This window comes from Nocardia donostiensis (assembly GCF_002081715.1).
GTDB classification, from domain to species: domain Bacteria; phylum Actinomycetota; class Actinomycetes; order Mycobacteriales; family Mycobacteriaceae; genus Nocardia; species Nocardia donostiensis.
The window spans coordinates 1-54,740 of sequence record NZ_MUKP01000034.1; the positions used below are offsets into that span (position 1 = coordinate 1).

Here is a 54,740-nt window from a genome sequence, read left to right on the forward strand (position 1 = left end):
GTCAGGGCACGCGCCAGGCGGTCGACCGTGGTGAGCACGGCAGCCAGCTCGGCAGGCCGGTCGAACCGGGGCATCCGGCCCTCGATGTCGTCGAACACCATGACGAACCAGCCGTGGGTATCGAGGGCGAACCGCAGCGCAGGTACTGGGACGGTGGGCGGTAATGCTGCCGCGGTCGCTGCCTCGGCCCGATACATCTCGGCCAGTGGGGTGTGGCTGTCGATCGCCTTCGCGAAGACGGTTCGGCCGTCGTCCGAGGACAGGCGCGCGGCCATACCGTGGCTGAAACCGCCCGGTTGTGTCACTGCTGAACGGACCCGCGCGCCGAGCCGGTGTTCGATCTCGCGCCGAAGTTGCTGCGGCAGCTCATGCCATTCGACACGATTCGGGTTGCTCTCGACCATCGCACTATCGTGAGGCCCGAGCACTGCACCACGCCAGCCCCTATCCCCCGGTCGGTCCACCAGCACATAGCAAGGCAGTGGCCGGGCCGCTTCCGCAATCGCCCCAGGCACATACGCGACCGGCGTTGATGTCCTCGATCGTTTCGCAGCTGTTGGAGCGGCCAGTGAGTGACGCTGAAGGCGGCGTCTTGGAGACCGCAGCGGGGTTAGGGTACCGGCTCTGGGCTGGGATAGGAATCTTCTTCGGATTGGGAGAATCATGGGTGCATGACCGAGACCTCGTCGTCTGCGGCGATGCCGCCGAGTTGGCCTATTCGTCCCGGTTACCGTGAGGATCTGTTTCGCGGGACGGCGGAACTCTACAACCGGTACCGACCTGCCTACCCGCAGCGCTTGTTCGCCGACCTGCTCAGCAGGGCAAGCGCGTGCGCCCACCAGGTGAGCTGCGCGAGCAGCGCCTTGACGGCGGCGCCGGTTCCGACGAGGTCGAGCGGCTGTCCGTCGTCGTCGAATTTGTTCCAGCACGAGTGGAAGCTGACGGTTTCCCGGATCGGCACGGCGTGCAGCTCGACGAACACCGGGCACAGCTGTTCGGCGCCCCGCAGGCCACCGGAGATGCCGCCGTAGCTGACGATCGCGACCGGCTTCGCCTTCCACTCGTCGACGAACCAGTCGATGGCGTTCTCGAGCGAAGCGTGGTAACCGTGGTTGTACTCGGGCGTGACGATCACGAAGGCGTCCGCCCTGGCCAGGCGCTCGCCCAGGGCCGTCACCGCCGCATCCGGGTCGGCAAGCACCTCGGCAGGGCGACCTCGGCCAGGTCGATCAGATCGAGGTCGAGTCCGCCGTGCTCCGCTGCGACGGGGTGAAACCAGGTGGCGACGGTCGGGCCGAAGCGTTGTGTCCGGGTGCTGCCGATGATGCTCGCGACGCGCACGGTGTCGGTCGCCTGCATCACAGTCCCTTCCAGCTGAGGTCGGTCCGGTCACGAGCTTGGCCGGTCGGGCTTACCCGTCCCCTACACCCGCCCTACACGGCGATGCCGACCGTGCGGTGGGTCCATATCGTCACAGGTATGCGGTTCGGTGTGCTCGGCCCCCCGAACTCGTCGACCACCTCCGCATCCTCGCCCACCGCATCACCAACGCCATCTCCCCCAAGCCGAACGAACCCATCGGATCCGCCAGCCGGTCACGGTCCGCATTCTCCGGTGAATGGCGCTGATGTGGCTGCCGCCGGAATTCGGCCCGGGCTCATCCCGATCTGGGCGCCGGAAGGCACGGTAGACGCCTGGGTCGCCACTGAACCACACGCGCGACCGCGGCGACCGGCCCGTCGGGGAGACTCACCAGCAGATCGAAACGTGCCCAGCACGGTGCCACATGCGTTACTTGCGGGCATGATGGCGGCATGAAGTACGTGTTGTTGATCTGCGACGACGAAACGACTTCGCCCTCCATGGAGGAGATCGCCGCCGACCCGGCGTATCAGGCGTTTGCGGACGAGGTGGATCGGCGCGGCGCCAGCCTGGGCGGCGCGCGCCTGCGTCCGGTGGCGGACGCGACGACAGTCCGCGTCCGCGAGGACGAAACGCTCGTGTCCGACGGACCGTTCGCCGAGACCAAGGACTTCGTCGGCGGCATCGACATCATCGACTGCGCGGATCTGGACGACGCGATCGCCATAGCAGCACGTCATCCGTACGCGAGCTGGGGTTGCATCGAGATCCGCCCCGTCTGGGAATGACTGCGCCACGGGCAGTACGCGCGGCGGTGGACGCCGCGTTTCGCGACGAGTGGGGTCAAGTGATCGCGACCCTGATCGGGTTCACCGGAGATTGGGATCTCGCCGAGGACTGCGCGCAGGAGGCGTTCGCCGCGGCGCTGACGACGTGGCCGCGTGATGGTATCCCGAGCCGTCCGGGAGCATGGCTCACAACGACGGCGCGCAACCGGGCTACCGACCGGCTCCGCCGGGACACGGCCGCAGCCGCGAAGATGCGCCAGCTTGTCGTGCTGGCACGGGACCCGATCGAGCCGCCGACGGACAGGATTCCCGACGAGCGGTTGCGGCTGATCTTCACCTGCTGCCATCCGGCGCTGCCGTTCCCGGCCAGGGTTGCCCTCACGTTGCGCACGCTGGCGGGACTCAGCACCGCCGAGATAGCGAAGGCGTTCCTGACGGCCGAGTCCGCGATGGCACAACGCTTGGTGCGTGCGAAACGCAAGATCGCCGAGGCGGGCATTCCGTACCGCGTTCCACCTGCGGAACTGCTGCCGGAACGACTCCCCTCCGTCCTGGCGGTGCTCTATCTGATCTTCAACCAGGGCTACGACGACGAGGACGGAGCCCGTGGGCTGACAGCCGAGGGAATCCATCTCGCGCGGGTCCTGGTTCGGCTGCTGCCCACCGAGCCCGAGGCGCGGGGGTTGCTGGCCTTGATGCTGCTGCTCGAGTCCCGCCGCGAGCACCGCACCGACCACGGTGTGCTGGTCACGCTGGAGAACCAGGACCGATCCCGATGGGATCGCGCGCTGATCACCGAAGGCGTGCAGACGCTCGACGACGCGCTGGCCATGCGTCGTCCCGGCCCGTATCAGGTGCAGGCCGCGATCGCCGCCTGTCACGCCACCGCGCCTGACGCAGCGGCCACGGACTGGCCGCAGATCGCGGCACTCTACGGCGAACTCGCACGGTTGGCTCCGTCTCCCGTTGTCGACCTCAACCGCGCCGTGGCGGTGGCGATGGCCGACGACATCCCCGCCGGCCTCGCCCTCGTCGACGAGCTCGCCGAGTCCGGCTGCCTCGACGGCTACTACCTGCTGCCCGCGACCCGAGGCGATCTCCTCCGCCGCGACGGCCGGCTCACCGAAGCCGCCGCAGCCTACGAGGCGGCGCTGGAACTTGCACCCACCGAAGCCGAGCGCCGCTACCTGGAAGAACGCCTCCGCGGGTGCTGACACATCCTGCCCGAGATCTCGAAGAACTTTTTTCGCGCCGATGTCGATCCCGTTCGCTCTCCTTCGTCGGTGGGGCAAAACCACCCGAGAGAGAGGCAAGACAATGTCGAACACCGAATACCTGAGCGCCACGATGTCGGTCGCCCAGTCGCCGGAGGAGGTCTTCTCCGCCGTCACCGATGTGCGCGGATGGTGGAACCAGAACATCATCGGCAACACCGCCGCCGTCGGCGACGAATTCGTCTTCACCGACGACATCAACTACGCGGGAGAGACGGCCAGGACGCACAAGGACGGCATCCGGTTCAGCCGGTTCCGGATCACCGAGGTGGTGCCGGGCAAGCGGGTGGTCTGGCACGTCGTCGACTCCGACCTCAGCTTCGTCGACGACCGCGACGAATGGACCGGCACCGACGTCGTCTTCGACATCACGGCCGACCGGACAGGCACGACCCTGCACTTCGTGCACAAAGGCCTGACCGCCGCGGAATCCGAATGCTTCGACGCCTGCTCCCGCGGCTGGACCTACTACATCACCAAGAGCCTGCCGCAGTTGATCACCACCGGGACCGGCCTGCCGTTCGCGAAGTACGACGCCTGATCCACCGCGATCCGGAAGGAGCTGAGCCTCTATGCTTTCTGATCGACGGCACGTAGATCACACGGATTGCACGAACCTCGTTCCGACGCCATCGAGGGATGAGCCGCCGGTCCAGTTGTAGCTCCTCCTCCCGGCGCGGGTCATCGCTGCCACGACGACTGCCAGGCCCCAGCCGACAAGCAGGAGGAAGCTTCATAACGAAAGCCCAGGTCAGCCGCTTTCACCCTGCGGGGGTTGTAGGGCACATCGAACATGGGAACGCATTCCGGTCAACGGAACAGCCGTGCCCGATCGTCTTCGAGATGCCCGAGGCCCTCCCTGCGGCTTTGCCGTAGGTCAGGGGTGTGGTGCACTGTTGGCGGTCGGGGGATACTGGCGGCCTGACTACCGGATCGGCCGCTGCGGGTCGATGACACCGCCACCCGGGACCACGAACCGGGATCCTCACCGTCGACACCGCCCTCGCCAACTCGCCCCCGGCACCCACCACGCCACGTCCGCCCGTACCGGGCTGGCCGAACTGGAGGGTTATCTACCGCACCCGCCCCGGTCGGCACGGATCATTTCGGTTTCGCCATCCCGCTACGGCTTCGGTCCAGCCTCGGCGAGTTGAGCCTGATCACCGCGATCACCACCTTCGCCACCGCCGTGCACGTCACGATTTCCGAATTGCGGCTGGAAACGTTCCTGCCCGCTGATTCCCGCACCGCGAAAGCACTGGAGTGCAATACCCGAGAAGTCGTCCGGCGCAGTTCCAGCACTGATTCCTGCCGGCTGGGCCCGCCCGACCGATTGTGAGCTCCAGGCTTTTCGTCCGACGCGTGATCGACAAGCGCGGGCTGGGAAGCCGGCCGGAGAATCCTCCGCGACCCCTACCGAACACGTGCGGTTCGGAGTAGATCCAGGCACCACGCGGATGCAGGGTTTTCCCTACTTGGCCGGGGGGCGGCCCTGGTCGAAACTTGTTATCAGCAATTGGACAGATATTTCCGAACGGGATTTCTCCGGCTGCTCCCGGACATCCGCAGTACACCACACGTGGTGAATTGCCGACCTCATGAATCGCTACCACGCTCGACAGGATCGAAGTTGCATCACGGACTTTCACAGGCGCAGTCCGAACAACGCCAGCACCCCTGCAATGTGTCCTCATCCGAGGATCGTGTCACCGACGCTGCGCTACTGACCCTGGGGCATCGGGCCCGGTCAGGCGTTCGGTTCCAACACCATCCTCACGGCCATCGAGCACCAGCAGGTCAACGATTCGTTGCGACGAGCCATCGCGCAACCGACCAAGTTCTTCGCCGCCTATTACGCCGCGCTCGAGCGTTATGCGCCGTTGTTTCGCAGCGTGGTGACTCCAAAGATCGACCGTCTCGCCCAAGTGGTGGCAACCTGCGGATCTATACCGGACTACCACACCACACTCGTCCCGATGTTGCGCGGGTTCAGCTCCACTCACCGCGTGTTCGGCGCGGATCGGCTGCATTACGCGCCGGTCGGTGTGGCCCTACTCGCAGCCCTGTCCGTGCGAACGAAGCGGAATGGACCTCGGAGACAGCGGAGCTTTGGAGTCGCATCTATCGGGTTGTGGCCGACGCGATGGCCGCAGGCGTGGCGGATGCCGTGACCCCGACTACAACTGCTCGGTTGGTCGCACGCCGCAGACACACCGACGAAATCTCGGTGATCAGCGTGGAGATGGACGACGAGTATCACGTGCGTCCTGGGCAGCACGCCACCGTCACCGCTCGCGCGTTCGGCTCGACAGCAGGGTGTTCTCCCCCGTGCCGATAGATGGCGGGCGCCTCGTCGAGGTGCATGTCCGGCCGGTTGGGCGAAGAGGCCACAGCAGCGGTACACCAGGACGCAGATTACTACGTCGCCGGGTCACCTCGACTGATGCGGGCCGTCCTGTTTCGGCTGTTGGAGGCGGGCGTGCCATTCGCGCGACTCCACTATGACGTCACGCTGATCTGACGCCCGGAGACGTCATCCGGCGATCGGATTCCGGGTCGCCGGCCGGAGCCGAACTGCGGTCCCCTCGCTAGGTCGGAGCGCCACGATCCAGCCACCCCTGACCGTCGCGAGCGGTCCCCCGGAACCGGTGAGACAACCCTCGACCCCCTGTTCCGCTGACCATCTTGTGGTCGTTCGTCCAGTGAATAGAGAAGGCAATGTGCGGTATCACCGGTTTTGTGTCATGGAGTGGCCTGCATCGCGACGGCCACGCTGTTGTCGCGCGAATGACAGAGCAGCTGCAACACCGCGGTCCGGACGGCTCGGGATGCTGGACGAGCACCCACGCCGCGTTCGGCCACACCCGGCTGTCGATCATCGACCTCGCCCATGGGGCGCAACCGATGACGCTTGGCGACCGACCCGGTCATCGCCTGGTCCTCACCTATAACGGCGAGCTGTACAACTTTCGCGCGCTGCGCTCCACCTTGCAAAGCCATGGCCGGGTCTTCCATACCGACTCAGACACCGAGGTGGTGTTGCAGGCCTTCGCCGAGTGGGGACCACAGTGTGTCGACCGGTTCACCGGCATGTTCGCGTTCGCGATTTGGGATGAGCACGCGCACCGGCTGACACTTGCCCGAGACCCGCTCGGGGTGAAGCCCTTGTTCTATCTCGACGACGGGGCACAGGTCCTGTTCGGCAGCGAGGAGAAGACCATACTCGTCCATCCGACGGTCGAACCCGTGTTGGACGAGACCGGGGTGGCCGAATTGTTCTGCATGGCGCCGATGGTGAATCGCGATCGCGCCGTGCTGCGCGGATTCCGCCAAGTGGAACCCGGGCACATCATGACCTTCGGTCCACACGGGTCGGTGTCGCGCTGCTACTGGCGGCTGGAGGCCCGGCCGCATCGCGCGGACGCCGCGGCGACCGCGACACGCGTCCGTGAGCTGCTGCAAGAATCGGTGTCGGGGCAATTGGTTTCCGACGTCCGAGTGGGCGCCATGCTGTCGGGCGGCGTCGACTCCAGTGCGTTGTCGGCGATGGCGATGGCCGAATACACGGGTGGGCCCCTGGCGACGTATGACATCGACTTCGCCCCGGGCGACACCAATTACTCGTCCTCAGCGCTGCATATCGATCGAGACGCGCCGTGGGCGGCGAAAGTGGCTGCTCACATCGGTTCCCACCACTCGACCTGCATCGTCGACACCGACGACCTGCTCGCAGCCGAGGGACACACGTTGCGTATCTGGGGCCGCCCGATGCATCGACCGGCCAATGTCTCGCTCTATCTGTTGTTCCGACACATCAGGGACACCGGCACCACTGTGGTGGTCGGCGGCGAGGGAGCAGACGAGGCGTTCGCCGGGTATGCGTGGTGGCGGTCGACGGCAGCCGACGGATTTGCATGGCAGGACGTCTTCCGTGAGTCGGTCGGACTACTGCGTCCGGAGTTCGCCTCGAGTCCCCGGTTCCGCGACTATGCGCGCGACAGCCACGCCACGGCGCGCGCACGTGTTCCTCGGCTGTCGACCGACAGCCCCGACGACCGCAGAGCACGTGAGATCTCGTGGATGACCTACACCTTCTACCTCGATTATCTTCTGCACCGGGTGGATCGCATGAGCATGGCTGCCGGGGTGGAGGCTCGGGTTCCGTTCTGCGATCACGAGCTCGTGCAGTATGCATGGAACGTTCCGTGGGAACTGAAGAATCACGGAGGTATCGAGAAGGGCATCCTGCGCATGGCGATAGCCGATTTGCTGCCCAATGAGGTCACTTACCGGCGCAAGAGCGGCTATCCGATGGCACAGACCGCCTCCTACCAGCGCGCGCAATACGATGCCGCGCGCGCGGTGCTCGCCGATCGGCATGCTCCGGTATGGCAGATCGTCGATCCGTCGGCAGTCACCGACATCGTCGGCCGCAGTGGCGTAGCCAACAATAGTGACTGGACCGACCTCAATCGCATCGCCTATGTTCTCGAGACCGATTCGTGGTTGCGCGATCTGCGCGTCCGGGTCCTCTGACAGTTCCTCCGGCCACAACGCTCGTCCGCGTGCCGCCAGGAAACATGACTACCGTGCGAACTCCTTCCGTTGGGAATCCGGCTCCGCGATGTATATGATTTCGGGAATTGCTTTGCAGTGCAGCGAAAGGGAGAAATTCGGTGTCCATCCCCAAGAGAAGTGCCCGGCGGCTATCGATCGTGGGCGCGGTGATATCCGGTCTCGCGGCCGTGGCGGTATCGACGACTGTCGGCGCGGGGTCTGCTCGGGCGCTGCCGCCCGGTGACGCATTCTGCTCAGCGATTCCGGTCGACAGTCGTGTCGATATCGAATGCACGAATACCGATGTGGGCCCGGCAACCGCCGGAGCATTCGTAATGTGCAGCGACCTCCGCCCGCTGGTCCAGGAGGTACGGATTCGCCCCGAATCGACAATCCAGTTCAGCCAGGACTGCGGCCCCGGCGCACACCCGATCTCGTGGAACGTGAACGCCAAAACCGACTATCAGCGCGACCGCGAACGCGACGACGAAATCGACCACGAACGCCGCTCTGGCCACGACCACATCTAACGCCGCAGTTCGATCGCCGAGCGCCCGAACGGACTACGATCGCTCCCGCTAGGACGATTACCGACGCGCCCACGGCCGGAACGCCTTCCGGCAGAAGTTCGAATCCCTGGGTGACGCCGTCGGCCGCTCTTCGGTGTGTTCGCTTATGTCTCACAGTGCGCAAGTCCAGGCCGACCATCCCGATCGATGAATGACGGCGCCGAGTGTTGTACCAACGCATCCATTTGACAACCGCGGCCACGGTTTCAGCCTTCGTAGCACAGGCTTGAGAATCCACCCCGGATTACCTACCGAATGTTGCTCGACACGGCACTAGAGATCATCGGGCAACAGGCGGAACGCGGCATCACCGGTGAGCGGGCTGATTGCGCGGAAATCACGTCGGTCGAGTGTCAGTACCGCCACGGTTTCGTATCCCGTCAATGAAACATTGGTGGCGTCTGTGCGATCCAGGCGCAAGGCCAGGTATCTGTTCTGCACCCTGCGTGCAACCCGCAACAAGTCCGCCGAGACCGTGGGCACTTCGATGCGTCCGGTGCGTTCTTGCGACGTGCAGGCGCTTTGGCGCTGCGCCCGCAAGATCTCGACCCTGTACAGTCGCTGATCCTTCTTGTGCGAAAAGGGCGAAACCCAACTCTGGCAATCGGTCTCACCGACACTGATGCGCGCACTGTGCCGCCACGCCGAGGAGCGTGGCGCCGCTGCCACCGAACAGCGTGTGGCGCTGGCGCACGTGGCAGGCCAGATCCAGAAGTTCATCGACTCCGAGGCGGGCAACGGCCGGCTCGAGGGCGAGCGCAATCTGCCGGCCACCGCGCTCAAGATCGACGGCCAGCGGGTGTCGGTGGTGACGAAGTGGAAGTCCTCGGCGTCGTAGGCCGACGCAGACCAGTACGCCAGGATCGGAGCCTTGGGCGGTACCCGCAGCACGTACTGCTTCGACCCGTCGAGGTGGGCGCCCGAGGAGTCGCGAAAACTGGTCAGATAGGCCGCACCGGAACCGATCGGTGGTTTGGCCCCCGCGTGGAGGAACTTCTGCATCGCGAAGCCGAAACGAAACGGGGCGGCGCGCTCGTCTATCTCGGCGAGCGGACCGCGCTCCTGTGTGTGGGACTGCATGCCGGTGGCACTTCTCCAGTGCGTCGCCGGGTAGGTGCTCGGACGTTCCGCGCGGGGATTGAATTCGAGGTTGGCGATCATCTTCCGGCCGGTGTCGGCGGCCAGGCGTCGGCGGATGTCGTTCAACCGGGCCTCGGGAACCATCGCCTCCCGGTCCGCCACCACAGCATCCGGGCCAACGGCGAACCCAGCAGCGACGACGAGGAAAGTGCTTGTGGCCGGAATCCGGAAATGCCTGGCGACTGACAGGTTGACATGGGTGCCGGACAGCAGCGAAATCGCGAACTCGTTCAGTGCGGCAGCGGTGCCACCTTCCGAGTACATAGGTGCGCAAAGGCTTTCGTCGATGGTCGACATCAGATCTCCAGACGAGCGCCACACCCGGCCCCGTGTGTCGGCGCTACGGGATCGGGTGAGCTTCACGGTTTCGAGGTCATCGCTCGGCGGCGGCGCCGACGATAGCGCGGAAGGCATGGATCGCTTCGCCCATGTTGATCTCGGAGTCGAGGTCTTCGCTGGTCTTGACGATCACGATGCCGTCTTTGGGTGAGACGTAGATGAACTGGCCGAGAATGCCGATCGCGGAGTAGTCGCCGCGGTCGCCGTCGCCGAGCCACCACTGATAGCCGTAGCCGTAGTTGTTCTCCGAGCTTTCGGGCTTGTCGGGACGCAGGTTGTGTGGCTGCAGGTGCGGGGCTGAGGCGTGGGTCGAGTCCTCGACCCACTGCTGGGGCACGACCTGCTTCCCACCGGCCCGGCCCTCACGCAGATATAGCAGCCCGAATCGGGCGAAGTCGCGGACCGTCGCGTGATAGCAGCAGTAGCCGATGGCGTTGCCCTGGTAGTCCTTACCGATCAACGCCGAGGTCTGCATTCCTGCCGGCTTCCAGATCCGGTCCTGCACGTAATCCGCCAGCGGCGTCCCGGTCGCCTTCGACACGACCCAGCCGAGGACGAAGGTGTTCATCGAGTCGTAATTCCACGTGGTCCCCGCCGGCCGCTCCCGCTTGATCTCCTCGGCCTGGTCGGTCAGCGACGTGCCGGCGACCATGCGGATGGTGGTGGCGGTCGACCCCTTCGTCGGGTCGGCGTAGTCGGTCTCGTCGTAGGCGGTGCCCGACGACATCTGCAGAACGTCGCGGATGCTCACACCGTTGTAACCGCTCTTCGACAGCTCCGGGATGTACTTGGTCACCGGATCATCGACGGAGGCGATCCGCCCCTCCGACACCGCGATCCCCACCGCGGTCGAGGTGATCGACTTCCCCACCGACCACGAATTGAACCGGCTGGTGGCCGAATAGCCGTTGAAATAGCGCTCGTCAAGGATCTGGTTGTCCTTCATGACCAGGAACCCCCTGGTCGAGGAGCGCTGGAGGAAGTCGGCGACAGTGTTCGTCTTGCCGTTGTAGACGTAGGTCGCGTCCAGAGCCGTGAGCCCCCGAGCCGTCAGCTGCTCCGGCCGGTTCGACGCCTGCGCGGTGTCGGTGAAGTAGAAGGGCACATGCGGCAACAGCGGTAACGGCAAGGCACCGTCCGCCTGCGCCGGGGCCGCCCATGGCGCCGTCAACACCGCCGCCGCCGACACCGCTACGGCCAGGCTTCGCTTGAACATTCGCACTCCGTTCCTGTGAGGTGACCGGAATGCAACCATTCGACACCACCGGTGTCAACAGTGGTGATTAAATCGACGGTATGCTGTTCCGATGCCAACGAGCCCTGCGACCTCGACCCGGAAGCGCCGTTCACGAGGTGTGCTCACCCCGGACCGGATCATCGAGGTGGCGATGGGCGTCATCGAGAGCGACGGCTCCGAGGCCCTCACCTTCCGGCGGCTCGGCACCGAGCTCGGAGTCGATCACACCGCGGTGCTGCGGCACTTCCGCGGCAAGGACGAACTGATGCTGGCGTTGGCCGATCGACTGATGGCCGAAGCACTCAGCGGTGTGGAGGTAACCGACGACTGGCGGGCAACCCTCAAGGATCTCGCTCAGCGGGTGCGGCTCGCCTGTCGCGCTCATCCGCAGCTGGCCGTCGCGGTGTCGGGCCGCACCGCGCGACGAGCGTCTGAATTCGACGGCGCCGAAATCGTGCTCGGCGCCCTCCTACGGGCCGGGCTGCAAGGCCGCGAAGCCGCATCGTGCTACCGAGCGCTGGTAGAGGTCGCACTGGCCTACTCATCAATGGAGGCCACGCTCATGGCCCTACCCGAGGAAGCCATGGCCGGCGACCGGGAGGCTTGGAGCCGCGAATATCTTGCCTTGCCCCCGGCCCGCTACCCCAGCATCGCCGCAGTCGCGCCGTACCTGGCCGAAGTAGACCAGGAAGATCAGTTCGACGTGGCACTCGATCTGTTCCTGGACGCCATCGAGCTCCGGTCCGGACGTGGATAGCGTCGAGTCCCCTCCGGCCATCAGGGGCAACAGCACCCACGCGCGAGCATCGCGGCGAAACCATGTGAGGTGGATGCCACAAACCTCGACGCCGACGGGAGCAAGAGGCTCTAGTCGCCCTCAGGATTCCAACCGGAAGGGTGGTCCCGTCTCGACATCGTGATCGGCCTGCACGTTTCAATCGAGCAGTTGGTCGCGAAACTGACGGGTGGGTTCAGACGTATATTTCAGCAAGCTCGACAACTCTCGCTGCCCGCGCCACTTGCGGCCGGTAGGACCCGTCCAGGCTGTTCGATTGCCCAACCTGCCCGAGTAACCCCTTTGCCCAATCGATTTCAGCTGGCAAAGGCGAAAGCAGTCGGTTGATCGGTCCGGCATGTTCGGCCGCCCCTCGCCGCCACGAGCCGTTAGGCTGGCCGCCGCCTGACCATCCAGCCCCTTCGCGGTCAGAGCTGGTGGCAAGTCCATGGCTTGGTACAGGCCTTCGAACAGTTCGACGGAGGGCGCATCGCCGCAGTGGTGTTGTGGCACTCCGGGGCCGTTGGTCGGTTGGTCCTCTTTTCCGGATCGTGAGCGGTCCCCGTTGGGCTCCAGAAGTGATCGCAGCGGTAGCAACCGGGCAGGAGATGGTGTCCGTCTCGCTGACCAGACGGCACCGTCGTACCGGTTCCTGTCCAGCCATCAACCCGGTGACGTATGGGAAGCGCTCGGTATTCATCGCCTCATGCTCGAGTTGGCGCAGATCGCGATGGCGTTGCGTGACCTGCGGGTGCGCAATGCGATATTGGCGGTGACCGAGACCGAATACGCCGACGCGGCCGAACAGGTGTGTGCATGGTTGTCTCGTGTCCTGGCCAGTTCGGACCGCGTCCAGGCCGCCAGCCTGCTTTGCCTATACGCGCGGAGACGGCCCACTGGCGGGAATCGCCTTGGACTCCGCGCTGACCGCTGACCCGCGGCATTTGCTGGCCGCTCTGGTGCACACCGCACTGCAAGCGGGCCTGCCACCGGAACGTATACGAATGTTGGCGCGCGCCGGCCGGGAGGTCGCCGACGATCTCGGTGTCGACATGCCCACGGCGCTTTGACCGGCTGGGTGCCCGCATCTGGACTCGGCCGGAAGACGATTGGTTTCAAGGGGCGCGCCTCGGTGAAGGCGTTTCTGCGAGGTAGCGGTTACGCCGCCGCAGTTTCGCTGGTTCGTGTGCAGGGCCGGTGCTGTCACAACATGTGAGACGGCCCGTAGTGCGCCTGCCCGAGCAGCGTCTATCCCGGCGTTCCTGCGCTGTCATCGTCGGCTGCCCTGCCCAACGTCACCGCCGACCGCGACGGCGGGTGGGGGTCTGGACCAGTTTCGACAGGCTGCGACGTGCGGCCAGCAGATAGAGGTGGCCGGTGGTCGCTGGTATCACCGTCAGTGGTCGCGCGGGCGGCGTTGATGAGCTGACGGGCTTGCTTGGGGGTGATTTCCAGCAGGTCGGCGACCTCGTGGTCGGTTTGCCCTTGGTCGCGGATCGTGGCCGCGGCGTAGGCTTGGCGCGCTTGGTGTTCGGCGATCTGCTCGGCTGCGCGTGCCTGCACAGCGATGATCTGTTGTTGCAGTGCCTCGACGTCGCGGTCGCGTGCGATCTGACACGCGGTGATCGCGTCCCACGCTGCGATGTACTGCTTCACTGCACCAGTGATGACCTGTTCACGGTGCCGAGCCTGCTGACGACGCTCACGAGTGCGTTCTCTCGCGCGTTCCAATCGTTGACGAACATCAGGATTACGCAGCGTAGGACGCGTGGACCGATTCGACCCTGATTTCGGCATGGCCGGGCTCCTTCGTTGGCCCGTCTGCCTGATCTCCCACCCGCCAGGATACCGGGCCGTGCAGCGCTCCCGACATGTTTCGGTGGGCCGCTGTCACGGACACACCGGTGTCAACGGCTGACATCTGGACGTTTTCGATCGCGGACCTCGAGGGTCTTGCGACCGTTGCGTTCGACCTTGCGGATGTCGAACCGGCCGGTGGCATTGATCAGCCCGAGGTCGGTGTCATAGCCCCACCGCTCGGGCATCCACTCGGCATCGGCACATTCGAGTGCGGCGACCACCTTGCCATGATCCGGCGGTTGATATCGCGTCGGTAGTCGATCTGTTCAGGGTGACGCAGCTCGTGGGCCATGAGGGCCGCGATGCGGCAGGCTTTGCGGTCGTCTGGAGCGGTGGCGTGCTCGGAGGCCCGAGTCAGCAGCGTGTGGACCTGTGACCAGAGCGACCCGATCGCGACCAGCACGATCTTCACCGAGGTCAGCACTAGTTGTTGCGGGACAACACGTTGTTGAGATGTCCCTTCTGTCTGGTGAGGCTGTCGAGGGGTGCGACTATGTGACGGTGGAGCTACGTCACGCATGTCTCGCCCTGGGCATCGGCGCGGTGGCTGTCAGTGAACACGACGGAGCGTCGCGTCTGCATCGGGCCGCCCCTGGGCTCTCGGCTCGATTGGTGGTGAGCCTGGACGGCCCGATCGAGGTCCACTACGACACAAGGGTCCGCCACGTTCGGGCAATCGTCGCCGGGTTCATGCGTCCGGGAATCGTGGCGGCGGCCACGACTCTGCGTTCGCAGCAGCCGATCGCCTACGTAGAGTTGTCGCCATCGGCATTGCAACGTCTGACCGGGGTGCCGCTGAGTGAGGTAGACGCTGGCGGTGTGAGCGCCGATGCGGTTCTTCCATGGGTGAATTCACTGTCTGAAGAACTCGCCGACCGGCCGGTCGATCAACGAGAGGCGGTCTTGCGTGCAAGGCTTCTCGACCAGCTGCATCGGACTGATCACGGCGGCGAGCCCGAAGACGCCTTCCGAGCACTGGATCTGATCAGAGACACGCGAGGTGCGGTGTCGGTGGAAGACTTGGCGCAAGCGTCCCACCTGAGCCCTCGGCGGCTACGGTATGTGATGCAGCGCTCCCTGGGAGTCAGCCCCAAGTTCGCTTCTCGGGTCGCACGCTTGGGTTCCGCTTTGATAGGTGCTAGCGCAGGGGCGGGCTCTTGGGCCGAGGTTGCCGCCGAGTACGGCTACCACGACCAGAGTCACCTTGTGCATGATTTCCGTGACCTGATGGGCACGAGTCCCACCGCCTGGCTTGATGAAGAGGGCCGAAATCTACAAGGCTGGCAGCGCCCCACCCCATGACGATAGGGGCATGAATAGCCAACTGCTCCCCAAACTCCTGGTCTCCGACGCCGACGCAGCGATCACCTACTACACCCGGGCGCTCGACGCCCAGGTGCAACTTCGAGTCGCCGATAACCACGGCATCGTCAACCACGCCGAACTCACACTCGGCTCCGTCGCGTTCGCGCTAGCGCAGAGCGTGGAGGAATGGGGATGGAATGATCCACGATCAATTGGCGGCTCGCCCGTCTTGATCCTGCTCACAGTGCCGGACCCTGACGTGACAGCGGAGCGCATGGTGCGTCATGGAGCCGAGATCGTGATCCCTATCGACGACCGGCTGTACGGCAAGCGGCAAGGCAGGGTCAAAGACCCGTTCGGACATCTCTGGGTCATCAGCGGGGACCTTCGTCAGGTTCGATGACTCATCGGAATTCGCCGCTGAGCTTCGAAGGCCGGCGTCGGCTCGTCGAGCGCTGCCGCACCCGACCAATGGCGCACGTGGCGGCCGAGATGGGAATCTCTCGGGCATGCGCGTCCAAGTGGGTGAATCGGTGGCGCCGCTACGGGGGCGGTGGGATCGATGCCACGATCCCGGTCCCGGCCGATCAAGCCGGACACCGCCGCAACCGCGGACGCCAGGGCGGACGATCACCGGCCTTCGACCGGGAGATCTACCGGCACCGCAACACCATCGAACGTGGCATCAACCGGCTCAAACAACACCGCGCTGTCGCTACCCGCTACGAGAAACTCGCCACCCGCTACCTCGATGTCATCCAGATCGCCGCCATCGACCAATGGTTGTGACCTCGACACCTACTTCGAGACACCGCCTAACCCGCGTCGGGGCCAAGCCGGTCGATGTCGGCGGAGTTGTCCGAACTCATACGTGACGGGCTGTGGGCGGTACGGCCGAAGCAGTTGGGCAGCAGCATCACGACGTTTGCCTCGACCTTCACCACAATGTTCGTCGAGCGCCAGCAGGTGCAAGAAGCTGTGCGCGATGTCACCTCGCCAATACTGTTGCTGTGGGGCAAGGCCGATCATCTGATCGCACGAGGATGGATCGGCGACTGGTCGACGCGTCGGCCCGACTGGACACCGACGGTCATCGCGGGTGCGGGACACGCGTTGCAGCTCGAAGTCCCGCTGTCTACGTTTAGGCAGTTGGCGATTGGCTCCCGCCGGTCGGGAACTGATCCCCACATCCGTTGCAGCGCCTCAACCGATCTCGCCGATAGCCGGATCAGTCAAGTGCGGCAACAATTTCTGAGCCAGGACAACCGACACGGACGAGGTGCCTGCTTCCGGTCAGAAGCCGTAACGCACCACCCAGACGCCGCGGCGGGCCTGGGCTCGCCAGCGCGCGAACAGCGCGGCGAGGAGTCGGTATCCGATGTTGAGCTGTCCGGCCTCCGGGGAGGCGTCCCCGAACTGCTCTTCGAGGAAGGTGAGTTCAGGGTTGAGAGCGACCACGTCTCGTGGCTCGTTGATCCCGAAACCCCGGTAATCTGCGGGCATTCCCACTACTTTTGTGTAGCGGCCGTTCATCCGGGCGACGAGTTTGGTGTAGGCGTTGAAGACGAGTTCACCACCGGCGAAGTGGTCGGTGATGTGGGTGAGTATCCGTCTGTTGTCGGATTCGGTGAGGAATCCGAGCACGCCGTCGGCAACAAGGACGGTCGGGCGGTCGGCGGGGATCGTGTCGGTCCAGTTCGGGTCGAGTAGTGAGATGCCGATCTGGTGGGCGTTGGCCCGCTGCGGCAGCAGGGCTTTCCGTAGCTCGATGACCTCGGGGAAGTCGATGTCGAACCAATCGACGGTGTCGGGTGGATCGAGGCGGAACATGCGTGTTTCGAGGCCGCAGCCGAGTTCGACGACCACGGCGTGGGGATAGTCGTGTAGGTAGTTGCGGACTGCTCGGTCGAGCATGCTGCTGCGGATCGCGATCGCGGCCGGAACGCCGAGTGTCAGCTTGACCGTGTCGAGGTCGTAGTCGAGCCGGCGGACGAGTTCGGCTGCCAGGTCGTCGCCCAGGATGGGTTTCTTCTCCGTGCTGTCGAGGGCTCGGCCTTTCAGGGTGATCAGCAGGGTTTTCGCCAGAGGTGTGAGGTGGTCGATGGAGTGTGTTGTCATTGTTGCTCTCCGGTCTGGGCGGCGTGGTCACGGAAGCTGTGGTGGTATGTCGCGGTGGAGTCCCGGATCCGTTCTGCGGTGGGTGAGGTAGCGAATTCGCCCATGGCGGCGTAGAGGTCCAGCATTGCCGTCCCGATCCGGGTCGCGTGTGCGCTGTCGAGCGGGTCTGCGCCGAATCGCCTGGCGAGGTGGTCGTGGAGTACGACCGTCCCGCTGTGCATGGCGGCCATCACCGAGGCCGCATCTCGGACCCGCGACGAATCCGGCGGGAAGCGGTCCGGCCAGGTGTGGCTGAGGAAATCCGCTGCACCCGCGGCGAGTTCGTCGAACACCTCGGCCGCTGCGGCCGAGCCGTCGATCATTGCCCGGGCGAGATAACGCAGCAGTGGGCCGCTGGTCGCGTAGAGATCGGCCAGCGGTCCGGGTTCGCCCAGGGTGTCCTCGGTGGCGCTACGGGTCAGCTTCCGGCGGAATTCGTCGACGACGACATCGTCACAGGCTTGCCGCAGCGCGTCTTTGGATCGGAAGTGGTGTTGCACGAGCCCGAGTGACACACCGGCGGCTTCCGCTATCCCGCGCATCGTGGCGCCTTTGACGCCGTGTTCGGCGAACTGTTCCAAGGCGGCGTCTCTGATCCTGGCCCGTGCCGTCAGGTCCCCCGGAGCGCGGACGTGGGCGCCGATGTCCGAATCCATAACATGGACAATACATAGGTATTGTGTGCAATACAAACGTATTGCCTAATTCTCATCACTATCACCGCTCGAAGCCGAGGGCAGCGGTGGAGCCGGGATGCCGGTCGGCAACCGATCTGCGCGGATCGGCGACTTGCAGCTTCGCCCGAGGCCGGACTCGTATACCTCTCCACACGCACTCTGTTGCCGGTCCGCGTCTCCCTCAAGGGTCCAGCACTGGGAGCTGCCTCAGCTCGTTGAGGTGGCGTTGCGTGTCTCGTATCCGCTCGGCGTACACCGACCACTCCAATTCTGACACCGGTAGATTCCGGCCCACGGACGCCATATAACGGGTGGAGATTTCCTGCGCAGTGGGTTGTTCGACGACGCGCATGCCGTATTCGGCGAGAAAGTCCGGTACCTCGATGAGGTCGAGGCCGAAGCGCCATAGGCCGCGCTTGACCTTGTACTGCTGGTAGAGGGCCTCGGATCCGTAGAAGGCTTTGCCGTCGAGGAAGTCTTGCGGCAAATGGGTGAAAACCAGGTCGCTACCCGGCGGGGACTTGGCGAGGAAGACGAGCGTCGCGCGGACCGCGTCTCCAGTCAAGTACTAGGTGATGGCGCCCACCATCCACCGGCGCACCGGGCACCACCGGGTCGCCGCAACCAGGAGTTTCGCGCTGCGCGGCAGAAACCGGCGAGCGAATCCGACGCGCAGCAGAGGAGACTGCGCGTATGGTCGACAGCGACGATCACCATGGGCCCCACAGCAGTCTGCGCGATTCCTTCAACGCCGCGGCCGCGGTGGCCGTACACAGTCGGGTGTTGCCGTCCATATGGTTGGTACCGATACCGCCGTGCCCGATCAACCCGAGGGTGTAGTACTCCTCCAGGAACAGTTGCCCGGTGGTGTAGAACCCGGTCGAGCTGGGCCACGCTCGGCCAGCAATTCTTTGGCACGGCCCACAACGGCATCCATAGCGGTGTCCCAGTCCGTTTCGACCAGCCGGCTGTCACGGCGGATCAGCGGTGTGGTCGATCGGTCTGCGGAGTTGTCGGCCTGCCAGCCGAACAGATCCTTCGGGCCGAGCCGGCCGTGGTTCCGCACCGCAACCCGATCAACTCCGCCCTACTGGACGAAGCGATCCCAAGCCTGGTCAGTGGCAGTCGTACGCGACAGTCCGGACGAGGCAGGGCACTGCTGGACCACCCATACCCCCTGTCTACGGCATGAGCCGGTAGTCCGCGATCTCGACTCGGCGGGTGCGCCGGTCGTATTCACTGACCAGACCGGGCCAGTTCGACGAGATCCGACCGGTTTCGGAGCGATACCAGCTCGCACAGGAAGCCCAGGCCGTCGAAGCGAGCCTGCGCTGCACCTCGGTGTCGTAGCGTTGCTCGACGTCGGCGCGAACGTCGAGCACGGTTCCCGGACGAGTACCGAGATACTCGATGAGTTGGCGGATGTAGCGTGCTTGGCGTTCGAGCATATAGATGATCGAACCGGAGCCGAGATTGGTGTTCGGGCCGTACATGATGAACAGATTCGGAAAACCGGGAACCGCGATGCCCAGGTAGGCCCGTGCGCCCGCAGCCCACACATCGTGCAGGTCGCGACCATTGTGATCTCGAACCCTCATCGGAGCCAACCATTCCTGCGTCAGGAAGCCTGTCCCGTAGATAATGGCGTCGATGTCGCGCTCGATACCGTCGGCAGTCCGGATTCCTCGGGGAGTGATCTCGCTGATGGGCTCGGTCACCAGGTGCGCATTTGTTTCGGTGAGCGCAGCATAGAAGCTGTTGCCGAACAGCACACACTTGCACCCGATCGGATAGTCCGGCGTCAGCGCAGCCCGCAGTTTCTCATCCGGAACGCAGAGGCGCAGGTTGCATTTCGCGATCCAGCCGACAAATCTTGCGATGCTTCGATTCCCCGCAAGGCCCAGGGCGGCAAGTTCCCCGCCCGACCAGCACAGCAGCCGCTCCACACTTTGCAACAGTGACCTCCGCCGAAAAGTCAACCGGTACAAGCGACCGTACGCGGCGTCCGGCTTCGGCAGGATGTAAGGAGCCGATCGCTGAAAGACCGTCAGGTGGGCCACCGCCGGCTGGATCCGCGGAACGAACTGGACGGCGCTCGCACCGGTTCCGATAACTGCCACTCGCTTGCCGGCGAGTTCGTAGTCGTGATTCCACTCCGCGGAGTGGAAGCTGACGCCCGCAAACGACTCCCGGCCCGGGATCGCCGGAATTGCCGGTCGGGACAGCTGGCCAGTGGCGGGCACGAACACATCGGCATACACAGTCTCGCCAGTGCTCGTCTCGATTTGCCACCGCCGTTTTGCCGCATCGAAAACCGCGCCGGTTACCTCTGTGTTGCACCGGAGGTGCGGGCGCAGACCGTAGTAGTCGATCAGCCGGTTCAGGTAGTCCTTGATATCACGCTGCTCCGGATACCGTCTCGACCACCTGGGATTCGGAGCGAAGGAGAACGAGTAGTACGGCGACGGGACATCGCACGCCGCACCGGGATAGGTGTTCTCCCGCCATACTCCCCCTGCCTCGGATGCCTTCTCCAGGACGATGAAATCACGGTGACCGGAGCGCACGAGCTCCAACGCCATCGCCACCCCACCGAATCCTGCGCCGACGATGACTACAGCCACGAACTCAGCCTAATGCCGCATCAGGCTACGTTTGCCCTATTGACGTTACCGCCCCGCGCTACCACCAGTGGATAGCGCGGGATACCCTCTTCGACCGACAGCAGGGGCTCATGGCGCGGCGTACGCCGGGTCGTAGATCTCGCGGCGCAAGCGTTCCAAGTCCGGCTCCGCATAAGCAGAGGGCGTGTACCGACTGCTCTCGCGCCCCCAGAGCGCCACGTTCGTCATATTTCTATAAATCGACGCGTACTCCTTCCCTTGGCCCGACAGGCCAGGAAGCGCGTGCAGGAGCGCAGGGATGTAGCGGGCCACCGACTCGAGTTGGGCACGATACTCGGCCGTCTGGCGCTGCACCTGCTCGATGGCTTCCTCGCGCGTGCACCCTGTCTCGTGACGGATCGCCCTGACCAGGTTGTAAGGGACGTGTTCGATCTCGTCTCGATCCAATCCCGCCACGTCGTTCTCCACGAAGGTCACCAAGAAGGCAAGTTCCTCCAGACGGCGGATCACGGGATGACTGCGCAGCTTCGGCGGCAGCTCCCGGTCCTGGTACACCTCCATACAGGCGAGGGCGACCTCGGCCCCGCTTGTCGACATCCGCAGCGGTAGATAATCGGCTGTGGGTGGGATGTAGCCGTCGATGCGGTAGTGCGCTTCGCGCTCGGCGGCTGCGAACCACTCCTCGAGGCCGTCGAGGAACCGCTCCTGCCAGTGGGCGCTGCGGCCCTCCCGCAAACGCGGCCACAAACTCCCCCATGCCTTCGGGACCGCTCCCTTCCCTCGCAGCGTCTCCGGGTCCTGGCGCACCATTGCCACCAGACCACGCCGCAGCGCGGTGACAGCTTGCGGGTCTCTTAGTTGCGGATCCTCGAAAAGGTCGTCCCAGACAAGGACCAGCACACCCATGCCGTAGGCGGTCTGTTCCCGAGCCGTGTCCGCTGCCGGGGCCAAGGCCGCTGCCGGGATCTGGACCGCTCCTAACCACCGGTGGTAATCCAACTCGGCGGGAGATGCGGCGAGGCCGGTGTCCACCATCCAGTTCTTCAACCAACGCTCGACCTCCGGCGAAACCGCGTCATCGTGCGCTCCGCGTGGCTGGGTCGGCTGCCAGGAGGCTGCGGGACCAGGCGTTCGCCGGTCGAGTGCGGACCGGGCGTATCCGGACAGCGCGTGGCAGGCGCGCGGGTCGACGGGTACGGCGGCAAGCTGAGCGGCAGCTTGGTCCATGAATTCATCGGCCGACGCTTGTGCCTCATCCACGGCGCCTGAGGCGATGACGAGCTCACGGGCACGGGCGGCTTCCTCTCCCGTCATTCCTTTGCGCAGCAGCCGGCCGAGATCACGGTCGCGGGCGGCCGCGCGGATCACGGGAAGTGTGTAAATCCCCTCGGGTAGATCCGCGTTGACGGGTTTGCCCATTTCGTCGACGGTCGAGGTCAGGTCGAGGATGTCATCACGCAGCTGGTATGCCAGCCCGAAGTATCGACCGAACTGGGCAAGCGCCTCTTGCTGATCGTCGGGTCGGCCGGACTGCATCGCGCCGACGCGGCAGGCCAGCGAGAGGATCGCGGCGGTCTTGCCGTCGATTGCGTCCAGGTAGCTCTGCTCGCTGCGGGACGCGTCGTAGAGGTCGGCGGCCTCGATCACCATGCCGGCACACATCTGTTTGCTCGCGAGCGTTCCCGCGAGAATTTCGCGCTGGCCGAGTTCGGCCAGCAGGTGCATACCCGCGATCGTCACCGAGTCTCCACCCAGTACGGCCATATGCGAGCCCCACACCGCGTTGGCGTTGGGGTGGCCTCGACGCTGATAGGCGTGATCGATGACGTCGTCGTGGTAGAGCGAACCCAGATGCAGCAACTCCACCGCGGCAGCCGCACACACCGCCCGATCTTCAGCCGGGACTGTGGGATCGGTGAGCAGGTAATACGACAGCAAGGTCAACGTGGGACGGACCAGGCGGCGAGACGTGTCGGGCCCCTCGTCGGTGAGTGCCGTCAACTCCGGCCTGCCCTCGAACCGTATAGGACCGAGAATGAGGCGGACACGGTCCAGGTCCGCCTCCAGATACGGGAAGACGGCAGAAATGTTTTCAGACGGCACGCTACGCTCCTGACTGGCTACACGGTCATCCACAACACCGCTGAGCAACGAAAGTTGGTAACATCCTCACACGAAAAGCGTTGTCGTAAACCGGTTTTCCCTGTCAATACAGGCTTGACCAGTACACTCGAGGCGAGTACTTCCCATCGGCATTCGGCTTTTCTCATCAGGACCGGCCCGGAACACACCCGCAGCGGCACCTCGAGCGACTCGACCAGCACAAGCCTGAACCCGCGAGCGCGAAAACCGGTACCTGCCAGCGGATGCGGGACGAAACGACCATCACAGATCCCGCCCTAGTGCCTCGTCAAGCAACGTTGGCTAGGTAATCAGGGCGTCTGATCGGGGAGTTGACTGCGAACTCTCGGTGGGGGCGGGCGTGCTGGTTGTGCCAGCGGATGTAGGCGCCGAGCGCAGCGTCTTGCTCGGTGTGGGTGCGGTGATCGGTGCCGTTGAGTGCGAAGTACCGCAACGCAGCGAATTCCGATTCGATCCAGTTCAGTCAGGGCGAATAGGTGGGCAAGAACACCAGCTCCACATTGTTGGCCGCGGCCCGGTCCCGAACCTCTGCACGTGTGTGCAGGGAGAAGCTGTCGACGATGAGCACGCCGAGATGATCATCGTCCGCGCCTCCCGCAGCGGACTTGTCGCACTGCTGCACCGAGTCGCCGGTGAATCGGTCTCGACACACCCGATCCGAACCATGCGCGGCGCTCGATACTGCTGGTTCCCGGGCCCACCGAGACCCATGACCACCGGCATCCACCCTGACACCGGCAAACCGACCAGACCGCTCGAAGGGCAGATCGGGAAGCGCGCGGAAGCGTCAGGACGCCATTTCGGCAGCGAACGGGTCATGCCCGGTTGATACCGATGGCCGCCTGGCGATACGCGTCGGCGGCCCCGTCGAAATAGGCTGCCAGTCCGGCGCGTTGAGTCGGGTCCAAGCCGGCGATGAGGGCCCCGATCGGCGCTTGTACACCGGCCAGCAAGGCCTCGAGCCCGTCCGGTTGCCGACCGGTGTGCCGCACCAGGACGCGGCGCCGATCCGATTCGTCGGCAACCCGCTCGGCCAGCCCGGCCGCGATCAGACGATCGACCGCGCGGGTCGTCGCGCTCGCCGACAACCCGAGCCGGTCAGCGAGCCGGCCGGTCGTCATCGGCCCGTCCACATCCAGCAAGCTGACCGCCTGGTAGTCGGTGGCACCGAGGCCACACGCCTCGGCAGCGGCCAGGTGGAACTGGACGACGGCAGCCAGGTAGCGGCGGTAGGCGTCGGGTGTGACCTCAGCATCCGAACGCTTGACACTATCCTGCACAATTGCAATTGTTGCACACGTGCAAGGAAAATTGTTTGCCCGTCGGCCTGTTGCCGGCCCCACGAAAACCGCCAGCGCCTACGCCGAACGGGGGCCGACCGCGACTACGAAGCGCCGACGCTGGCCCTACTATGCCGGCGCGGGCGTTGCTCTCGTTGCTATCGCCGGCGCCAGCGCCTACGCCTGGCTCGGCGCCACGTCGACGGTGGCCGATACCGGCGTCTCGTCCTGCGCCGAGGTGCCCGCGAGCGGGCCGGGCGACGCACCCGACGAACAGGCGCTAGTAGGCATCTGCGCGACCATGACCGGCTTGACAAATGCCTGGGACGCCAATGACGCCGAAGCGTACGGCTCGTTCTTCACCGGAAACGCCACCTACACAACATGGGTCGGCACCGTCTACACGGGCCGCGAGGACATTGTGAACAGCCACCGCGCCTTGTTCGACGGACCATTGGCAGGCACTCGTCTCGCAGACCGATACCTGGCACTGCGCTTCCTCACCGAAGATGTGGCCGTGATGCTCACCCGCGGTGACACCTTCGAGGGAGAGCCTCCCGAGTCTCCATCGAAAGTGCAGTCGTATACCTTGATTCGCGATGGAGACGTGTGGCGGGTGGCCGCCTTCCACAACACCCAGCGGAGTAAGGTCATGGAACGAATCCAATTCCTCTGGTACCCCGACACCCGCCCAGCCGCCGAAGCAGAATGACTCGTTGTGTCATCCTGCGTGGAATGGGACGGGATTCAGCTCGTCCCAGCCGGAGCGGCCTTGCCGGTTGTCGCCGGCACAGGCGCTGCGGGCCTCGTACGCGTTGCGCGTACACCGATCGCTCCAATTCCGAAACCGGCAGATCCCGGCCGGTGGGCGCCACATACCTGGCGGTGTACTCCTGCGCAGTGGGCTGTTCGACCACGCGCAAGCCGTATTCGCCCAGAAGGGGCCGGCACGTGTGGGGTCGATACCGAAGCGCCACAGCCCGCGCTCGACCTCGTACTGCTGGTAGAGGGCCTCGGAGCCGTAGAAGTTCTCACCGTCGAGGAAATCCTGCGGTAAATGGGTGAAAACCAAACCCCTGCCTGCCGGGGTCTACGCGAGGAAGGACAGAGTCGTACGGACCGGGTTACAAGGGTCGATATCCACCAGGGCTCCGACATATCAGGAGCCTCCAGCCGGTCCAGGACCGCTCCGTTGATAGGGGGTTGTACTCACCCAGTGAAGGGTGGCGTTCATCCTGTGCAGGACCTCCAGCGTCATGCCGATGGAGTGCTTCTTTCCCCACGGGTTGACGAGGACCACGCCTCCATCGTCGTCGAGCTGGTCCGGAACGTAGACGTGCTTCGTGACGAGACCATATTCAGCGAGGTCGGGGGGAATGTCTTTCGGACGCTCCGGTGGGACTATGTTGACCGCTGTGGGGAAGTCCGAGTCGATGATGCCGCGTAGGTCGTCGATGGACATGTCGCGAACATCGACCATGTTGGGTATCGGATAACGATCGCCGACGGCCCAGAACAGGAAATCCGCAGCGTTGCCGTACTCGAAGGCCCGGTATGAGCCGAAGTGGGCCGCACCAGCCTTCTCTATGTAGGCGACGAGGGTGGAGCCGTCGGGTGCTGCCGCGTAGGCCGGTACACCCTCCGCGGTGTACGGGAGAGTGGCATCCATAGTGTAGGTGCCGAGGTGGGTTCGGACGACAACCTTTCCACCGGATTGGGACACCATGTCTACGAGTGATTCGGGTTCCTTTTTTCCCAGAGCATTGAGTCCGGCGACAACGTGGCAGTTCGCCCACTTGCGCTGGATGCCCTCCACGGGCCCGGTCGGCATCACAAGGGGCACGGATCGGTACTGCCAGCCGTCGGGGAGAGCCGGCTCACCGTCCGATCGGTAAGCGTCGACGTGACCACGAATCGGATCATCCAGTGCAGGATGGCGCCACAGCTCGTTTCTGGCCATGTACTCCTCGACGAACCGGGCATGCTTTTCGTCTTCATCTGTGGTTGTCGCCACCTTTTCCGTCGTGGAGTGGTCAAAGGTGTGTGCCGAGATCGGTGCTGCCAGTTCCCGGTCGCTGGCGTTCGCGGTGCCGCCCACCTCCCGTACACCTTCGGCCGTTTCCCTCATGGGACCGCTGCGGGCATGAGCAACGCCATCAATGATTCTTTTCGCCCGCCGAAGTACTTCACGCCATATCTGCGATGCCTGGGGCAATCCCGGCAACAGCTTTCCTTTCAATAACTGGCCACTACCTTGTGTTGCCATCCAACCAGGTGCGCAGCGACCCACCCCCGAGCAGGTCCCAGCTCCACGTCACTATTCGACTTACGAACAGTGAGCCTTTTTGTACCGAAACGAAACAGTGCGGTTGTCACCAGCACGAGGGCATCGTCGTTGATTGTCGACTCGCAGTCGGTCACCACCGACCGTTTCAGATCACCAACGATAGTATGTCGACCACTATGACCACGCTTTTTGGCATTCTGATCGCTCCCTGGAAGATTGCCCACTTATTCTAGTACTGCAACGACACTCGGGCTGGTTGGTTCTGGTAGATCTTTGGTGCGGTGTTGGTTCCTGCTGTGGCCGAGTTGGAACCGTTGATGGTCGGGGTCGCGGCACTCGTAGAACGCGGCGTGCCTGAGGAATCCGCGCGGGTCGTCGTGTCGGCGCGGCTCCACCAGGTGGCAAAGCGGGGTTCCAGTACGTGGGGGGTGGGGGCCGGGCACGGCCGCCGCGGGCATAGCTGCAGAGATCGCGGCGGTGAACCGAGCGGTGAGCGTGTGCACCAGCTCGGTGATTGCCGCTGGGTCAGGGATATCGGTGCCGGTGGTGAAGGCAGCGATCTCCGGGACGCGTAGCAGATCGTCGGTGTGCCGGTCGATGTCGTTGGTGGGCACACTGGTGCAATGGCCCTGCGCGAGCTCGACGAACTCCCCCGGTCGACCACAGAATCGAATCCACCTTCGCCACAGTGCGTTTGCGACCCGCGTCACCAAGGGGCCCGGCTCGCGCGGCGCAACGGCATTCAAGCTGATCGAGGCCCGCCCACGCCCGCTGGCGCGCCGTCAACGCCCCGCACCTGGTCGCCCTCGTCCGGGGCCGGAGCGGTTTTCGACAAGGGTCGGCTCGTCGAACGCCACCGGAGCATCTAACCAGAAGGATGCGGCCTGAAACAGCGGCGAGATGACAGGATGCCGGGGATTTCCGGACGGCGTTCAGGACGCTCATTCGTACAGGGTGGCCGCAGCAAGGGCACGCGTTTTCCAGCCCTGTGGAGATCGGCCGAAGGGCCCGCCATCGGAGTACATCCCCCGTGCATCGCACCGAGTTCGATCTCCACCTGATCTGCGATAACTACCGGCGGTGAAGAAAGGTTACTGCGTCACCCGCGTTTCCACGTGCACTTCCCCCGGCCTCGGCGAGCTGGCTCAACCTCGTCGAACGCTGATTCGCCGAGCTGACCAACCGCAAGCTACGCCGCTCGGCGCACCGCAGCCTCACCGAACACAAAGCCGACGTCCAGGCCTGGATCAACGCCTGGAACGCCAACCCGAAACCATTCGTCTGGACCAAAACCGCCGACGACATCCTCGAAAATACTCGCCGCCTAATGCCAACGAATCAACAACTCACGACACTAGTGTCCCGTACGTTCTTTTCGTAGGAGGTACCGCTGGATCTTGCCCGAGGGCGTCTTGGGCAGTTCGTCGACGAAGTGCACCCTGCGTGGGAACGCGTGGGCGGCGAAGTTCTTCTTGACAAAGTCCTGCAGCTCGGAAACCTTGTCGTCGCCCCTTTCCTCCCTGTCGCGGAGCACCACATAGGCCTCGAGCACTTCGCCTGCGAGGTCGTCGGGCACTCCGATGACGGCGGACTCGTCGACGTCAGGGTGGTTGGAGAGCACACTCTCGACGTCGAACGGCCCAATGCGGTAGCCGGACATGATGATGACGTCGTCGTCACGGCTGGAGAAGAAGTAAAAGCCGTCGTCGTCCAGCTTCGCCGCGTCGCCGGTGTAGTACCAGCGTCCGTCGGCGCTGAAGCGCTCGGCAGTCTTCTCGCGAGCCTCGTAGTAGCCGGTGAACCACATCAACGGACTGTTCTCTACATCGATCGCGACGCGCCCGAGCTCGCCGACCGGCACCGAGACGGCCGCGCCGGCGGCCAGCACGGCGCAACTCCACCCTGGCAACGGTCGACCCATGGATCCCGGGCGCAGGTCCTGACGAAGCGAGTCGTGCCACGGGTTGATGATGAACATGCCGTGTTCGGTCTGGCCGTACTGGTCACGCACTTCGCAGCCGAACTGCTCGATCGACCAGTCGATTACTTCTGGTGTGAGCGGCTCCCCTGCCGACGAGGCGCGTCGCAGAGTAAGGCCGGGCGGCGCGACGTCAGCCTTGCTACGCATGGTTCGGTAAACGGTCGGCGCGGCAGCGAAGTTGGCGACCCCGAAGCGCTGGAGCACCGCAAACGCGAGCTCCGGGGAATAGCGGGCGTGCAGCAGCAGGCTGCGCCGACCCACGGCGAGCGGTCCGAGAACACCGTAGTAGAGGCCGTACGCCCAGCCAGGGTCCGCGGCGTTCCAAAAGACATCCTCGACCTGGACGTCGAGACCGATCTCAATGTACTGGTGGAATGCGGCGAGCGCCCGCACCGGCACGACGACGCCCTTCGGATTGCCCGTGGTCCCGGAGGTGAACAGCATGACGATCCCGGCATCAGGCCCGGTGGCGACGGCCAGGAATCCCGGCTCCTCCGCGTCGGCGAAGGTTCTCAGGTCGAGATCGCCCTCCTGCGCTGAGGGGCACCGGTCGAGTCCGGCGACGACGACCGGCAGCGAGGTATCAGCGAGCTTCTCCCGCTGATCGGCATCGGTGACGATCAGCTTCGCGTCACCACCGTTCAACCGCATCTCGATCGCCGGCCACGCGAACGCAGTGAACAGCGGCATGTGCACCGCACCCAGGCGCCAGATACCGACAAGGGTGAACACGAAGTCGGCCGACTTCGCCATCAGCGTGGCCACCCGATCACCAACGCCCACACCGAGCCGGGACAGCGCCGCGGCGATCTTCTCCGACTCCGTGCGCAGCTCGCCGAAGGTGATGTCCCTGCTCGACAGATCGCTCTCGATGATCGTGAACGCGACGTTTTCGGGCGGGTGCCGGTCGCAGATGAGGTCCGCGGTGCAGGCGTCAGGACTGGCATAGATCCCGAGCAGCGCCTCGGGATCTAGCGGCGGGGGCGAGATTGCAACGTTCGAGGTCAAAACCTCTGAAGCATCAGACGTATCTCTCACGAGATTCTCTTCCAATCCGGATAATCGACAAGGATATAGAGCAGCCGTTCACGCACCAAACGTAGGCTCGACGAGCGGCAGAGCCTCATCGGTTACACCGACGTAGCCGTCTGTGCAAGGCAGGTGATTCGGACCGGCGCCCCGGCCTCAGAGTTTCTCGATGATGGTGGTGTTGGCTGTGCCGTGGGCTTCGCAGATGGTTTGCAGGCCGTATCGTTTGCCACTGCGTTCGAGCTCGCAGAGCAGATCGGTGAGCATGCGGGCGCCGGTCGATCCGAGCGGGTGACCGATCGCTATGGAGCCTCCGTTGACGTTGAGTTTGTCGTCTGGAATGTTGAATTCGCGTTGGAACATCAACGGCACTCCCGCGAACGCCTCGTTTACTTCGAATAGATCGATATCATCGACGTTCATCCCGGACCGGTCGAGCGCCTTGCGGGTGGAATCCAGAATTGCCGTGAACTGAATGACGGGGTCGGATGCTGCTACTGAATGAATGACGAACCGAGCCCGGGGCGTCAGACCATTCGCCTCGGCGAAGGAGCGCTCGGCGATCAGCAGCGCCGCCGCGCCATCGCTGAGCTGAGAGGAGTTCGCCGCCGTGGTTCGCCCGCCCTCGGCGAAAACAGGCGTCAAATGCGACATCTTGTCCGGGTCGAGCTCTGCACGAATGCCCTCGTCCTCGGTGACCGGCTCGCTGGTGTCATCGAACGGGTCACGGACCATAGAGACCATCTGTTTCCGAAAGCGGCCGTCCCGGGTGGCGGCGTACGCACGTACGTGACTCCGGCGACTGAACTCGTCCAACTCCTCACGAGTGAGATCGAACCGAGTATTCATCAACTCGCTCGACGGCCCTTGCACCATGAGCTCACCGTTATAACGGGCGAGCTCCCTCGGAGAGTAGTGCGGCCCCAGCGGCGCTCCCGGCCTCAGCGACGCCGGGAGCGGCATCTGCGACATCGACTCGACACCGCACGCGATGACGAGATCATAGGAACCCGCGGCAACACCGTGTGCCGCGAATGTCACGGCTTGCTGGGCCGAACCACACTGCCGATCGACCGTAACGGCCGGTACGGATTCCGGCAGTCCCGCGGACAGCACCGCGTGGCGGCCGATGTTCGCACTCTGGTCGTGGGTCATGATACTGCCCGCGATCACATCGTCGATGCGAGCCGGGTCTATGCCAGTGCGAGCTACCAATTCACTCAACGTGTGGCCAAGCAGATCGGCGGGATGCCAGGCAGCAAGCGCGCCACCACGCTTCCCGACCGGCGTCCGGACGGCGCCCACGATGACGGGCTCACGGGACGAGCTGCTCATAGATCAGACTCCTTGGTGAATGAAATGAATTGCCGTGCGAGCCCCTGTATCCGACAAGGCAAGCGGAATAACTTCGGCGCGGCTACCAGGTGGCCGCAGAGTGCGCGGAAAACTCTCTCGCGACCATCCCGGATCACCGTTGTCCCCCCCCCCAAAAAAAAAGAACTATTCGATCATCGGCTCTTCGATAGATCTCGTATCATGTCGATTCCTCGAGGGTCGATTATGGAGCCGTGTCGGTGCAGGTTGTTGGCGTGCCCTGCGATGTGCCACCCGAAGGCAGTGTCGAGGGCGGATTCTTGACCTTGTGTTTTGAGAGCGCCGTTGACACTAGATTTCGCCAGCCGCAGGCCGTACGACGGCATCCGGCAGATTCGACGGGCCATATCGAGAGTGAACTCAGCGAGTTCGGAGTCGGGCACAACGTGGTTCACCATCCCGAGTCGGTGAGCCTCATCAGCGGACAGCGGTTCCCCGGTGAAGAGCATCTCTTTTGCTTTTCTCGGCCCGACTTCCCACCCGTGGAGGAAGTACTCCCCACCATTGAGACCGAACGCCACGACAGGGTCGGAGAAAAGAGCGGAGTCGCCTGCGATGATCAGATCCATCGGCCAGATGAGCATGAGCGCCCCGGCGATAGCGCGTCCGTGAACCTGGGCGATAGTGGGTTTGGGTAGGTCACGCCAGCGACGACACATCCCCAGGTAGACTTCACATTCGAAGGCGTGGCGCCCTTCGACACCGGGCGCGCCGGAATCACTTTCAAGCGTGGCGACCGGACGGCCCGGGATGGCGGGATCCTCCTCGCGTAGATCGTGGCCTGCGGAGAAGTCGGGTCCATCACCGGTGAGGATGACGACCTTGATGTCCTCATCCTGGGCTGCTTTCATGAACATCTCATCCAGCTCGTAGAGCAGCTGAGTGTTCTGGGCATTTCTTTGAGAAGGGCGATCGAGCACTATCCGGGCCACTCCCTGCGCCGGGTTCTCGTAGCGCACCAGTGAGTGACTCCGGTGGCCGGTTCCATCGCTACCTTCAGCTGTACTGCTCATGTGTTCGTCTCCGAATTTTCCCAGTACTTCTGTTTGAGCTTTCGTTTGAACAATTTCCCTGTATCTTCACGGGGAAGTTCATCTACGAACACCACTTTCCGAGGAACTTTGTAGCGCGCCAAATGGGATGAGACGTGCTCACGGATCTCGTTCTCATCGAGCTGGGCGCCGGGTACGGGCTGGACATAGCAGGCTAATGCCTCCCCCATATCGGGGTCGGGGATTCCGAAGACTGCAACGTCGGCCACTCGGGACAGGCGGCTGATGCACGCCTCGATTTCTGCGGGATAGATGTTGACGCCGCCAGAGACCACCATGTCGTTGAGCCGGTCGCTCAGATAGAGATAGCCGTCCTCGTCTTGATGGCCGATATCCCCGAGCGTGAGGTATCCATCTACCTCCATCCGGCGACGTTTGTCAGGATCACCGATATAGGTGAAATCCGGCCAACCTGTGAAGTTTTTCCCGTAGACGACACCATCTTTACCAACAGGTACGGGATTCTTTTCGTCGTCGAGGATCCGAATATCCGCGTCAAGTATAGGCTTACCCACCGTCCCAGGGCGTTTCAGCGCTTCCTCGGAGTCACAGGCTGTCCAGGCACCGACCTCGGAGCCACCGTAGTACTCGTAAACAATCGCGCCGAGCCATTCGATCATGGACTCCTTGAGCTCGGGCGAGCACGGAGCCCCGGCGGTGACGACTGAATGCAAAGAGTCGGTATCGAAGCTGCTCCGAGTCGATTTCGGAAGCCGCAGCAGGCGCCTGAACATCGTCGGTACCAAATGGGCAGTGTTGGCGTGATGTCCATCAACGAGCCGGAGAAATTCTTCGGCATCGAAGCGGGGCATGATGATGAGCGACATCCCCAGGGCAGCAGCGAAGGTCGCGTAGACATTCGGTGCAGAGTGATAGAGCGGTGCCGGGACGATCGCTGTTTCACCTGGCTTCAAGTGGTATAGGTCGGCGATGTTGCGCAAAGTTGTGGCGCGCAAATCCGGAGCGATCGGATCACGCAGTACTCCCTTGGCGCGCCCGGTCGTCCCGGACGTATAGATCACACTCATGGGTGCCGAGGGAGCCGGCTCGGTCCACGGTTCGAGCCGGTACCAATCCGAAAGGTTGACCGACCGCCCGGTGGTTGGTGCATTGTCGAGCCCATACCAGCGACGAACCGCTTCCGGCACCTCGACCTCGACCAGAGTGATTTCGTCAGGCGTTCGGGCCTCTAGCGCTGGCATGAGATCGGTGTGGCCCACTGCGACAGTGGCTTTGCTGTCTCGGAGCACATGCTCGAGGTCGTCTCCGCTCCAGTGCCAATTAACGGGCACCGGCGCCGCGCCGATCATCGCCGTCGCCAAGCAGAGCTCGAGAAAAGTGGTCTCGTTGCGCAAGTAGAGGACCACTCGATCCCCGGCCCCGACTCCGGCGTTGTGCAGTCCGGTCGCCAGCTGCGAGGCACGATACTTGACCTCGGCCAGTGAGCGCCGTTCGTCACCACACTGAACATAGGGATCTGCTGTCATCGCTTGTTGTTCCTTTGCCCGGACGTCATATGGGTACTCAGTGGAAATCGCTTGCGACCGGGGTGAACGGGAGTCGCCGAGCCCATTCCACCATCGCCCTGCCCAGGAGTTCGTCGAAGCTTTGCCCTTCGGTCACCGCGATCTGTTCCACGTCTTCGAGAACCTTCGGAGGCATGTCTTCCACCGGTCGGCCCGCGTACTCTGCCCACTTCTGTGTCATGTTCCTGAACTGGCGCGTCGTATACGGCGCACCGATCACATTGGCTGGATCAGCCATCGCCTCTTCTGAGGTGATGAACTCCACACCTTGCCGACGTAATGCCGCGCAGATTCGACCGATTGTCGCGCCGGCGACTGCGGTGCCGTGAATGAGCATGATCTGGGGCGGAACGCGGCCGATCGCCTCCCGGATAGCGCGCACTTGCCGACGGATCTGATCAAGGGCCGTATCGACGAGAAGAGATTCCACCGTATCCTGCGCCTCCCGGTCACCGTTGGCGAGGGCGCGGTGGTGGGCTGCCATGAACTGTGCGTCGTAGAACCACAAGGTCACCGGATTCGACAGAAAACCGGTCTTGGTCAGATGCGTCTGGACAGACAGGGTCTTGTCGAACTGGTCCCCCTCCATCCCGAACGAGTAACGGAAATAACGCGTGGGAGACGCCTCGATCCAACGGTTGAGTATCTTCTCGCTCGCCTCTACGTCACGGATATAGGTGTCAACATCGAGCCAATTGAGACTGATGTGTTGATGGGTGTGATTCCCGACGTAATGCCCCGCTGCCATCCAGTCGTCGAGAACGTCGAGATACTCAGGATTCTCATCGGTCGGCGCCGTACTGCTGAAGGAATACACGCCGGGCACCTCATGCTCCGCGAATGCGTCGATCATTGCTTTCGCGATACGCTGGGGACCGTATCCGGGCGGGAACGGAATTCCCGTCCACTGGAACTGGTCATCCACGGTGACGGCCAGCTTCAAACCTTTCAACGGGTCATCAACAGTCTGAGTAGGCGGTGGGTTCGACATCTTTGGGTGTCCTTTCCTTATGTGACCCCATCATCGTTATTCCGTGATGTGGAGCACACAATATGCATTCAACCCATTTCGATATGTGTCGAGGCCACATAGACCCTTCAAGCCCTCGTTTGCGCTGGCGTCGAGCGACCCTGCGCCGCGGCGGGACCAGCACGCTGTGCCGCGACGGGCATGGGTGAACACCCTGGTATGGCGGGCCGGGTTCGCTGTATCACGGCCACAGCCTGAGGCCCCACGTCGGCGACACTGTGCACCTGCCTGCCGCACGCACCGCGCGCCCGCGCGACGCGCTCGGCGCAGCGGACCGGGCACCGGTACCTGATCGTGGCCGACACCCTGGTCTCGAGCGACCGGCTCGCCACCGACCGCACCTACGGCTCGGGCAACACGACGCGACAGCGTGAACGTGTAGGTCATTGCGACAACTGGTGGAGACATCGTGCGAGCCTCGCCGACCTGCCCGTCAGCATCGACGACACGAAAGCGGCGCGGATCCGGCGGATCTCCTACGCGGTCTCGACGGACACGCCGAGCCCAACTGGAACACGGCACAGCCAACGGAAACTCGAGTGGTGCCCTGATCAGCCCCCGCTCGTCCACACCATCCGCACCCCGTGGCCCACGAAGGCCAGGCCGCGGCAAAATGATGAGATCGGCACTCATTCGAAACGTTGATTGCTACTGCGCAGATCAGCCATAGTGGGACGATGGAGCCATCGAGCGAGCACAGGGAAAACGCGGGTACCGGTCCGTTCGCCGATTGGCTCGATCGTCACGGCGAGGTCTACTTCTCTCAACTGACCGATGATCTCTGGGAACACATCAGCGAAATGCGGGCCGGACCAGAGAAGATACGACCGGCGCTCCGCGAGTCCATCATTTCCCACTTGCCCGGACTGAAAGCGGCGCTAGAAGACGAAATGGCTTCCGTCGACCTTCCGGGAACGGCCCGTGACTTCGCCGGGCTGATGGCCCGGTCCGGCCTTCCGCTCTCAGCGCTACTCAGATCCTACGAGTTAGGGCACGCAGCAATATGGAATACCTTCATGGAGTACCTGCGGTCCTGCCGTGACCTCGAGGTTTCACAACGTGCACTGTCATTGGAAACCGGCTCCATCCGAATGTTCGGGTATATCCAGACAATGACAGGTAAATCCATCGACGAATACAATTACGTTAAAGATCGTGTGCTACGCGAGAAGAACTCACGGAAGAACGAACTAGTTCGTGAGGTGCTGGCCGGGAACGGGAACCCGGACAACTTGGAGAAATTTCTAGGCTATAAGGTCAGCGGCGTTAATATCGGGTACGTCGCATGGGTTACATCAGCAGATCGGGACGCGGAACTACCCGAACTGGCACGACGCGCTCTGGGACCCCTCCCCCAGCAACACATCTCCATCCCCGCGCAGCCCGGCACAGTTTACGGGTGGTTCAGCCCCACCCAGCTTTCCGACTATGCTGAACTGTCCGCAGTCTCACTGCCAGCAGGTCTCGGCCTCGCAGTAGGGGCTCCGCGTCACGGTGTGCACGGCTTCCGCCAATCTCACCAGGAAGCCACACTCAGCGCCACACTGATATCGGGTACACCCGCACGTCCAGTGCGCTTCCCTGATGTCTCGGTCCACGTTCTCGCTACCCAAAATCTAGACCTCGCTCGCCGCTTTGTCGACGACGAACTCGGTCAGCTCATGCGCCACCAAGACAGGGACAGGCTGATGCCCACACTTCGGCATTTCCTGGCCACACTCGGCAGTCCTAGCCGTACGGCACACCGGCTAGGACTGCACCCAAATACTACGACGCAGCGGATACAACGAATCGAGAGCATACTTGGTGTCGTGATCGACCCCGGAAACCTCAAACTACGTGTAGCGGTTGAGCTTGCAGAGCATGTTTCTGGTCAGGAGGGAATGCGTACTGCGGATGGCCTTTGACAAACCGCACGATCATCTCCGGACCTGGTCGAGCTCCGAAATGAAGTGAGTCGCCACGGGTTGGGTGCCGCCTGTATGAGCTGTTGGGGAGGGGCTGTCTACAGTGTCTACGGGATGTTTCCGCTGTGGCCTGGTTGTCTGCTGCGTCCCGGCTGCTGGTGGTTGTTCGGGTTCTGGGTGGTGGCCGGATCTCCTGGTAGGTTGATGAACGTGGTTTCCGCTGGGGAGATACCGCCGAGTGGCATGTTGTTGTCCCGGAAGAGGTTCGGGCGGTAGGGCAGTTCGTCGCTGATATCGCTCGTCAGCTGCGGTCCGGGCTGGACTCGGCGAGTTCCGATGTCGATGCCCTGCTGGCCGATGGGTGGCGCAGTGATGCCACGGTGCCGTCGCGGAGGGCGCGGCTGATCTCCTCCCGTGCAGGCGGCGGCGTCGTCCTCGCTGTCCACGCTGGAAACGTGACAGCAGGCTGTCGGAGCCATTCCGGGATTGAGACGCACCAGCTGGGGTAAGCGCGTCACGGCGACACGAGAGATTCCGAGCGTGACCGACGTGGAGGTGAGATCATGTCCCTGCCTGCGCAGCAGCAAACCCCTCCCGGGGTAACCGGCGAATGAACCCGAAACCAGATCACGGCGAAGACAGCTACCGAGGATCCGGCCGGCTGGATGGAAAGGTCGCTGTCATCACCGGAGGCGACAGCGGCATCGGGCGGGCGGTGGCGATCGCCTATGCCCGTGAAGGCGCCGATGTCTTGGTCTCCTATCTTGACGAGCACGAGGATGCGGCCGAAACCGAGCGGTGGATCCTCGCCGCGGGCCGCAAGTGTGTGCTGGTGTCGGGTGATCTGGCCGATCCGGCGAAGTGCCGGGAGGTCATCGACAAGGCCGTACAGGAATTCGGTCGGGTCGATGTGCTGGTGAGCAATGCGGCCTACCAGATGACCCGCGACTCGATCGAAGAGATTCCCGACGAGGAATGGGATCACACCTTGGCTGTGAATCTGAGCGCGTTCTTCCATCTGACCAAGGCGGCGGTGCCGCACATGCCATCCGGGTCGTCGATCATCGGGTCCTCGTCGGTGAACTCCGATGCGCCCCCGCCGACGCTGTTGCCCTACAACGCCACCAAGGCCGGCATCGCCAATATGGTGGCCTCACTGCTCAGATGCTCGGCGATCGGGGAATCCGTGCCAACAGCGTGGCGCCCGGCCCGATCTGGACGCCGTTGATCCCGGCGACGATGCCGACCGAGCAGGTCGAGAGCTTCGGTGCGCAGGTGCCGCTCGGTCGACCGGGTCAACCCGCGGAGCTGGCACCGGTGTATGTGTTGCTCGCCGCCGGTGAAGGCAGCTACATCTCCGGCGCCCGGATCGCGGTCACCGGCGGGCAACCGATCCTGTGACCGGCGGCGAGGCCACGCTGTACCCGCTGCGGCTGAGTATCACCGCCAAACCCCTGGTGTTCGGTGGGCACGCGATCAGTCGCCGCCTCGGCAAATGCGGGATCCCGGACTGGAGTATCGCCGAGACGTGGGAGTGCAGCGACGTCGACGGTGTTGGCGCGCAGGTGACCAACGGTCCGCTGGCCGGGCAGTTGCTGCGCCACCTGGTCACCGAGTATCCCGAAGAGTTGATGGGGATGGGATGGACCGGCGACCACTTTCCGGTGCTCACCAAGTTCATCGATGCGGGCGGGACTCTGCCGGTGCACCTGCACGCCGACGACGAGACGGCGCGACGGGTGGAGGGCCAGCGAAACGGCAAGACCGAGGCCTGGCACATCCTGGACGCCGCCCCAGGCGCCACCGCCCTGTGCGGGGTCAAGGACAGCGTGGGGCGCGATCAATTGCGAGCAGCGCTGCGCGATCAGGATTTCGACGCGGTCCTGCGCCGACTGCCGGTGAGCGCGGGCCAGACGATCTATGTGCCCGGTGGCACCCTGCACAGTTTCGGTCCGGGCACCCTGATCTATGAGATCGAGCAGACCTCCGATATCCAGCAGCACGCCATGCACTGGAACATGGAGGACGGCTCACCCGTGAGCGAGGAGCAGTTCGACACCAATATCGATCTGCTCATACAAGAGGTCCGGCTCGATCACCGACCCGATTTCGAACCCGGCTTGAAGATCGCCGTCGATGACGGGGTGCAACGGGTTTTCTTGTGCGCGGGACCGTATTTCGCGCTCGAGCGTTGGCAGGCAGGCAGCACGCGATCGGTGCGGCACACGTTCGCCACCGCGCAGATCCTGACCAATGTCGGCGCGCCGGTGCGCGTGCGGACCGGCGGCTTCCAGGAGGAACTCGGTAGCGCGCAAACACTGCTGCTGCCCGCGATATGTGGGTGGGTCGAGATCCTCGGTCCCGCCGATGTCCTGTTCGGTTACCTGCCCGATCTCGAACGCGACGTGGACACCCCGTTGCGCGAGGCCGGCTATTCGCAGGCTCTCATCGCCTCCCTCGGCGCGGGCCGCCCCGATACCCTATGAGCGGAGTCAGGTATGAGTCGGTTGCCCTTCGACTATTCAGTGAACCAATTCGCCGCCACACCAAGCATTTTCGAGCAAGACATCGCGCACTACACCGAGGCGGGCGTCGGCGTGATCGAAGTGTGCCAGGCAAAATTGGACCCCGACCGTGGCAGTGAACAATTGGCGGCGGCCGTGGCCGCTCGCCCGCAACGCCGTCATGGCCGACCACACCCGTGCCGACTGGCGCGACCTTCTGCCGACCCTCGACCTGCCCGCCCTGGTCCTGGTCGCCCGTAAAGACAAGGTGTTCGACTGGCACGGTCCGCATGTGCCTGGCGCGCGGACGGCGTCCTTCGACAACAGCAGCCACGCCCTCTTCCTCGACGAACCCGAAAAATTCGACCAAGTCGTCGGAGCCTTCGTGATCCACAATCGCGCGTAGCCTGGATCACCGCCAACTATCGACGGAGACAGCGGTTGCCGTGAGCTCGTCGCAACAAAGCAAAGTCCCCGGAATCATGGCGCCATTTGTCCAGGTTCGGACACTTAGAGCACCAGTCCCTTGACTATTCCGGCAGCTTCGAGGGTATCGAGTACGGTGGCGGCACCGATAGTGAAATCTCGCTGTTCGCTCGAACCGATGATGAAGGGGAACGGCAGTGGCGGGTGACAAGGCCGATACTCAGATCTGGCAAACCGATGAACACCCGACATGGATCATCAAATTCTCCGACCTCGGCTTTCGCAGGCTCCTCCTCGTCGCTGCAGACCTCAGCGAGCCTTCTCTACAGTCGCTCGCTACCTTCGCCGATCGCCTCCGCGCAGTCGAAGGGCTGCTGCCTGATCCATTATGGCCGGAATGAGAAGAGTCATCCGCCGGCAATGTCCACGCTGAGTACGTCGACGAGGTCGGATTGCGCGAAAACAGACGATGGTCGAGCCGGCGGCTGGTACGACAGCACCGGCACCTGGATCTACAACCTGGCGTACACAGGCGGCGCTACGACCAGCGGTGGACGGACATGGGTGGGGAACCCGGGCAGGCGCGCAGCGGCCGCGGCCTTGGCGAAGGCGATATCGCTGAGCGATAGCCGTTTACGGGCATCAGTGTAGAGGTCGAATTCTTGCTGCCGTGCTCGTGCCCCGTCCGCGTCTCCCGACACCACCGCAGCCGCAATCGCTACCGGCAGCTCGGCGACGGGCCCACCCGCGCCGATGATGACACCAGCAGCACCCAGCCCACCGATCTGCGCGCCAACTCGACCACATCACCGACCGCACAGGAACCGACATGCGCCACCAGCCTGCCACCCCAACGCTCCCGGCAGCGCTCGACCACCTGCATCCTTTCCCGCATTGCCAACCCAGCGAACTCGCCGGTGGTCCCGTTGACCAGGATCGTCTCGACCCCGCAGCGGCCAGCAGATCCAGATAGTCGCTCATGGCCGGCAGCCCAGCCCAGCTTGCGCGAGCAGAAGCTGCCGTGATGCGCGGTGACATGGGACGCGCCTTTCCGACTGGCGGCGGAGATCACACTGGACCTCAAGTCAAGTTGAGCTTATAGCGTCGTTCTGCAGCTTTCCACTCGATAACGCGAGGAGCATCATGACGGCAATCGATGGCGGCACCGCCACCGCACCCACGGTCACCGTTCTCGGACTCGGCGCCATGGGCTCGGCGATCGCCAAGACGTTCGTCGGTCGCGGCTTCCGCACCACGGTGTGGAACCGGACCGCGAGCAGGACCGCACCCCTGGTCTATATCGGTGCAACGGCCGCCGTGACCGCGGCCGACGCGGTGGCTGCGAGCGATCTTGTCGTGGTGTGCCTGCTCGACAGCACTGCGGTCGACGAGGTTTTGCAGTCGGTCGATTCCGCGATCACGGGCAAGGTGCTTGTGAACGTCACCAGTGGGTCTCCTGCCCAGGCTCGGGCGAACGAACGTTGGGCGAACGAGCATGGCGCGGAGTACCTCGACGGCAAGATCATGGGCGATCCGCCGTACGTGGGCACACCGAACATCATGTTCCCGTTCAGCGGATCCCGCAGCGCCTACGACGCCCACGAGTCGACGCTGCGGGCACTCGGCACCATCGCCTACCACGGCACGGACCCCGGCGCGGCCGCAGTCGAGTTCATGGGCCAGGTCGCGGTGGCATACGAACTGCTCATCGGCTTCCTACACACCCTTCAACTGGTGCGAGCCGAAGGGTTCGACGTCACGCAGTTCGCCGAACGCATCGCCGGATCGGTGGCCGCCTTCCCGGCATTGCTGACCTCGATCGGCAAGGCAGTCCACGAGGGCGAGTACCCACCGGACCTCGGCCCGCTCAACGTTCAAGTGGCGCTGATGGACGACATGATCAACCATCGGGAATCGGTCGGTGTGGAAGCCGTCCGAATGCGCGAAATCAAGCGTCTGATGGACCGCCGCGTCGCCAGCGGCAACGGCGAACAGGGTTTCTCGAGCCTTTTCGAAGAACTGACGAGCCACAGCTGAAATCCCTCGCCCGCCTGTTGCTGCCAGGTTGCGCTGGCGGCCAACTGGCTCCCCACCAGGTGGCCGTCAGCGCGGATTCCCAACTGGCCGCTGGCGTCCGCGAATCCGGTAGACGCATCTACGGTGACGGCGAACTGAAAACATCCCCGCCGTTCGACACCGCGTGTGACGGATCATCCACATCGAACGCCTAACCGCAGCTGCGACCGGACAGAAACCGAAGCCGGCGCGCGCAGCTCGTCCGTCAGCGAAGCTCGAATCCGCGAACAACGCATCGCCCCCCCTTGCAGTCCTGCCGCACGTCGCGGCTCTACTGGGGGCAGCAGATGAGCACACCTGCAACAGCGACGGGTGGGCGATTTATTACGCAGGTCGGTTGGGCTAGGCACCATGAACCGGCAACCACGCGACCTCTGATCGCCTGGCACTGCTGACGGGTGGCCTGCATGGTGACTCGCGCCCTCCATCGTCAAGGGCGCTTCCGACGTCGACTTCGCTGATGGTATTTCGCCGCCCCCAACCGCGAAGCCGCTAGGCGATAAGGGCAGGCGGGTAGCCGCCCTCGGTAAACACAGCCCACCACCCAATAGTGCCCCATTGCCGGCAAGCCGCACAGCGTGATCTACTACGGCAAGATCGGGGCGATGGCTTCCAACCGGGCCGACGAACAAGAGCTGAGCGTGCAGTGCCTGCGGATCGTGCAAGCCTCCCTCGTCTATGTCAGCACTCTCATGATCCAGGACCTGCTCGACGACCCCGACGTCGGCGACATCCTGACCACCCCGGCCGACAAATGCGGGGTGACTCCGCTGTTCTGGGAACATGTCCTGCCCTACGGTGAGGTGAAATCGAACATGACCAGCCGTCTCACCCTCCGCGGGTGAGGCTTGGCCGGTGTTCGGTTGAATGCGCTGGTCATGCCGTCTCGATGTAGTCGATACCGGCTGAGCTGGGCCTGGTTGGGTCGGCGGGGTCGGTTGGCGCGGCGACTATGGGCGACGGAGAGCCGTGTGTGCGGCGCTGAGGCGTTCGGCGTCGCTGCGTTTGGTGTTGTCGCCGGATATCTGGTCGGCCCATTCGAGTAGTCGGTGCACGTGAGGGGCGGTGGTGGTCCCGACGGGTGGGTTTCCGGCGGTTATCTCGCCACCGGTTCCATCGATGGCGATGAGGGTGCCTTCGGGGATTACGTGTCGACCGATTCGTATTGTGGTGGCGTCAATGGTCAGTTCGGCGACTCCGACGACGGCAGGTTTGCCCATCGCTCGCGCGACGACGGCGGCGTGGCAGGTGGGGCCGCCGTGGGCGGTGAGGACTCCGGCGGCGGCGGCCAGGCCGTGCATGTCGAGCGGAGAGGTGTCCGGTCGCACCAGTATGACCGGGCCGTGTGTGGCCATGCGGACCGCGGTGTCGGGGGTAGTCACTACGCGGCCGACAGCGACACCCGGGCAGGCACCTTGCCCGCGGGCGAGGATGTCTGCGACGCTGTCGAGGATCATGCGGGGTGTGCGGGCGTGCTGAAGCTGTAGCGGGGTGATTCGCTGCAGTGCCTCCTGGTGCCCGATCACGCCCTCCTCGACGAGGGCGACCGCGATGTGCACGGCAGCCGCGGCGGTCACTTTGGCGCGGTGTACTTGCAGGACCCAGAACTCGCCGCCTTCGAAGGTGAACTCGATGCAGCATGAGTCTCGGTAGTGCGCTTCGATCCGATCGAGGGCCGCTACGAGCTGGGCCCATACGGCCGGCTCTCGATCGGCCAGTTCGCACAGTGGCAGCGTCGGCGATCTGCCGGAGACGACGTCGTCGCCTTGGCTGCCGAACAGGATGTCGCCGAAGGGGACCCGTTCGCCGGTATTGGGATCGCGGCTGAACGCGACTCCGGTCCCGCTGTGCCGGTCGCGGTGTCCGAAGACCATCGCCTGCACGATCACGGCTGTTCCGAGGTCGTGCGGGATATCGTGAATCGCGCGGAACGTGCGCGCGCGAGGGGTATCCCATGAGGAGCACACGGCTGTGATCGCCAGCTCCAGCTGCCGGAACGCATCGTGCAGGACCTGCTGTCCGGCTTGTTCTGAGATGAGGGCCTCGATGACTTCGATCGCGTGGTGGATGCGCGTCTGCTCGTCGCCGAGATTCTGCTGAATCGCCTCGACCACCATCGATTCCGCGCTCGCTGCGCCGGTGTCGGTGATCGCGGACGCGAAGCTCGACAGGAATCGCAACCGGGCGATGGACGCGAACCGCGGTTCGCCTGTCTCGGTGGTCAATCCGCGTGCGGCCGTTGCGGTGAGTCCGAGGTTGAGGACGGTGTCCATCATGCCCGGCATCGACACCGCGGCCCCGGAGCGAACAGACACCGTCAGGGGCCTTTCGGGGCCACCGAGCCTACGCTGCGTGGCAGTTTCGAGGTCACCGATGGCGACCGTGAGTTCGGCGGCGAAGCCCTCGGGAAAGCACCCGTCACGCAGGAATGCGCGGCATACTTCGGTGCTGATGACGAAACCGGCGGGAACGGGCAAACCCAGGCGTCGCAGCATGATGAGCCCGTGCGCCTTGGCGCCCAGGACTTCCGAGGTCTCCTGGACCTCTGCGGAAAGGGGGTGAATGTATTGCATCTTCAGAATCTCGGGATGCCCAGGGTTGCGAGGAGATCTTCGTGAAGCTGGAACCAGACGGTGTGGTACGACGAGGTGCTGGTCGCCACGTACTCCAACGCGCCGGAACGCGCTAGAGCGAGCGCATCGGCAAGACGCAGCCCGTACCGCCCGAACCTGTCCATCGCTGCGGACAGTTGCGCGCAGACGACCTGCGCGCGGTGGTCGAAGTCGCTCAGCCGCTCGAGAACCCGGGCGTCGTATCCGGGGTCGGTGTGGTCGTTCGCGGTCAGGACTTCGTGGACCGATCGCGTCTGCCATGCTGCGCACAGGTCGAGTAATTCCGGGTTGAGCGCGAGAAATCTGTGATACGCCTCGGTTACGGCGGTTCGGGCTCCTGCGTTCTCCAGTTCGTCGGTGATTCGTTCTGCGTCCAGAGCGCGACCGGTGGCCGTGAGACCCCACCCTCCGAACTCCCCGGGCGTATGCGTGACATGTCCGCCTGCGCCGAGGCCTATCAGCTCGGATTCCACGACAGACTCCGACAGGCCCGTCGCTTCTGCTACCCGAGCGACGCTCGCGTGGCCGATGCAGCGAAGGGAATGCAGTACCAGCACGTCAGCACCGGCCGAGCGCGAATCCTGCCACGTCACGATCCTGCTCCCCCCAGCTGTGAATTTGTTGCCGCACGCGCTGTGCCCCTGGCCGCGAATCGTTTCTGCGCTGCTTGCCTCGACACACCAAGGCAGGCACCGATCTCGGCCCAGGGCACGTCTGCTTGCCGTGCCTGGTCTACGAAATGGTCGAGCAGACCATCGGCCAGCCGCAGCCAGTGCGCTGCAATGTTCGCCGCTTCCGACAACTGATCCAGAGTGATACCGGGACGGGCCCGCTCTATCGCGGCGATCACATCGCGCAATGGCATCCGACAATCCATTCGTCAACTTTAGGTTGACTCCCACACCATCGTCAACTAATAGTTGACGATAATGCGGGAGAGTGCAGTGCCTGGCTTTCGCTGATAACGAACCGATCCAGGAGTGGTAGTGATGGCTTTCGAGAACGCGGCGCCGGGTGCCGCCGAGACAGAGATCAAGCGGGTATTAATCGTGGGTGCCGGTATCGCCGGCCTGGCCGCTGCGCTGCGGATGCATCAGCACGGCTGGAATGTCGTCGTGGTCGAGCGCGCGCAGTCCCGGCGCAGCAGCGGCTATCTGGTGAACCTGCACGGACCCGGATACGACGCCGCGGAGCGGCTCGGGCTGCTGCCGACGCTGACTCCGCGTGATATCGGGTTCTTCACCTCGGTCCTGGTTCACGCGGACGGCCGGGAGAAGTTCGCGATTCCGGCTGCTGTCGCGCAAGCCGCTGTCGGCAATCGGGCGCTGAGCCTGTTTCGCGGGGACCTGGAGTCGGCGCTCTACGACGCGGTGGCCGATCTCGTCGACATCCGGTTCGGTACCACTGTGCAGGCGGTCACCCAGAGCGCCGGCGAAGTCGCCGTTACCCTCAGCGACGGCACCCGCATGCAGACCGAACTTCTCATCGGCGCCGACGGCGTGCACTCCCGGATCCGTGAACTCGTATTCGGCCCCGAGGCCGACTATCTGGTGGATCTGGGCCACATGGTGGGAGCGTTCCCGCTCGAACAGGTTCCCGAGCACGTACCCGAAGGCGCCGGTACGACATTCCTCGGACCCCGGCGCACGGCCGCGGTGATGAACCTGGGGCCGGGCCGGTCCTCGGCGTTCTTCACCTACCGCAGTCCCGATCCGGCCACCGAACTGGCTCTGGGCCCCGCACCCGCACTCACCCGAGCCTTCGGAGATCTCGGCCGAGGTGTCGCCGATGCCCTGCGCCAACTCGAGGCCGACCCCACCTCCTCCTATTTCGACTCGGTCGGCCAAGTCGTCATGGACCACTGGAGCCACGGCCGCGTCGTCCTGCTCGGCGACGCCGCATGGTGCGTGACCGTATTCGCCGGCTACGGAGCTGCCCTCGCTCTCGACGGCGCCGACCGGCTCGGCGCCGCGGTAGCAGCGCACAGCGACGATATTTCCACCGCGCTCGACTCCTGGGAGACCTCGTTGCGCCCCGAAGTTCGCAAACGACAAGCGCTGGCCCGCAAAGGAATAAGCCGATTCGCCCCACCCTCACGCGCTCACGTCTGGGCCGGCGAACTCATGCTCCGCGCCATCGGGCTACCCGGAATCCGCAGCCTGGTCCAACGCTCCATCCAACGCGCCAACAATTAGACGGGACGCCAACCAGGCCGACAAATGTCATACGCCCCGCCACCCCCGCTGGCCCGGCTGGTCATAGGCCAGAGCGGGATCGGTTTCGAGGGGTGGCGACTGTGTGAGTCAGTCATGGGTGTGTTCGGGCAGGGTGATCTCGAGGCGGGCGCCGCCGTAGGGCGAACTCGACAGTCGCGCGCTGCCGCCGGTGTGACGGGCGGCTTCGGCGATGATGGCAAGGCCCAGACCGGCACCGCCGTGGGCGCGGCTGCGGTTGTCGTCGCTGCGTTCGAAGCGGCGGAAAAGCCGTTCACGGTCCGCATCCGGGACGCCGTCGCCGTCGTCGTCGACCCACAGGACAACCTGTTCGTTCTCGCAGCGCAGCGTGAAGTCGATGCGACTGCGGGTGTGGCGGCGTGCATTGTCTGTGGCATTGCGGACCACCCTGGCCAGTAGTCCTTCGTCGGCGAGCACCCGGGCCGGTCCCACGGCCGCGATATCGACGGTGACACCGAGTTGGCGCAGCCGGCTCGCTTCGGCGAGGACTATATCGTCGAGATCGACCTCGCCGCGGTTGTGTCCGGGCCCTTCCCCGAGACGTGCCAGCAGTAACAGATCGTCCACCAGCTCATGTAATCGGGCGGCCTCGCTGTCGATGACCCCGGCCAGGGAGGCCAGATCGGTCGCCTCGGGATGGTGTAACGCGACCTGCGCGTGCTGGCGGATGGCGGCCACGGGCGAGCGCAGTTCGTGGGAGGCGTCGGAGACGAACCGTTGCTGAGCCCGGTGTGAGGACTCGAGCCGGTCGAGCATCCGGTTCATGGTCGCGGCCAGCCGTGCGACCTCGTCTTTCCCGGCGGGTGGATCAACCCGCCGGGAAAGATCCGCACCGATGGATTCGGCATCGAGCCGTATGCGCTCGACCGGTCGCAGCGAGCGGCCGACCACCGCCCACATCAGTGCCGCGACAAACGCACTGACGGTGGGCACCGCGGCGGCCAGGAGCAGGGCCGCCGATCGCACCGCGCTGTCGGCATCCTCGAGCGAGCGTGCGACGACAACGGACTGCACCGCTCCCGACTCCCCTGTGATCGGCGCCGATTGCACGACGTAGCTGTCCCCACCGATGGAGAAGCGTTCTGCGAACGGTACGGGCAGCGTCGGTCCGCCGGCGGAATCCCCCTCGGCGGTGGCGATCACGCGACCGTCCTGCTGTAGCTGGATGATCACATCGTCGACTTCCGAGACCGGTAGCAAGACCGGGCCCGCGGCGTTCTCGCGCCGGTGCTGCGCATCCGCGGCGATCTGCGCGGCCTGGATATCGGCGGCGTTCGACTGTCCTGTGATCAGGGTGTGGCGGAACAACGCCAGAAAACTCACCGCACCGCAGGCCAGAACCGCCAGCACGATGGCCGTGGTCGTCACCGTGATCCGTACCCGCAGCGACGGCAGGCGCAGGCTAGACATCGGGCATCAACCGATAACCCGCGCCGCGGATCGTCCGGATGGTATCGAGAGCGAACGGTTTGTCGATCTTGGCTCGCAGGTGCGCGATATAGACCTCGACGATATTGGAGTCACCATCGAATTCGCCGTGCCAGACTCCGGCCAGAATATCGCTCTTAGAGCGGATCACGCCCGGTTCGCGGGCGAAGAACGCCAGTATCGCGAATTCCCGGGCGGTCAATCGCACCGGAGTGTCACCGCGCCGGACCTCGCGGGTGGCCGGGTCGAGACAGAGACTGCCCACCCGCAGTGAGGTCGGGCGTTCCGGGCGGCCGCGGCGGATCAACGCGCGTAGCCGGGCGACGAGCACCGGGAAATCGACGGGCTTGATCACATAGTCGTCGGCGCCGGTATCGAGGCCTTCGACCTGATCCCATACACCGTCCTTCGCGGTGAGCATGAGGATCGGTGCCCAGTTTCCTTCGTCCCGCAGGATCCGGCACACCGCGTATCCGCTCATGCCCGGCATCATCACATCCAATATGAGCGCGTCGTAGCGCACCTCACGCGCCCGCCACAGGCCGTCTGTCGCGGTGTAGGCCAGATCGACGGCGAACCCCTCGGCTTGAAGCCCCCGCCGCAGCCCGTCGGCGAAGCGGCTCTCGTCGTCGACCACCAGTATGCGCACGGCACCCAGTATGTATCGACGCCATGGGTACCGCCTCGACCGTGTTGCTCTCACACCGAGGTCGAAGCGGTTCGGCGCGGGTACCGCGATGCCGCGCCGAACCGTCGTTAATGCTGGCTTAAGCATTCGCCGGGCACCATGACCGCGGCCGTTCACCATGAGAAGGAGTACAACAGGATGGGCGTGACCCTTGCGAAGGGTGGCAATGTATCGCTGTCGAAACAGGCACCGCATCTGACCGCGGTGGCGGTCGGTCTGGGCTGGGACGTGCGGTCGACCACGGGCGCCGAGTTCGACCTCGATGCCAGCGCGCTGGCGACCGGGCCGGATCAGAAGGTCCTCTCGGATCGGCATTTCGTGTTCTACAACAACCTGCGTTCGCCCGAGGGCAGTATCGAGCACACCGGCGACAACCTCACCGGTGAGGGGGACGGTGACGACGAGGTGATCAATGTCGACCTGGTCGCCACTCCGCCCACGATCACCAGCATCTTCTTTCCCGTCTCGATCCATGACGCGAATGCGCGGCAACAGTCGTTCGGGCAGGTCCGCAATGCGTTCATCCGGGTCGTGGACCGGACGACGGGTACGGAACTGGCCCGCTATGACCTGACCGAGGATGCCTCGACCGAAACCGCTATGGTCTTCGGGGAGCTCTACCGCCACGGTGCGGAGTGGAAGTTCCGTGCCATCGGCCAAGGGTATGCGTCCGGACTGGCCGGTATCGCCCGCGACTACGGCGTGAACATCTGACCTCACCTGCGATCGGGAGCACAGCTGATGGCCATCGATTACACCAAACATCAGGCAACGTCTGCGGCGGGCGACGTGAACCGGGGGGCCGACCCGAACAAACTGACACTCACCAAGAACGAACGCAGCGTCGACCTCACCAAAAGCGGCGAGCGCCAGGGCGTGATGCGGGTGAACCTGAACTGGACCGATCCGGGGCCGGCCGGGAAGCCGGGTTTCTTCGCGAAACTGCTCGGCGCAAGCGGCGGTATCGACCTGGACCTCGGCTGCCTCTACGAACTCGCCGACGGCTCCAAGGGCGTCGTCCAGGCACTGGGCAACAGCTATGGCGACCTGAACAAGCCTCCATTCATCGCCCTGGATCGTGACGACCGCACCGGCGCCGTGACCAGCGGGGAGAATCTGCACATCAACCTCGCCGACCCCAGTGCGTTCCGCCGGATCCTGGTCTTCGCCATGATCTACGAGGGAGCTCCGAACTGGGCGGCGGTCGACGGTGTCGTCACCATGTACCCCACAGCCGGGCCGCAGATCGAGATCCGCCTGGATTCCGCAGTCGACGGGGCACGTATCTGCGCGGTCGCGCTGCTGACGAATACGGGCCGCGGCCTGACCGTGGGGCGTGAGGTCGAATACGTCAACGGCGGCCAGGCCGACCTCGACCGTGCCTACCGGTGGGGTATCCGCTGGGCGCCGGGTCGCAAGTAGCGCGACCGGTCATTCGGCAGGCGGGACCCCGGCCCGCTCGATCTCGTGTGGTCTCTATCACAAGGAAAAATCAATGAGCACAGAAGGATACGATCCCCGACTCGGAACCCCTGTGGGGGTTATTCCGGCCGGTCTGGGTAAGCGCGCCGGCGCCCGCTTCATCGACTGGGTGATCGCAGGCATTGTCGGGGCAATCCTGTTCTGGTTACTGAGCAAGTCCACCAGCACCCCCGAATGGGTTTCCATCCTGCCCGGCGCGGGTTTCGCCTTCCTGTACTTCCTCGGCTTCGAGGTGACCACCGGCGCCACACCCGGCAAGAAACTGCTCGGGCTGCATGTCGAAGGAGCCGGCGGGGCAACCAAACCCGGTCTCAAGGAATCCGCATTCCGAAACTCCTACATGCTGCTCAATCTCATCCCGTGTATCGGCGGCGTGCTCTGGTTCTTCGCCGCCCTGGGGATTGCGGTGACCATCGGCTCCAGCCCCAGCAAACAGGGCTGGCACGATCGCTTCGCAGACGGGACTCGGGTCGTCGAAGACCAGTCAGGGTAGCACGGCCCGGCCGGTCGAAACCTGATGGGCCGGAACCGAACTTCATAGCCCTGCGATCCGCCGCGATAGGTGCGGGGAGGGAAGCGGCAGTGCCGCCCACGACCTTGGCCCTCTCGTTCCAGTCGTCGAGTTCACCTCGGCCACCGATGACCTTGCCCGGCAGGTAATTGACAGAGGTTCTGCCCCTCTTCCCTGTGCACGGTGGGCAGCATGACCGAGAGGACCAGCCGGGTGAATGTAGACCAGCCGGCAGTCAACGGCACCTGGGCCACGACGGCCCGCACCCGCCGGTCGGTGGCAGCCACCACCAGTACATGCGCGCCCGCGTAACTCGTTCCCCAGACGAGAGCGTGCCGTGTTTGCCTGCGGCAACCCATTTCCGCGGCAAGAAAGTTGCCCCGGCCGTATAGGTGCGGTTGGGAGTCTCAGCAGCTGCCGTAGCTACGAGCGCTGGTTTGCTCAGAGTTCATCGGAGTCGCCGGTAGATGATCGGCTGGGCGGCAATTTCGTTGGCGGAGAAGTTGGCCAGGACGAAGGAACGGAAGGTCGGCCGAAACAGCAGACTGGGCAAGAAGGTGCGCAGACTCGGCCAGCTGGCATGGTTGATGAGGCTGTAGTCATCCGGTTCGCCGGTTAGTGGCTGCATCAGGGCCGAGTCCGGCAGAGCCGTTTTCCGCTGGAACCAGCCGGCGGTGTATTGCCATACGTCGAAGACGGTTTGTCTGTCTCGGCAATAGAAGTAGTTGAACAGGAACCAGCTGTCCGCGTTGTGATCGACATCAGCGATCCTGGCGGGGTTGCTTGCGGCGGTGATGTGCACGTGCCGACCGGTGTTCTCCAGTAAGGCTACGAGTTCGAGACGTGCTGGGTCGGTGCGCAGCGCCTCGAGGTCAGCGACACCCCCGGTGCGGATCAGTACGACGATGTCGTAGCGGGCGGGCCGCACACCGGCTCGGTGCAGCAGCCGGGAGCCTTCGCCGGGCGGCCGTAGCACAGCGCTGAATGCCGTTGCCTCGGCCACGTCGTCACGACGGGCGAGCCGGCTGCAGAGCGGCCCGATCTGGGCGAGCACCCGGCTGCGCGGACGTGCGGGTAGCGGGAACGGGCCTGCCCAGCCACCGATCTCCGCAGCCAGTAGGAGGAACCCGTTATCGGTCGGTGTGAGGAGGCGAGCTTTGACCGCCAGATGATCGTTGACGATGTCCATGATGAACGTCCTTGTCGTGAAATGTGTCGGAACTCGTCGTCGGATCGACCGCTGTCGCGGTGTAGCCGGATTTGTGCCAGCTTCGCCCGGTCGTTCAGTGAACCTTGCCGAGCTCCCGAACCACGTCGACGCGGAGAAAGTCCGGCGCCTTGATCACCTTTCGCAACATGAACCGGATGAACGGCGGCATCCCCTGGGCGGACTCGTCGCGGTAGAGGTGTGGCGAGCCGACCTCGTAGCGTCGACGTCGAGTCTCGAGTTCGAATCCGTCGGCGGCGACGACGTTTTTCACCCAGTCGGACTCGGTTCCGTAGGTCAACGCGATCACATAACCACCTTCACGATGAAACGCCCACAACGGAGTCCGGAAGGTACGCCCCGACTTGCGCCCCCGGTGAATGACGACCGCCCACCCCGGCGCCCATGGAGCAACGAATCTGGTGACCTGATTGAGCCCGTAGCGATTGGCACGGGCGATCCACCGCGGTGCCGGCATAAGAAACTCCTCGCTTGTTGAATTCCAGTATGAGCGTATCGGCTCAGCGAAAAGAAAGTCAACGATTGTAGAATTTCTGTTCTATGCCTCCGATCGGACGACGCCCAGGAACGCCCAACACCAGAGAACTCCTCGTAGAGACGGCACGGCACAGATTCGCCGCAACCGGATACGACAAGACCACCGTGCGCCGGATCGCAGCCGACGCCGGCGTAGATCCCGCACTGATCAGGCACTACTTCGGTAGCAAGGCCGGGCTGTTCCGTGCCACGATGGGCTGGCCCTTCGAGCCCGCAGAACTCGCCGCGCGAGTCGTCCAGGGAGACCGGAGCGGAGTCGGCGAGCGGCTGACACAGACGTTCTTCGAAGCATGGGATCGCACAGATTCGCGTGCCCCACTTCTGGCGATCTTACGTGGAGCCGCCACCGACGAAGAGACCGCCGAACTGGTACGTGAGTTCATCCAGGAACAGGTCTATGCACAGATCGCGACGGAGCTACCCGAGCCCGATGCACAGTTGCGGGTAGACCTGGCGATGGCGCAGCTCCTCGGCATCGCCTACCTCCGCTACATCCTGCGGGTAGAGCCGATCGCCTCCGCCGACCTCGGCGAGCTCACCTCCCGCATCGCGCCGATCGTCAACGCTCATCTGGGCACAACCATCGACCCTGCGAGCAACCAACACGAATAGTCCTGACTCGTAACCGGCGGCGGGGCCTGGATCGTGACCGAAACCCTCCTGCCCCGGACCAGGCCACCCCGCCGGCCGCCGCAACCAGCAACCGGCGCCCTGCTACGACGTGCATATCAAGACCGCCGCAAACAAACCTTCCAGAACTGCCAGGCCACGACCCCGCCGAAAATCGTCAAAACAGCAGTTCAGAGATTAAATTCCAGCTAGGACGTGCTCAGGAAGTAGATTTGTGTGTTGATGAAGCTGGTACGGACCCACTTGTGGACTTGCTCATCAGTCCCAGGCGTTGAAGAGGACCCCACCTAGCGTGGTGATGCCATAGAAGCGGATCTCGCGCCATTCATTCTGCGACAGCACATCGGTATCGACGTAACGGAGTGGTGTGGCGAGCTGTTTGCTCATCAGGACCATGAACCCCCTGTGGGTGAAGGCCGAAGCCCACGGCGGTGGCGCAATGAACTGATCTGTGTACTGATACTGACGTTCTCGGGTGAATGCGATCCATGGGTGGTAGGCGTGACACAGGACGACCGTCTCGCCCGAGTGCTCGACAATCGTTGCGGTATGGAAGGTCCGGGGGTACGCCTGTTCCTCCACCTCGCCTACTCCGCCTCTGGCTGTGCGGGCAGCGACATACAGGGCGGTACGAAATGCCCGCAGGTCAGTCTCGGGCAGGGGGCCATCCTTCGGCCAGAAGAAGCCTGTCGCCCCTTTCGGCAGCGTGAAAAGCGTGCACTCGTCGTTCGAGGTTTCGTCCATCTTGTCTGCCGCTGCGGTACCGGGAAGTGAGTTCGTGCCGACTTCGCGGGAACGAACTTCCTTGTGAAAGTCGAGTGTGGATCACGGGCTGGTCCGAGGTGAGCTCTCCGGTAGTTGGTTAACGGCCAAGAAAACCGGAGAGACCACCGGAGGCCTGGTGACCAGCGTAATAGTAGCCAACAACTCGCCATCGAATACGACGGGTTCGTACGCTTGGGCGGTGAGCAGTACGCTGTCGCCTGGCCCGGGCAGCGACGGGCTCGCCGAGGACGAGAAACGGTTGCTCGCTTATCTTCTCGGGATCGGCGGCGGGCAGATCTCGATCGAAACCACACCTTTCGAGGGCTCCCGCGCCAACCGGAGCCTCAGCCTGATAGCCGGGACCGCTGCTCGTGTGGCGCTCGATGTCGGCACAGGAGGCATCGTTTCTCTTCCTTCGCCGGCCAGCGCGGCCGCTGCACCAACCCACGCGATCGTCACAACCGTCAGATCGGATACGAACCTACAATGAACAGGCGTTTTCCGGGTCACCGCGTGCGGAGCGCGGCGGCCAGGAGTCGTTCGTCCCGTCGGCGGATAGTGCGCAGGCCGCATGCCTGCCCCACGCTCTCACCCTCCAGGAAGTACTGCCCGATGATGACAACGAATCCGACCAACCACCGCAGCAGCGTCCGCCAGAAACCAGCGCGCTGTCCGTTCTTCGCCCGCACCACCCGCATACCGAACAGCCACTTGGCGAGACTGCCGCGGAACAGCAACGTGCCGACCACATGATTGACAAACGACACCGCGAGCAGACATCCGACCAATGTCGCCAGAAACTGCCCGACGTTGTCATGTGCGTGGAATACGCGCTGCGACAGCGCGAAACCGATGATCAGGGCGAGCAATCCGTCTGTGACGGCCGCGAGGGCGAGCCGGTTCTCCCCAGCTTCCTCCGGCACGTTCGGTGGTTGCGGTCCCTGCCCCGTCGGTCCTGCGTAACTCGGGAATGACGTGCTCATTCCGCGCATTATGCCGGACATTCGGAGTTCTTGCGGTGCCGCTCTTCCCATTTCGAGTACTGTAAGGGGACGTCTCATGTGGGGAGTTTCTTGTAGCAGATGAGCGCGGCGGCAATGTCGGTCGATAAAGGCTGCGAACAGGTGTCCTTGGCGTTCGTAACGGATGGCCAGGCGAGGGTGCCGCCACCGCCGCCGATACCCGATGCCGAGAAACACCTCGAAGCAGTCGTGGCCGAGCTGCGTGGTCAACATCTCGCCGATGTCATGTACTACCCATTGACGATCGGCGATGACGGCCGGCTCGCCGAGAAGTGGGATTTCGGCGACTGGCACGAACCGACGATGGGCGTTGAACTGACCTTCC

General features: G+C 64.1%; 55 protein-coding genes and 8 pseudogenes. 29 read left to right on the top strand and 34 right to left on the bottom strand.

All coding sequences use genetic code 11. The annotated features are described in order from the left end of the window. Together B0T44_RS19520 and B0T44_RS19525 are read right to left on the bottom strand one after the other, a co-directional pair. Positions 1-404 (bottom strand): hypothetical protein (locus B0T44_RS19520; RefSeq protein WP_217697572.1); only part of this gene is annotated, 404 nt, incomplete at its 3' end. 380 nt (positions 405-784) lie between these two features. Further along, positions 785-1,359, bottom strand: a pseudogene (locus B0T44_RS19525) (NADPH-dependent FMN reductase). A gap of 455 nt (positions 1,360-1,814) precedes the next feature. On the opposite strand from B0T44_RS19525, the gene B0T44_RS19530 reads away from it, so the two are divergent. From B0T44_RS19530 to B0T44_RS19560, 6 genes are all read left to right on the top strand, one after another. Beyond that, on the top strand, positions 1,815-2,150 hold the full coding sequence (locus B0T44_RS19530; RefSeq protein WP_077121375.1) for a YciI family protein: 336 nt from the start codon (positions 1,815-1,817) through the stop codon (positions 2,148-2,150). Then, entirely contained in the window at positions 2,147-3,364 is a 1,218-nt protein-coding gene (locus tag B0T44_RS19535) for an RNA polymerase sigma factor (protein ID WP_077121372.1), read from the top strand. Before B0T44_RS19530 ends, B0T44_RS19535 begins: the two co-directional genes overlap by 4 nt. 103 nt (positions 3,365-3,467) lie before the next feature. Beyond that, complete coding sequence (locus B0T44_RS19540; protein WP_077121369.1) at positions 3,468-3,965, top strand: SRPBCC family protein; 498 nt, start codon at positions 3,468-3,470, stop codon at positions 3,963-3,965. A 609-nt stretch (positions 3,966-4,574) separates the two neighbouring features. Continuing rightward, complete coding sequence (locus B0T44_RS27615) at positions 4,575-4,763, top strand: hypothetical protein (RefSeq protein WP_217697571.1); 189 nt, start codon at positions 4,575-4,577, stop codon at positions 4,761-4,763. Between the two features lie 1,379 nt (positions 4,764-6,142). Continuing rightward, positions 6,143-7,960: an asparagine synthase (glutamine-hydrolyzing) gene (gene asnB / locus B0T44_RS19555; protein WP_077121363.1), complete on the top strand. Its 1,818-nt coding sequence runs from the start codon at positions 6,143-6,145 to the stop codon at positions 7,958-7,960. Positions 7,961-8,100: 140 nt separating this feature from the next. Then, the gene (locus B0T44_RS19560) at positions 8,101-8,511 is read left to right on the top strand and encodes a hypothetical protein (RefSeq protein WP_139348014.1); all 411 of its coding nucleotides are present in this window, start codon (positions 8,101-8,103) and stop codon (positions 8,509-8,511) included. Positions 8,512-9,387: 876 nt separating this feature from the next. Here B0T44_RS19560 and B0T44_RS28610 read toward each other — a convergent pair. Both B0T44_RS28610 and B0T44_RS19570 read right to left on the bottom strand, forming a co-directional pair. Next, positions 9,388-10,104 (bottom strand): annotated as a pseudogene (locus B0T44_RS28610) (DUF1214 domain-containing protein); the annotation flags it as partial. Further along, entirely contained in the window at positions 10,064-11,245 is a 1,182-nt protein-coding gene (locus B0T44_RS19570; RefSeq protein WP_077121358.1) for a serine hydrolase domain-containing protein, read from the bottom strand. The gene B0T44_RS19570 and the pseudogene B0T44_RS28610, both read right to left, overlap by 41 nt. Positions 11,246-11,336: 91 nt before the next feature. Here B0T44_RS19570 and B0T44_RS19575 point away from each other — a divergent pair, with 91 nt between their 5' ends. Next, positions 11,337-12,023 (top strand): TetR/AcrR family transcriptional regulator, encoded by a 687-nt coding sequence (locus B0T44_RS19575; protein ID WP_077121355.1) that lies wholly within the window; start codon positions 11,337-11,339, stop codon positions 12,021-12,023. Positions 12,024-12,237: 214 nt separating this feature from the next. On the opposite strand, the gene B0T44_RS28785 is transcribed toward B0T44_RS19575, so the two are convergent. Beyond that, entirely contained in the window at positions 12,238-12,741 is a 504-nt protein-coding gene (locus B0T44_RS28785; protein WP_497006602.1) for a hypothetical protein, read from the bottom strand. Between the two features lie 30 nt (positions 12,742-12,771). Between B0T44_RS28785 and B0T44_RS28175 the strand changes: the two are divergent. Then, positions 12,772-13,111 (top strand): annotated as a pseudogene (locus B0T44_RS28175) (DUF4192 family protein). Positions 13,112-13,289: 178 nt separating this feature from the next. On the opposite strand, the gene B0T44_RS19590 reads toward B0T44_RS28175, so the two are convergent. Together B0T44_RS19590 and B0T44_RS27240 are read right to left on the bottom strand one after the other, a co-directional pair. After that, positions 13,290-13,697 carry a hypothetical protein gene (locus B0T44_RS19590; protein WP_077121345.1) on the bottom strand — a complete coding sequence of 136 codons (408 nt, stop codon included), beginning with the start codon at positions 13,695-13,697 and terminating at the stop codon, positions 13,290-13,292. A gap of 251 nt (positions 13,698-13,948) precedes the next feature. After that, positions 13,949-14,122 carry a hypothetical protein gene (locus B0T44_RS27240; protein ID WP_175648139.1) on the bottom strand — a complete coding sequence of 58 codons (174 nt, stop codon included), beginning with the start codon at positions 14,120-14,122 and terminating at the stop codon, positions 13,949-13,951. Positions 14,123-14,396: 274 nt separating this feature from the next. Between B0T44_RS27240 and B0T44_RS19595 the strand changes: the two genes are divergently transcribed. The 3 genes and pseudogenes from B0T44_RS19595 to B0T44_RS27245 all read left to right on the top strand — a co-directional run. Beyond that, positions 14,397-15,203: a helix-turn-helix domain-containing protein gene (locus B0T44_RS19595; RefSeq protein WP_254854247.1), complete on the top strand. Its 807-nt coding sequence runs from the start codon at positions 14,397-14,399 to the stop codon at positions 15,201-15,203. Between the two features lie 10 nt (positions 15,204-15,213). After that, the gene (locus B0T44_RS19600; protein WP_077121340.1) at positions 15,214-15,609 is read left to right on the top strand and encodes a VOC family protein; all 396 of its coding nucleotides are present in this window, start codon (positions 15,214-15,216) and stop codon (positions 15,607-15,609) included. Beyond that, positions 15,606-15,788 (top strand): annotated as a pseudogene (locus B0T44_RS27245) (helix-turn-helix domain-containing protein); the annotation flags it as partial. The gene B0T44_RS19600 and the pseudogene B0T44_RS27245, both read left to right, overlap by 4 nt. 711 nt (positions 15,789-16,499) lie before the next feature. Here B0T44_RS27245 and B0T44_RS19610 read toward each other — a convergent pair. The 8 genes and pseudogenes from B0T44_RS19610 to B0T44_RS19645 form a co-directional block, all read right to left on the bottom strand. After that, the gene (locus B0T44_RS19610; RefSeq protein ID WP_077121336.1) at positions 16,500-17,324 is read right to left on the bottom strand and encodes a class I SAM-dependent methyltransferase; all 825 of its coding nucleotides are present in this window, start codon (positions 17,322-17,324) and stop codon (positions 16,500-16,502) included. Beyond that, complete coding sequence (locus tag B0T44_RS19615) at positions 17,321-18,019, bottom strand: TetR/AcrR family transcriptional regulator (protein ID WP_077121333.1); 699 nt, start codon at positions 18,017-18,019, stop codon at positions 17,321-17,323. Before B0T44_RS19615 ends, B0T44_RS19610 begins: the two co-directional genes overlap by 4 nt. A 202-nt stretch (positions 18,020-18,221) precedes the next feature. Then, on the bottom strand, positions 18,222-18,605 hold the full coding sequence (locus B0T44_RS19620) for a hypothetical protein (RefSeq protein WP_077121328.1): 384 nt from the start codon (positions 18,603-18,605) through the stop codon (positions 18,222-18,224). A gap of 172 nt (positions 18,606-18,777) precedes the next feature. Then, positions 18,778-19,121, bottom strand: a pseudogene (locus tag B0T44_RS28180) (molybdopterin-dependent oxidoreductase); the annotation flags it as partial. A 100-nt stretch (positions 19,122-19,221) separates the two neighbouring features. Beyond that, positions 19,222-20,664 carry a flavin-containing monooxygenase gene (locus B0T44_RS19630; protein WP_077121324.1) on the bottom strand — a complete coding sequence of 481 codons (1,443 nt, stop codon included), beginning with the start codon at positions 20,662-20,664 and terminating at the stop codon, positions 19,222-19,224. A gap of 108 nt (positions 20,665-20,772) precedes the next feature. Further along, on the bottom strand, positions 20,773-22,767 hold the full coding sequence (locus tag B0T44_RS19635) for a polyprenyl synthetase family protein (protein WP_077121389.1): 1,995 nt from the start codon (positions 22,765-22,767) through the stop codon (positions 20,773-20,775). A gap of 502 nt (positions 22,768-23,269) precedes the next feature. Continuing rightward, positions 23,270-23,458: a hypothetical protein gene (locus B0T44_RS27620; RefSeq protein ID WP_217697570.1), complete on the bottom strand. Its 189-nt coding sequence runs from the start codon at positions 23,456-23,458 to the stop codon at positions 23,270-23,272. A 163-nt stretch (positions 23,459-23,621) separates the two neighbouring features. After that, complete coding sequence (locus tag B0T44_RS19645; RefSeq protein ID WP_077121321.1) at positions 23,622-24,086, bottom strand: MarR family winged helix-turn-helix transcriptional regulator; 465 nt, start codon at positions 24,084-24,086, stop codon at positions 23,622-23,624. Positions 24,087-24,105: 19 nt separating this feature from the next. On the opposite strand from B0T44_RS19645, the gene B0T44_RS28425 reads away from it, so the two are divergent. Continuing rightward, a complete protein-coding gene (locus B0T44_RS28425) occupies positions 24,106-24,798 on the top strand; it encodes an SgcJ/EcaC family oxidoreductase (protein WP_281254087.1) in 693 nt (230 codons plus the stop codon). 447 nt (positions 24,799-25,245) lie between these two features. Here B0T44_RS28425 and B0T44_RS19655 read toward each other — a convergent pair whose 3' ends face one another. After that, positions 25,246-26,184: a calpain family cysteine peptidase gene (locus tag B0T44_RS19655; RefSeq protein ID WP_139348012.1), complete on the bottom strand. Its 939-nt coding sequence runs from the start codon at positions 26,182-26,184 to the stop codon at positions 25,246-25,248. 413 nt (positions 26,185-26,597) lie between these two features. Continuing rightward, a complete protein-coding gene (locus B0T44_RS19660; RefSeq protein ID WP_077121316.1) occupies positions 26,598-26,987 on the bottom strand; it encodes a hypothetical protein in 390 nt (129 codons plus the stop codon). A 53-nt stretch (positions 26,988-27,040) separates the two neighbouring features. On the opposite strand from B0T44_RS19660, the pseudogene B0T44_RS19665 reads away from it, so the two are divergent. Both B0T44_RS19665 and B0T44_RS28185 read left to right on the top strand, forming a co-directional pair. Next, positions 27,041-27,242, top strand: a pseudogene (locus B0T44_RS19665) (hypothetical protein); the annotation flags it as partial. A 222-nt stretch (positions 27,243-27,464) separates the two neighbouring features. After that, positions 27,465-27,731: pseudogene (locus B0T44_RS28185) on the top strand (IS630 family transposase); the annotation flags it as partial. Here B0T44_RS28185 and B0T44_RS19675 read toward each other — a convergent pair. The 5 genes from B0T44_RS19675 to B0T44_RS19695 form a co-directional block, all read right to left on the bottom strand. Continuing rightward, the gene (locus tag B0T44_RS19675) at positions 27,728-29,362 is read right to left on the bottom strand and encodes an AMP-binding protein (protein WP_081512366.1); all 1,635 of its coding nucleotides are present in this window, start codon (positions 29,360-29,362) and stop codon (positions 27,728-27,730) included. The pseudogene B0T44_RS28185 and the gene B0T44_RS19675 overlap by 4 nt on opposite strands. Before the next feature lie 177 nt (positions 29,363-29,539). Next, a complete protein-coding gene (locus tag B0T44_RS19680; protein ID WP_077121314.1) occupies positions 29,540-30,718 on the bottom strand; it encodes a thiolase family protein in 1,179 nt (392 codons plus the stop codon). 173 nt (positions 30,719-30,891) lie between these two features. Then, complete coding sequence (locus B0T44_RS19685; RefSeq protein ID WP_245839550.1) at positions 30,892-31,716, bottom strand: enoyl-CoA hydratase; 825 nt, start codon at positions 31,714-31,716, stop codon at positions 30,892-30,894. A 50-nt stretch (positions 31,717-31,766) separates the two neighbouring features. Continuing rightward, entirely contained in the window at positions 31,767-33,296 is a 1,530-nt protein-coding gene (locus B0T44_RS19690) for an AMP-binding protein (RefSeq protein WP_077121312.1), read from the bottom strand. 37 nt (positions 33,297-33,333) lie between these two features. Continuing rightward, a complete protein-coding gene (locus B0T44_RS19695) occupies positions 33,334-34,326 on the bottom strand; it encodes a polysaccharide deacetylase family protein (RefSeq protein WP_081512369.1) in 993 nt (330 codons plus the stop codon). Positions 34,327-34,659: 333 nt separating this feature from the next. Between B0T44_RS19695 and B0T44_RS19700 the strand changes: the two genes are divergently transcribed. Beyond that, on the top strand, positions 34,660-35,010 hold the full coding sequence (locus B0T44_RS19700) for a hypothetical protein (RefSeq protein WP_077121307.1): 351 nt from the start codon (positions 34,660-34,662) through the stop codon (positions 35,008-35,010). Between the two features lie 32 nt (positions 35,011-35,042). Next, entirely contained in the window at positions 35,043-36,272 is a 1,230-nt protein-coding gene (locus B0T44_RS19705) for a PucR family transcriptional regulator (protein ID WP_139348011.1), read from the top strand. 107 nt (positions 36,273-36,379) lie between these two features. Here B0T44_RS19705 and B0T44_RS19710 read toward each other — a convergent pair whose 3' ends face one another. Continuing rightward, a complete protein-coding gene (locus B0T44_RS19710) occupies positions 36,380-36,718 on the bottom strand; it encodes a hypothetical protein (RefSeq protein ID WP_077121302.1) in 339 nt (112 codons plus the stop codon). 117 nt (positions 36,719-36,835) lie between these two features. Here B0T44_RS19710 and B0T44_RS19715 point away from each other — a divergent pair. The 4 genes and pseudogenes from B0T44_RS19715 (at position 36,836) to B0T44_RS19730 (ending at position 39,603) form a co-directional block, all read left to right on the top strand. Further along, positions 36,836-37,673, top strand: a pseudogene (locus tag B0T44_RS19715) (SDR family oxidoreductase). Then, positions 37,670-38,758, top strand: a complete 1,089-nt coding sequence (locus B0T44_RS19720; protein ID WP_175648138.1) for a class I mannose-6-phosphate isomerase — start codon at positions 37,670-37,672, stop codon at positions 38,756-38,758. The pseudogene B0T44_RS19715 and the gene B0T44_RS19720 overlap by 4 nt, the downstream one beginning before the upstream one ends. A 148-nt stretch (positions 38,759-38,906) precedes the next feature. Beyond that, complete coding sequence (locus B0T44_RS19725) at positions 38,907-39,182, top strand: alpha/beta fold hydrolase (RefSeq protein ID WP_077121298.1); 276 nt, start codon at positions 38,907-38,909, stop codon at positions 39,180-39,182. Positions 39,183-39,399: 217 nt separating this feature from the next. After that, the gene (locus B0T44_RS19730; protein WP_077121295.1) at positions 39,400-39,603 is read left to right on the top strand and encodes a hypothetical protein; all 204 of its coding nucleotides are present in this window, start codon (positions 39,400-39,402) and stop codon (positions 39,601-39,603) included. 111 nt (positions 39,604-39,714) lie between these two features. On the opposite strand, the gene B0T44_RS19735 is transcribed toward B0T44_RS19730, so the two are convergent. Both B0T44_RS19735 and B0T44_RS19740 read right to left on the bottom strand, forming a co-directional pair. Continuing rightward, entirely contained in the window at positions 39,715-39,903 is a 189-nt protein-coding gene (locus B0T44_RS19735) for a hypothetical protein (RefSeq protein ID WP_139348010.1), read from the bottom strand. 17 nt (positions 39,904-39,920) lie between these two features. Next, the gene (locus B0T44_RS19740; protein ID WP_139348009.1) at positions 39,921-40,286 is read right to left on the bottom strand and encodes a dihydrodipicolinate synthase family protein; all 366 of its coding nucleotides are present in this window, start codon (positions 40,284-40,286) and stop codon (positions 39,921-39,923) included. Between the two features lie 59 nt (positions 40,287-40,345). Here B0T44_RS19740 and B0T44_RS19745 point away from each other — a divergent pair, with 59 nt between their 5' ends. Continuing rightward, positions 40,346-41,239, top strand: coding sequence for an NAD(P)-dependent oxidoreductase (locus B0T44_RS19745; RefSeq protein ID WP_077121284.1), 894 nt, complete (start codon positions 40,346-40,348; stop codon positions 41,237-41,239). Between the two features lie 617 nt (positions 41,240-41,856). Continuing rightward, the gene (locus tag B0T44_RS19750; protein ID WP_077121281.1) at positions 41,857-42,123 is read left to right on the top strand and encodes a Tn3 family transposase; all 267 of its coding nucleotides are present in this window, start codon (positions 41,857-41,859) and stop codon (positions 42,121-42,123) included. 105 nt (positions 42,124-42,228) lie between these two features. Here B0T44_RS19750 and B0T44_RS19755 read toward each other — a convergent pair whose 3' ends face one another. The 3 genes from B0T44_RS19755 to B0T44_RS19765 form a co-directional block, all read right to left on the bottom strand. After that, a complete protein-coding gene (locus B0T44_RS19755) occupies positions 42,229-43,851 on the bottom strand; it encodes a pyruvate, phosphate dikinase (protein ID WP_077121277.1) in 1,623 nt (540 codons plus the stop codon). Positions 43,852-43,853: 2 nt separating this feature from the next. After that, positions 43,854-44,363: a hypothetical protein gene (locus tag B0T44_RS19760; RefSeq protein ID WP_217697569.1), complete on the bottom strand. Its 510-nt coding sequence runs from the start codon at positions 44,361-44,363 to the stop codon at positions 43,854-43,856. A 116-nt stretch (positions 44,364-44,479) separates the two neighbouring features. Then, positions 44,480-44,755 (bottom strand): hypothetical protein, encoded by a 276-nt coding sequence (locus tag B0T44_RS19765; protein WP_077121269.1) that lies wholly within the window; start codon positions 44,753-44,755, stop codon positions 44,480-44,482. Between the two features lie 124 nt (positions 44,756-44,879). On the opposite strand from B0T44_RS19765, the gene B0T44_RS19770 reads away from it, so the two are divergent. Continuing rightward, the gene (locus tag B0T44_RS19770; RefSeq protein ID WP_077121266.1) at positions 44,880-46,085 is read left to right on the top strand and encodes an FAD-dependent oxidoreductase; all 1,206 of its coding nucleotides are present in this window, start codon (positions 44,880-44,882) and stop codon (positions 46,083-46,085) included. A gap of 108 nt (positions 46,086-46,193) precedes the next feature. Here B0T44_RS19770 and B0T44_RS19775 read toward each other — a convergent pair whose 3' ends face one another. Next, positions 46,194-47,534: a sensor histidine kinase gene (locus tag B0T44_RS19775; protein ID WP_077121263.1), complete on the bottom strand. Its 1,341-nt coding sequence runs from the start codon at positions 47,532-47,534 to the stop codon at positions 46,194-46,196. After that, on the bottom strand, positions 47,527-48,201 hold the full coding sequence (locus B0T44_RS19780; RefSeq protein ID WP_077121259.1) for a response regulator transcription factor: 675 nt from the start codon (positions 48,199-48,201) through the stop codon (positions 47,527-47,529). The genes B0T44_RS19775 and B0T44_RS19780 overlap by 8 nt, the downstream gene beginning before the upstream one ends. A gap of 177 nt (positions 48,202-48,378) precedes the next feature. Here B0T44_RS19780 and B0T44_RS19785 point away from each other — a divergent pair, with 177 nt between their 5' ends. From B0T44_RS19785 to B0T44_RS19795, 3 genes are all read left to right on the top strand, one after another. Beyond that, positions 48,379-48,954, top strand: a complete 576-nt coding sequence (locus B0T44_RS19785; RefSeq protein WP_077121378.1) for a TerD family protein — start codon at positions 48,379-48,381, stop codon at positions 48,952-48,954. 27 nt (positions 48,955-48,981) lie between these two features. Beyond that, positions 48,982-49,662 (top strand): TerD family protein, encoded by a 681-nt coding sequence (locus tag B0T44_RS19790; RefSeq protein WP_077121253.1) that lies wholly within the window; start codon positions 48,982-48,984, stop codon positions 49,660-49,662. Between the two features lie 73 nt (positions 49,663-49,735). Continuing rightward, positions 49,736-50,215, top strand: a complete 480-nt coding sequence (locus B0T44_RS19795; protein ID WP_077121251.1) for an RDD family protein — start codon at positions 49,736-49,738, stop codon at positions 50,213-50,215. Between the two features lie 466 nt (positions 50,216-50,681). Here the strand turns inward: B0T44_RS19795 and B0T44_RS19805 are convergent, their stop codons facing one another. Continuing rightward, positions 50,682-51,422 (bottom strand): hypothetical protein, encoded by a 741-nt coding sequence (locus B0T44_RS19805; protein WP_077121248.1) that lies wholly within the window; start codon positions 51,420-51,422, stop codon positions 50,682-50,684. A 94-nt stretch (positions 51,423-51,516) separates the two neighbouring features. Next, positions 51,517-51,918 (bottom strand): nitroreductase/quinone reductase family protein, encoded by a 402-nt coding sequence (locus B0T44_RS19810; protein WP_077121245.1) that lies wholly within the window; start codon positions 51,916-51,918, stop codon positions 51,517-51,519. 83 nt (positions 51,919-52,001) lie between these two features. On the opposite strand from B0T44_RS19810, the gene B0T44_RS19815 reads away from it, so the two are divergent. Then, positions 52,002-52,610, top strand: a complete 609-nt coding sequence (locus tag B0T44_RS19815) for a TetR/AcrR family transcriptional regulator (protein WP_077121243.1) — start codon at positions 52,002-52,004, stop codon at positions 52,608-52,610. Positions 52,611-52,886: 276 nt separating this feature from the next. Here B0T44_RS19815 and B0T44_RS19820 read toward each other — a convergent pair whose 3' ends face one another. Further along, on the bottom strand, positions 52,887-53,372 hold the full coding sequence (locus B0T44_RS19820; RefSeq protein WP_077121240.1) for a hypothetical protein: 486 nt from the start codon (positions 53,370-53,372) through the stop codon (positions 52,887-52,889). 220 nt (positions 53,373-53,592) lie between these two features. Here B0T44_RS19820 and B0T44_RS19825 point away from each other — a divergent pair, with 220 nt between their 5' ends. Beyond that, entirely contained in the window at positions 53,593-53,883 is a 291-nt protein-coding gene (locus B0T44_RS19825) for a hypothetical protein (protein WP_077121237.1), read from the top strand. A 16-nt stretch (positions 53,884-53,899) separates the two neighbouring features. On the opposite strand, the gene B0T44_RS27255 is transcribed toward B0T44_RS19825, so the two are convergent. After that, a complete protein-coding gene (locus B0T44_RS27255; protein ID WP_175648137.1) occupies positions 53,900-54,376 on the bottom strand; it encodes an RDD family protein in 477 nt (158 codons plus the stop codon). A 114-nt stretch (positions 54,377-54,490) separates the two neighbouring features. On the opposite strand from B0T44_RS27255, the gene B0T44_RS27260 reads away from it, so the two are divergent. Further along, on the top strand, positions 54,491-54,740 hold a 250-nt coding region (locus B0T44_RS27260; protein WP_217808769.1), incomplete at its 3' end, for a hypothetical protein.

Excerpts from the sequence above, each read along its gene's own strand:
- B0T44_RS19530 (WP_077121375.1), top strand. The coding sequence starts at position 1,815 with ATGAAGTACGTGTTGTTGATCTGCGACGACGAAACGACTTCGCCCTCC.
- B0T44_RS19535 (WP_077121372.1), top strand. The coding sequence starts at position 2,147 with ATGACTGCGCCACGGGCAGTACGCGCGGCGGTGGACGCCGCGTTTCGC.
- B0T44_RS19540 (WP_077121369.1), top strand. The coding sequence starts at position 3,468 with ATGTCGAACACCGAATACCTGAGCGCCACGATGTCGGTCGCCCAGTCG.
- asnB (WP_077121363.1), top strand. The coding sequence starts at position 6,143 with ATGTGCGGTATCACCGGTTTTGTGTCATGGAGTGGCCTGCATCGCGAC.
- B0T44_RS19570 (WP_077121358.1), bottom strand. The coding sequence starts at position 11,245 with ATGTTCAAGCGAAGCCTGGCCGTAGCGGTGTCGGCGGCGGCGGTGTTG.
- B0T44_RS19575 (WP_077121355.1), top strand. The coding sequence starts at position 11,337 with ATGCCAACGAGCCCTGCGACCTCGACCCGGAAGCGCCGTTCACGAGGT.
- B0T44_RS28785 (WP_497006602.1), bottom strand. The coding sequence starts at position 12,741 with ATGAATACCGAGCGCTTCCCATACGTCACCGGGTTGATGGCTGGACAG.
- B0T44_RS19600 (WP_077121340.1), top strand. The coding sequence starts at position 15,214 with ATGAATAGCCAACTGCTCCCCAAACTCCTGGTCTCCGACGCCGACGCA.
- B0T44_RS19610 (WP_077121336.1), bottom strand. The coding sequence starts at position 17,324 with ATGACAACACACTCCATCGACCACCTCACACCTCTGGCGAAAACCCTG.
- B0T44_RS19615 (WP_077121333.1), bottom strand. The coding sequence starts at position 18,019 with ATGGATTCGGACATCGGCGCCCACGTCCGCGCTCCGGGGGACCTGACG.
- B0T44_RS19680 (WP_077121314.1), bottom strand. The coding sequence starts at position 30,718 with ATGAGCAGCTCGTCCCGTGAGCCCGTCATCGTGGGCGCCGTCCGGACG.
- B0T44_RS19690 (WP_077121312.1), bottom strand. The coding sequence starts at position 33,296 with ATGACAGCAGATCCCTATGTTCAGTGTGGTGACGAACGGCGCTCACTG.
- B0T44_RS19695 (WP_081512369.1), bottom strand. The coding sequence starts at position 34,326 with ATGTCGAACCCACCGCCTACTCAGACTGTTGATGACCCGTTGAAAGGT.
- B0T44_RS19705 (WP_139348011.1), top strand. The coding sequence starts at position 35,043 with ATGGAGCCATCGAGCGAGCACAGGGAAAACGCGGGTACCGGTCCGTTC.
- B0T44_RS19745 (WP_077121284.1), top strand. The coding sequence starts at position 40,346 with ATGACGGCAATCGATGGCGGCACCGCCACCGCACCCACGGTCACCGTT.
- B0T44_RS19755 (WP_077121277.1), bottom strand. The coding sequence starts at position 43,851 with ATGCAATACATTCACCCCCTTTCCGCAGAGGTCCAGGAGACCTCGGAA.
- B0T44_RS19765 (WP_077121269.1), bottom strand. The coding sequence starts at position 44,755 with ATGCCATTGCGCGATGTGATCGCCGCGATAGAGCGGGCCCGTCCCGGT.
- B0T44_RS19770 (WP_077121266.1), top strand. The coding sequence starts at position 44,880 with ATGGCTTTCGAGAACGCGGCGCCGGGTGCCGCCGAGACAGAGATCAAG.
- B0T44_RS19775 (WP_077121263.1), bottom strand. The coding sequence starts at position 47,534 with ATGTCTAGCCTGCGCCTGCCGTCGCTGCGGGTACGGATCACGGTGACG.
- B0T44_RS19785 (WP_077121378.1), top strand. The coding sequence starts at position 48,379 with ATGGGCGTGACCCTTGCGAAGGGTGGCAATGTATCGCTGTCGAAACAG.
- B0T44_RS19790 (WP_077121253.1), top strand. The coding sequence starts at position 48,982 with ATGGCCATCGATTACACCAAACATCAGGCAACGTCTGCGGCGGGCGAC.
- B0T44_RS19795 (WP_077121251.1), top strand. The coding sequence starts at position 49,736 with ATGAGCACAGAAGGATACGATCCCCGACTCGGAACCCCTGTGGGGGTT.
- B0T44_RS19805 (WP_077121248.1), bottom strand. The coding sequence starts at position 51,422 with ATGGACATCGTCAACGATCATCTGGCGGTCAAAGCTCGCCTCCTCACA.
- B0T44_RS19810 (WP_077121245.1), bottom strand. The coding sequence starts at position 51,918 with ATGCCGGCACCGCGGTGGATCGCCCGTGCCAATCGCTACGGGCTCAAT.
- B0T44_RS19815 (WP_077121243.1), top strand. The coding sequence starts at position 52,002 with ATGCCTCCGATCGGACGACGCCCAGGAACGCCCAACACCAGAGAACTC.
- B0T44_RS19820 (WP_077121240.1), bottom strand. The coding sequence starts at position 53,372 with ATGGACGAAACCTCGAACGACGAGTGCACGCTTTTCACGCTGCCGAAA.
- B0T44_RS27255 (WP_175648137.1), bottom strand. The coding sequence starts at position 54,376 with ATGAGCACGTCATTCCCGAGTTACGCAGGACCGACGGGGCAGGGACCG.